Raw genomic sequence first — 44,310 nt, 5'->3', positions numbered from 1 at the left:
ATGACGCCCTCGGTCTTGTAACCGATGTCGAGCAGGACCTCGTCGCGGTCGACCTTGACGATGGTGCCCTCGACGATGTCGCCATCGTTGAAGTACTTGATGGTGGCGTCGATCGCGGCGAGGAAGTCCTCGGCCGAACCGATGTCGTTCACCGCGACCTGCGGGGCGGCGGGCTTCGCGGGGGTGGAGATGCTCATGTAGGGGTGGGCTCCGATGCGGACAGGATGTAGTGCGGACAGGAGTGGTGTCGTCTCGGCAACAGCGCCGATCGCCCGGGTGTTCCCGGAACCCGCCCCCGACGTCGGCCGAGGGCCGGACCACGAGCAGGGCGAGAACGCGAGAGCGCGCGTATCACCGCCGTCCACCCTATCGGGTGGACGGCGGCACAGGCAAAGGGGCCGTCAGGCGAGCGCCCGCGCGACGGTCAGCAGGTCCTGCGGGACGTGCTTGACCTTCCCGGCGATCTCCTGGATCGGGACCAGCACGACCTCCTCGCCCCGGACCGCCGTCATGACGTTCGTCGTCCCGGCCGTCACCGCGTCGATCGCCGCCACGCCGAAGCGCGACGCGAGGATCCGGTCGGCCGCCGTGGGGATGCCGCCGCGCTGCGTGTGCCCCAGCACCGTCACGCGCGTGTCGAAGCCCGTGCGCTGCTCGATCTCGACCTTGAGCCGCTCGCCGATCGCACCGGCGACGATCTCGCCGAACTTGCCGACCTGCGTCTCGTAGTGCATCGAGGTGCCCTCGGCCGGCACGGCTCCCTCGGCGACGACGAGGATCGAGAAGCTCGCGTGCGCGCGGTGCCGGTGCTTGAGGAACTTCACGACCTTGTCGATGTCGAACGGGTCCTCGGGCGCCAGCACGAGCTCGGCGCCGCCCGCGATGCCGGACGTCACCGCGATCCAGCCGGCGGTGCGGCCCATGACCTCGACGATCATCACGCGGTTGTGGGACTCGGCCGTCGTGTGGATGCGGTCGATCGCCTCGGTCGCGATGCTGACGGCCGTGTCGAAGCCGATCGACGCGTCGGTGCCCCACACGTCGTTGTCGATGGTCTTCGGGATGCCGACGACCTTGACGCCCGCCTCGGCCACCTTGCTCGCGGCGTGCAGCGTGCCGTCGCCGCCGATGCAGATGAGGGCCTCGATGCGCTCGGCCTCGAGGGTCGCGAGCACCGCGTCGAGCCCGCCGTCGGACGCGTGCGGGTGGAACCGCGCGGTGCCCAGCAGCGTGCCGCCCGTGGGCAGGACGTTGCGGATGTGCTGGCGTCCCATCGGCATGACGTCGCCGTCGACGACGCCCTTCCAGCCGTTGCGGAAGCCGATGATCGAGTGCCCGTGCTCACCCTCCCCCCGCTTGACGACCGCTCGGATCGCGGCGTTCAGGCCCGGGACGTCGCCGCCTCCGGTCAGCAGACCGACTCGCACGCTGCAGCTCCTCGTTCGCAGGGGTCACCCCCGGGAGGTCGGGGGGATGGGGCGCGCGTCCACGCGGCGCCGGTACCACCCTAGCGAGTGACGCCGGCCACGCCGCGTGCCTTCGGTCCCGGGCGGGCCGCCGACCTGCGCCGACGGCCCGCCCGGCTCGTCAGGCGCTGCGCCCGAGGTCGAGGTCGCGACCGGGGATCGCGTCCAGCAGCGCCCGCGTGTACGCGGTCCGGGGCGCCCCGAAGACGTCGTCGACCGTGCCCTGCTCGACGAGCCGACCGCCCTGCATGACGCACACGTGGTCGGCGATCTGCCGGACCACCGCCAGGTCGTGGCTGATGAACAGGTACGACAGCCCGAGCCGCGCCTGCAGGTCGGCGAGCAGGTGCAGGATCTGCGACTGCACGACGACGTCGAGCGCCGAGACCGCCTCGTCGCACACCACGAGCTCGGGCTCGAGCGCGAGCGCCCGCGCGATCGCGACGCGCTGCCGCTGACCGCCCGAGAGCTCGGACGGGTACCGCCGCAGCAGGTCCGCGGGCAGCGCGACCTGGTCCATGAGCTCCCGGACCCGCGCGCGCCGCGCCGCACGGTCGCCGAGGCCGTGCGCGCGCAGCGGCTCCTCTATCGTGCGGTACACCGTGAACAACGGGTCGAGCGACGCGTACGGGTCCTGGAAGATCGGCTGCACGCGCCGCCGGAACGCGACCTCGCCCGCGCGGTCGCGCGACGCGACGTCCACGCCGTCGAACCGGATGGACCCCGACGTCGGCGGCAGCAGGTCGAGCATCATGCGCGCGACCGTGGACTTCCCCGATCCCGACTCCCCCACGACCGCGACCGTCCGCCCGCGCGGGATCACGAAGCTCACGTCGTCGACGGCGGTGAGGTCGGTGCCGCGGCCGAGCAGTCCCCGCCCGCGCAGGCGGAAGACCTTCGTGACGTGGTCGACCTCCACGAGGGGGCGCTCGTCGTCGTCCGCCGGTCCGGCGGCGCCGTCGGGCACGGTCGCGGTCGGTGCGAGCAGGTCCTCGCCGGCCGGCTGCGCGACCGCGACGCCCTGCCGCGCGAGCTCGATGCGCCGGGACGCGAGCGACGGCGCCGCGGCGAGCAGGCGGCGCGTGTACTCGTGCCGCGGGTCGGTCAGCAGCGTGCGCGCGGCGCCCTGCTCGACGACCTCGCCGCGGTACATCACGACGACCCGGTCGGCGCGCTCGGCGGCCAGCCCCAGGTCGTGCGTGATGAGCAGCACGGCGACCCCGAGCCGGTCGGTGAGGTCGGTGAGCCCGTCGAGGATCGTGCGCTGCACCGTGACGTCGAGCGCCGACGTGGGCTCGTCGGCGATGAGCAGCTGCGGGCGCGCCGCGAGGCCCATCGCGATGAGCGCGCGCTGGCGCATGCCGCCCGAGAACTCGTGCGGGTACTGCTGCGCGCGCCGCGCCGCGTCGGGCAGCCCGGCCTCGGCCAGCAGCTCGACCGTCCGCGCGCGCACGCCGCGCCCGCGGACGACGCCGTTGTCGACGAGCGTCTCGTCGACCTGCGCGCCGACCCGACGCACGGGGTTGAGGTTGGACATCGGGTCCTGCGGCACCATCGCGATGCGCGCGCCGCGCAGGCGGTGCATCGCGGCGTCGTCGTACGTGACGAGGTCCTCGCCGTGGAAGAGGATCTGCCCGCCGGTCACGGCGCCGTTGCCGGCGAGCAGCCCGATGACCGCCGCCGCGGTGGTGGACTTGCCGGACCCCGACTCGCCCACCACGGCGACGGTCTCGCCCGCGCGGACGTCGAACGACACGCCCCGCACGGCCGTCGACCGGCCCGCCTCGGTGCGGAACGTGACCTCGAGGTCACGGATGCTGAGCAGCGGCTGCTCGCCGCCGGTGGTGCCGGGTGCGCTCGTCACGCTCACCGCCTCCTCGATCGCGGGTCGAGGGCCTCGCGCAGCGCCTCGCCGAACAACGTGAACCCCAGCGCGGTCACGGAGATGCAGACACCGGGCCACAGCGCGAGACGCGGCGCGATCTCGAGCTCGTTCTGCGCGGCGACGAGCATGCGTCCCCACTCGGCCGTGGTGGGCGAGCCGCCGCCCAGGCCCAGGAACGACAGCGCGGCTGCCTCGATGACCGCCGTCGCGAGCAGCAGCGTCGCCTGCACGATCACGGGCGACACGCTGTTCGGCAGGACGTGGCTCATGGTCACGGTGCGGCGCGACAGCCCCAGGGAGCGCGCGGCGAGCACGTAGTCCTGCCCGCGCTGCGCGAGCATCGAGCCGCGCAGCAGCCGCGCGAAGACCGGCACCTGCACGACGCCGATCGCGACGACCACCGCCGACGGCGTCTGACCGGCCACCGCCGCGATCGACACCGCGAGCAGCAGGCTCGGCACGGCGAGCATGAGGTCGACCAGCCGCATGGCCACCGAGTCGACCCAGCCGCCGAACGCGCCCGCGAGCAGCCCCAGGGCAGCACCGCCCGCGAGGCCGAGCAGCGTCGAGAGCACGCCGATCAGCAGCGACGACCGGGCACCCCAGATCAGCTGGGACAGCACGTCGGCGCCGTACCGGTCGAGCCCCAGCGGGTGCGCGGCCGACGGACCGGGGATGAAGGTCGGGCGCACGTCCGCCCGGCCCGGCAGGGCGCCGGCCGGGTGCTGCGCGAGCACCGGCGCGAGCAGCGCGACCAGGACGAACGCGACGACGATCGCGGCGCCGAGCAGCGCCGCGGGGTTGCGGACCAGGCGCCGCGCCGCGACCCGCCACAGGGCCTCGCCCGCGCGGCGGTCCTCCGCGAGCGCGTCCCCCGGGTCCACGGGGGGCTGCGGGACCTCGTACACCTCGGGTGCGCTCATCGCGTCCTCATCCTCGGGTCGATCAGGCCGTACGACACGTCCACCGCGAGGTTGACGAGGGCGTAGACCACGGCGATGAGCAGGATGAAGCCCTGCAGCACGGCGTAGTCGAGGTCGAACACCGCGTCGGCGAGGAACTTGCCGACGCCGGGGAACGCGAACACCGTCTCGGTGAGCACCGCGCCGGACAGCAGCAGGCCGACCTGCAGCCCGATCGTCGTGGACACCGGGAGCATCGCGTTGTGCAGGATCACGCGCCGGCGCACGTGCGGCACCGACAGGCCCTTGGCCCGGGCGGTGCGGACGTAGTCGGCGTGCTGCACGTCGATGACGGACGCGCGCGTGATGCGCGCGATGATCGCGAGCGGGATCGACCCGAGCGCGAGCGCGGGCAGCACGAGGTGCACGACGGCGTCCCAGCTCGCGTCCCACTCGCGCGTCATGAGGCCGTCGAGCACGTAGAACCCCGTGGGGTGGGTCGCGATCATCGCGGGGTCCTGCCGGCCCGAGGACGGGAACCAGCCGAGCTGCACCGCGAACAGCCACTTGAGCAGGAACGCGAGGAAGAACACCGGCACCGTGACGCCCAGCAGGGACAGTACGACGGCGGCGTGGTCGAGCGCGCGGCCCTGGTACCGGGCCGCGAGGTAGCCCAGCGGGATGCCGAGCCCGACGGCGACGACCAGCGCGACGAGCGAGAGCTCGACCGTCGCCGGGAACCGTGCGAGGAACTCGTCGAGCACGGGCCGCCCCGTGCGCGTCGAGACGCCGAAGTTGCCCTGCAGGAGCTGGCCGAGCCACTGCACGTACTGCTGCGGGAGCGGCCGGTCGAAGCCGTAGAGCTGGTTGATCCGCTCGACCGCCTCCGGGGTCGCGCGCTCCCCCAGGAGGGCCGTCGCCGGCCCGCCCGGGAGAGCGCGCACCCACAGGAACAGCAGGACCGACAGCCCGAGCAGGGTCGGGACGAGCAGCGCGAGGCGCCGCAGGATCAGTCGGGTCATCGGGTGGTGCCGCTCCCTCAGTCGCCGAGCGTGACGACGTTGTAGACCTCGTCCTGGACCGGCGAGGCCGGGTAGCCCTTGACGTCGGCCTTGAACGCGAGCGACGGGACCGGGTGCGCGAGCGGGACTCCCGGCAGGAAGTCCATGATCGCGGCGTTGGCCTGCTCGTAGGCCGTCGTCTGCTCGTCGATGTCGGCGACGTAGCGCGCGTCGTTGACGGCCTGGAAGAGGGCCGGGTCGTCGAAGCCCCACTCGTTGGACGGGGCCCCGAAGAACACGCCGATGAAGTTGTAGGTGTCGTTGTAGTCACCGGTCCACCCGAGCAGGTGCAGGCCGTGGTCGGCGCCGCCCTGGATCTTGTCGAGGTACTCGGGGTTCCAGGGGTCGGGCACGGCGTTGACCGTGATGCCGACGGCCTCGAGGTCCGCCGAGATCGCGGTGAAGACCTGCTCGGGCGTCGGCATGTACGGCCGCGACACGTTGGTCGGGTAGTTGAAGTCGATCGTGAGGTCGGACCTCCCGGCCTCGGCGAGCAGCGCCTTCGCCTTCTCGGGGTCGTACGCGTACTGCGCGACGTCGGGGTTCCAGCCCGCGACCGACGGCGGGACGAAGTTCGTCGCGACCTCCGTGCCCTCGGGCAGCGTCTGCGCGACGAGCGCCTCCTTGTCGATCGCGTACGCGATGGCCTGGCGCACGCGCGGGTCGGCGAGGTCGGGGTTCGCCTGGTTCATGCCGAGGTAGAGGATGTTGAACGGCTCGCGGTTGACGATCTGGAACCCGGCGTCCTCGAGCGCGACGACGTCGGCGGGGCCGACGAGGTCGTAGCCGTCGATGTCGCCGGCCTGCAGGGCCTGCCGCCGCGCGGTCGCGTCGGAGATGATCGGGAAGACGATGCGGCGCACCTGGCCCTGGTCGCCCCAGTAGTCGTCGTAGGCGGTCAGCACGACCTGCTCGCCCGGGCTCCAGGACTCGAACGTGTAGGGGCCGGTGCCCGTCGGGTGGCCGGTCGCGTACGCGGGCAGCACGGGGGCGTCGCCCTCGCCCGTGACGCCGTCGGCGTCGTACTCCTGCAGCGCGGTGGGCGACTGCATCGAGAACGCCGGGAGAGAGAGCGCCGAGACCAGCTCGGGCAGCGGGCTCTTGAGGTGCACGACGGCCGTGCCCGCGTCGGGAGCCTCGCACGACTCGTACTTGCCGGTGCCGTTCAGCGTCGCGACGTCGCTCGTCGCGAAGCCGCCGTTGACCTTCTGCCAGTAGTACGAGAGCGACTCGGACTGCAGCACGCCCGTGAAGCCGTTCCACCGGTCGAAGTTGAAGCACACCGCGTCGGCGTCGAAGTCGGTGCCGTCGTGGAACGTCACGCCCTCCTTGAGCCGGAACGTGTACTCCAGGCCGTCGTCGCTGACCTCCCACGACTCGGCGAGCAGCGGCGCGGGGTCGGCCGTGCCCGGCTCGACGCCGACGAGGCCCTCGAAGATCTGCCGCGCGACGCGGAACGACTCGCCGTCGTTGGCGAGGGCCGGGTCGAGCGACGCGGGGTCGGACGACGCCGCGAAGATGAACGTGTCACGGCCGCCGCCGCTCGCGCCGTCGGTGGTGCCGCCCTGCGCGTCGCGGTCGCTCGCGGCGCACGCGGTCAGGGCGAGCCCTGCCACGACGCCCACGGCGACGATCTGCCACCTGCTCTTCACTGGTGCCACCCTTCGTCAGGACGCAGCGGTGCGCTGCGCCGTGCGGAACCCCCGCGACGGTAGGTGTGCTGTGTCACACCTGTGTTACCGCTGGGTACGCGTTGTGATGCGGACAGACTGGGCGCGTGACCGACGGATCCCAGGACGACGCGCTCGCCGACGCGGGCTACCACGACGTGCCCGCGGAGGCCGGCGGCCGCGCGGCCCGCGGCTGGTGGGACGCGAACGCCGAGGAGTACCTCGACGAGCACGGCGCGTTCCTCGGACCTGCCGACCTGCTGTGGTGCCCCGAGGGTCTGCGCGAGTCGCAGGCCCGGCTGCTGGGCGACGTGCGCGGGTCGCGCGTGCTCGAGGTCGGCGCGGGCGCCGCCCAGGGCTCGCGCTGGCTGCGCACGGTCGCGGGTGCGGACGCGGTCGCGACCGACGTGTCGGCGGGCATGCTGGCCGCGGCCGCCCGGCTCGACGCCGCGGCCGGCACCCGCACGCCGCTCGTGCAGGCCGACGCGCGTGCGCTGCCGTTCGCCGACGCGTCGTTCGACGTCGTGTTCACGGCGTTCGGCGCCCTCCCGTTCGTGCCCGACGCCGAGCGCGTGCACCGCGAGGTCGCGCGCGTGCTGCGGCCGGGCGGCCGGTGGGTCTTCTCGGTCACCCACCCGCTGCGCTGGGCGTTCCCCGACGACCCGAGCGAGCACGGGCTGACCGCGACGCGCTCGTACTTCGACCGCCGGCCGTACGTCGAGACGGCCGCCGACGGGCGCGTGCTGTACGCCGAGTACCACCGCACGGTCGCCGACCACGTCGCCGACGTCGTGGGCGCCGGGCTCGTGCTCGACGGCCTGGTCGAGCCCGAGTGGCCGGCGGGCCACGAGCGCGTGTGGGGCGGGTGGGGGCCGGTGCGCGGCGCCCGGCTGCCCGGGACGCTGATCGTGCGCGCGCACCGACCCCGCACCTGAGCGGGGCGCTCCCCCGGTCAGTGGGACGTCGCCTTCTCGGCGCCCGCACCCGTGAGGGAGCGGACCTCCATCTCGGCGAACTTCTCGGGGTGCGGCTTCTCCTTCGACAGCAGCGTGCCGACGATCCCGAGCAGGAACGCCAGCGGGATCGACACGATCCCGGGGTTCTCGAGCGGGAACACCGCGAAGTCGACGCCCGTGTCGCGGATCATCGACAGGCTCTCGCCCGTCGCGGGGTCGACCTTGCCCGACACGACCGGCGACAGCGCGATGAGGAGCACGCACGAGACGAGCCCGCCGTACATGCTCCACAGCGCGCCCGCGGTGTTGAACCGCTTCCAGAACAGCGAGTAGATGATCGTCGGCAGGTTGGCCGACGCCGCGACGGCGAACGCGAGCGCGACGAGGAACGCGACGTTCTGCCCGTTGGCGAAGATGCCGCCGACGATCGCGAGCGCGCCGATCGCGACGACCGTGATGCGCGCGACGCGCACCTCGCCGTCGGGCGCGACCTCGCCGCGCTTGATGACCGACGCGTAGATGTCGTGCGCGAACGACGCCGCGGCCGTGATCGTGAGCCCCGCGACGACCGCGAGGATCGTCGCGAACGCGACCGCCGAGATGATCCCGAGCAGGAACACCCCGCCGAGCTCGTAGGCGAGCAGCGGCGCGGCCGAGTTGGCCTTGCCGGGTGCGCCGAGGATCCGCTCGGGCCCGACGATCGCCCCGGCGCCGTAGCCGAGCACGAGCGTGAACAGGTAGAAGATGCCGATCAGCCAGATCGCCCACACGACCGACCGGCGCGCCTCCTTGGCCGACGGCACGGTGTAGAACCGCATGAGCACGTGCGGCAGGCCGGCGGTCCCGAGCACGAGCGCGAGGGCGAGCGACAGGAAGTTCAGCTGCGTGAGCGCCGACGCGCCGTACTGGCGGCCGGGCTCGATGAGGGTCTCGCCGCCCTCGCCCGCGGTGTCGATCGCGCCCTGCAGCAGCGCGGACAGGTCGAACCCGTACCGCGCGAGCACCCAGAGCGTCATGACGCCCGCGCCGGCGATCAGCAGGACGGCCTTGATGATCTGCACCCAGGTGGTGCCCTTCATGCCGCCGACCAGGACGTACATGATCATCAGCGCGCCGACCACGGCGATGACCAGCCCCTGCGCGGCGGCGTTGTCGATGCCGAGCAGCAACGCGACGAGCCCGCCGGCGCCGGCCATCTGCGCGAGCAGGTAGAAGAACACGACCGCGAGCGTCGAGATCGCGGCCGCCATCCGCACGGGCCGCTGCCGCAGGCGGAACGACAGCACGTCCGCCATCGTGAAGCGCCCGGTGTTGCGCAGCAGCTCCGCGACGAGCAGCAGCGCCACGAGCCACGCGACGAGGAAGCCGATCGAGTAGAGGAACCCGTCGTACCCGTAGACGGCGATCGCGCCGCAGATGCCGAGGAACGACGCGGCCGACAGGTAGTCGCCCGCGATGGCCGTGCCGTTCTGCGGCCCGGTGAAGGAGCGCCCGGCGGCGTAGTAGTCGGCGGCGCTGCGGTTGTTCCGCGACGCGCGGAAGACGATGACCATCGTCACGAGCACGAACGCGCCGAAGATCGCGATGTTGACGGCCGGCTCGCCGACCTGCTCGGCCGGGGCGGCCGCGGCCAGGACCGGGGCGGTGAGCGCGCTCACGCGACGCCCCCCTCGCCGTGGCGGCGGCTCGCGGCGTCGTCCAGCACGGCGCCGGACTCGATGTGCTCGCGCAGCCGCTCGGCGACCGGGTCCTGCTTCTGGTTGGCCCACCGCGCGTACGCCATGGTGATGACGAACGTCGACACGAACTGCCCCAGGCCCAGCAGCAGCCCGACGGTGACGTTCCCCGCGACCCGCGTGCTCATGAGGTCGTGCGCGTAGTTCGCGAGCAGCACGTAGAGGAAGTACCAGACGAGGAACAGCGCCGTCAGCGGGAAGACGAACCGCCGGAAGCGTCGCCGCAGGTCCTGGAACTCCGCCGAGCGCTGCACACGCTGGTAGTCGGTCTCGTGATGACTCTCGGACACGTGCACCTCCGGGGGTCCCGGTCGGCACCGTCGCCGACCGCAGGTCGCCCACTGTGGCCTACATCACCCCCACAATCCAGACTTCGCGGCGCGAAACGCCGGGCGTGTCGCGCCGGACGTCCACCGAGGTCACGCGATCCGGTGACTCACGGCTCCGGGGCGCGACGACACGGACGGGCGCGACTAGCCTGCGCGCCCGTCCGGTTCGCGGTCTCCCGACGCCGCGGCGCGCGGCCCGCGGCGGCGCGCCGTCGCGGGAGGGGTGCCGCGCCGTCGCGCGCCGGTCAGTGCCCCGCGGCGTGCCAGCTCGCCCCGACACCCACCGAGACGTCGAGCGGCACGTCGAGCGGACCGCCCGGAAGACCGTCGCCCGCGTGGCCCATCTGCTCGCGCACGAGCGCCTCGACCTCGTCCCGCTCGCCGTCGGCGACCTCGAGCACGAGCTCGTCGTGCACCTGCAGCAGCATGCGCGACGTCAGCCCGCGGCGGGTCAGCTCGCGGTCGACACCGAGCATCGCGACCTTGATGAGGTCGGCCGCGCTGCCCTGGATCGGCGCGTTGAGCGCCATGCGCTCGGCCATCTCGCGGCGCTGCCGGTTGTCGCTCGTGAGGTCCGGCAGGTACCGCCGGCGGCCGAGGATCGTCGCGGTGTAGCCGGTCGCGCGCGCCTGGTCGACGACCCCCGTGAGGTAGTCCCGCACGCCGCCGAAGCGCTCGAAGTAGTCCGCCATGAGCGCCGACGCCTCGGACACCTCGATCGACAGCTGCTGCGACAACCCGTACGACGACAGGCCGTACGCGAGGCCGTAGCTCATCGCCTTGATCTTCGACCGCATCGCCGACGTGACCTCGTCGGTCGGCACGCCGAACACGCGCGACCCGACGTAGCTGTGCAGGTCCTCCCCCGAGCGGAAGGCCGCGATGAGGCCCTCGTCGCCCGACAGGTGCGCCATGATGCGCATCTCGATCTGCGAGTAGTCCGCCGTGAGCAGCGTGGCGTACCCCGGGCCCACCACGAACGTGCGGCGGATCTGCCGGCCCGCCTCGGTGCGGATCGGGATGTTCTGCAGGTTGGGGTCCGCCGACGACAGGCGCCCGGTCGCGGCGATCGTCTGCTGGAAGGTCGTGTGGATGCGACCGTCGTCGCCGACGGACCGCAGCAGCCCCTCGACGGTCTGGCGCAGCCGGATCGTGTCGCGGTGCGCGAGCAGGTGCTCGAGGAACGGGTGCCCCGTGCGCGCGAACAGGTCCGTCAACGCGGCCGCGTCGGTCGTGTACCCGGTCTTGATCCGCTTGGTCTTGGGCATGCCCAGCTGGTCGAACAGCACCTCCTGCAGCTGCTTGGGCGACCCGAGGTTCACCTCGCGGCCGATCACCGCGTACGCGTCGGCGGCCGCGGCCTGCACCTGGGCGTCGAACTCGCGCTCGAGCGAGGTCAGGTCGTCGCGGTCGATCGCGATGCCGGTGCGCTCCATGCGTGCCAGGACGTCCTGCAGCGGTAGCTCGAGGTCGGTCAGCAGTCCCGCGGCGCCCCGGTCGGCCACCTCGGCGCCGAGCACGTCCACGAGGTCGCGCACGGCGGCCGCCCGCACCGCGGCACGCCGCCCCTCGTCCGCGCCGTCCACCTCGAGGTCGAGCGCACCCTGGCCCGCCGACGAGTCGTCGTCGCCCCCCAGCTCGCGGTGCAGGTAGCCGATCGCGAGGTCCGGCAGGTCGTACGCGCGCCGGTCGGGCTGGCACAGGTACGCCGCGAGCTCGGTGTCGTAGGTGACGCCGTGCAGGGGCAGGCCGCGACCGTCGAGCGCGTGCCACGCCTCCTTGGCCGCGTGCAGCGCCTTGCCGCGCGCGGGGTCCGCGAGCCAGGCCGCGAGCGCGGTCTCGTCCGCGGGGTCGATCGCCGTGAGGTCGTACGCGACGGCCTGCCCGGCGGCGTCCGCGATCGCGACGCCCCACGCGTCGCCGCGCGCGGGCGCGCCGGAACCGCGGACGTCGAGGCCGAGCACGTCGTCGCGACGCGCGTCGAGCCAGGCCGCGAGCCCGCCGACACCGGTCTCGACGAGGTCGAGCGCCGCCGCGGTCGCGACGCGCTCGTCGCGTCCCTCGTCGGGGAGCATCGCGAACAGCCGGTCGCGCAGGGTCCGGAACTCGAGCTCGTCGAGCAGCGCGTGCAGCGCCGCGCGGTCCCACGGGCGGACCGCCAGGTCCTCGGGGCCGACCGGGAGCTCGAGGTCGGTGAGCAGCCGGTTCAGCTCACGGTTGAGCGCGACCTGCTCGACGTGCGCGCGCAGCGACTCCCCGGCCTTGCCGGTGATCCGCTCGGCGTTCTCGAGCACGCCCGCCAGGCCGTCGTACTGGCCGATCCACTTGGCGGCCGTCTTGGGCCCCACGCCGGGGACACCCGGCAGGTTGTCGCTGGTCTCCCCCACGAGCGCGGCGACGTCGGGGTAGCGCTGCGGCGGCACGCCGTACTTGGCCTCGACCGCCTCCGGCGTCATGCGCGCCATCTCCGACACGCCGCGCACCGGGTACAGCACGGTGACCGTCTCGGACACGAGCTGGAAGGAGTCGCGGTCGCCCGAGCAGATGGCGACGTGCATGCCTTGCTCGCGCGCCTGCGTCGTGAGCGTCGCGAGGATGTCGTCCGCCTCGAAGCCGGGCTTGTCGAGCACCTGCACGTGCATGGTCGCCAGGAGCTGCTTGATGACGTCGACCTGGCCGCGGAAGGGCTCGGGCGTCGCGGCGCGGTTGCCCTTGTACGACTCGAGCCGCTCGGTGCGGAACGTCGTGCGGCCCGCGTCGAACGCGACCGCGACGTGCGTCGGCTCCTCGTCGCGCAGCAGGTTCGCGAGCATCGACGTGAAGCCGAACACCGCGTTGGTCGGCTGGCCGGACGACGTCGCGAAGTTCTCCACGGGGAGCGCGTAGAACGCGCGGTACGCCATCGAGTGCCCGTCGATCAGGAGCAGGCGCGGGGTGGTCGTGGTGCTGGTCGCTGGCTGGTCGGCGCTCACGGTGCCAACCTATCTGCCATGTCCGACACCGCCGCGCCCTTCGCCATGCCCCCGACCGACGGCACGCTGATCGCCCGGCTCGGCATCGACGTGCTGGAGGTGCGGCCGGACGGCGCGGTCGGCACGATGCCCGTCGACGGCAACACGCAGCCGTACGGGCTGCTGCACGGCGGCGCGTCCGCCGCGCTGGCCGAGACGCTCGGGTCGCTCGCGGCGGTCGCGCACGCGGGCCCGGGGCGAGCGGCCGTCGGCGTCGAGCTCAACGCCACGCACCACCGCGCCGCGCGCGGCGGCACCGTGACCGGCACGGCCCGCGCGCTGCACCTCGGCCGCTCGGTGGCGACCTACGAGGTCGAGGTGGCCGACGAGGACGGCCGACGGCTGTGCACCGCGCGCCTCACCTGCATGCTCATCGACGCACCGGCCTGACGCGGCGCGTCGTCGTCACCGGCCACGCGCTGCCGCGCGCGCCGCCGGCGCTCGATGAGGTCCTCGATGCCCCGCACCGACGACCGCCGCGCCGGCGCGGGGACGTCGAGCGCGAGCCGGCGCAGGAGCGCGGACGTGGCGACGACCCGGTGGCCGCCCGCGGGCGCGAAGCCGAGCCGGGCCAGGAACCGCTGCATGCCGCGCGAGCCGGGCAGCGGCGCGGCGTACACGTCGCCGGCGCCCGCGTCCTCGGCGAGCTCGGCCGCCGCCTGCAGCATCGCGTGGCCGAGGCCGCGCCGGCGCCACTGGGGCCGCACGTACACCGCGTCGAGGCTGAGCACGACGGCCCGCGACATCAGGCCCGGGCCCATCGTGCGGCACAGCACGAGACCCGCGAGCTCGTCGTCGCACGTCGCGACGAGGACCGTCCCGCCGTCGACCGAGCCGAGGACCGCGAGCTGCTCGCGCAGCTCGTCGCGGTCGTCGGAGCAGAGCTGACGCCCCACGCCGGACTCCGCGCGCGCCTGCAGGCAGAGGTCGACGAGGCCCTCGAGGTCGGACGACGTCGCGGGTCGGACGTGCACACCTGGCCGCACTGCGGGCCTCCCGGGGACGAGGGTGGGTCGCGGCGCCGGTCTCCCCCGGTCGGCGCCAGGTCGATCATGGCCCAGGTCCGGCGTCGTGCCTAGGGGCCCGGCGTGCCCCGTCCCGGTGAACCCCGTCACGTCGGCCGCAGGTCGAGTCGTCGCCGACATTCACGCGAAACAGATGCCACGCAACGCTCGCGCACCGGAAATGAACAGGACACAATTCGTCCCTATCGTCTGCTGACCGGTGGGCGAGGGCCCATCACATCGACGTGCGGCGCCCAGGCGCCCGTGCCCGACCACCAGGACGGAGGTCACCGTGCGAGCAGTCGCGTACCGGGACCGATCCGTCGCCCTGCGACGTGGAGGCGCGGCCGTCGTGCTCGCCCTCCTCACGGCCCTGACGACGCTCGGCGTCGCCGGGTCGGCACAGGCGGCGACCACACCGTGCAGCCCCGACGACGCCACCGCGTGCCTCAACGTCACCGTCACGGTGCCGGGGACGGGGCCCGTCGCGGGGGCCGCCCTGACCGTCGAGGGCGAGGCGGGGACGCTCGAGGCCACGACGGACGCGGCCGGCAAGGCGGCGTTCGCGCTCACGGCGGCGGGCGACTACACCGTGACGGTCGACGAGGGCACGCTGCCGGCCGGCACCGTGCTCAAGGACCCGGCCGCGAACCCCGCGACGGTCACGGTCGCGCTGGGTCGCTCCGCCGGGCGCATCGTGCAGGTCGTGCCGCCCGGCGAGGCCGGCGGCGGCGCGACCGAGAGCCCGACGGGCGGCGCGACCACGTCGCCGTCGCCGGGTGCGAGCGCCGACGCCGACGCCGGTGCGGAGGCCGAGGCGAGCGCCGAGGCGTCCGCCGGCCCGGGCACCAACCGGTACGCCCAGCTGCTCCTCGCGGGCACGGTCTTCGGCGTGCTGCTGGCGCTCGCGTCGCTCGGCGCCAACCTCATCTACGGCACGACCGGGCTGTCGAACTTCGCGCACGGCGAGCTCGTGACCCTCGGCGGCATGACCGCGTTCATGGCGGTCCAGTGGTGGCACCTGCCGCTGTGGCTCGCGATCGTCGTCGCGACCGTGGCGGGCGCGGCGGCCGGGTGGCTGCTGAACACGCTGCTGTTCGCGCCGCTGCGACGCCGCGGCGTGGGGATCACGCAGCAGATGATCGTCACGATCGGCCTGTCGCTCGCGCTGCTGTCGGCGTTCCTGTTCGCGTTCGGCGCGCAGCCCGCGCCGATCGTCTCCGGGATCTCGCAGCGCATGCAGCTGGGGCCCGTGCAGATCTCCGCGCAGTCGCTGGTCTCGGTGGCCGTCGCGCTCGTCGTGCTCGCGGCGGTCGCGTTCACGCTCGCCCGCACGCGGCTGGGACGCGCGACGCGCGCCGTCTCGGACAACCCCGCGCTGGCCGCGGCGACCGGCATCAAGGTCGAGTCCGTCATCAGCCGGGTGTGGGTCGCGTCCGCGGCGCTCGCGTCGCTCGGCGGCGTGCTGCTCGCGCTCTACCTCAACACCACCCGCTTCAACTTCGGCTCGACGCTGCTGCTGCTGATGTTCGCCGCGATCACGCTGGGCGGCCTCGGCTCGCCGCTCGGCGCGGTCCTCGGGGCGCTCGTCATCGGGCTGGTCGTCGAGCTCTCGACCCTCGTGCTGCCCAACGACATGCGGTACGCGAGCGCGCTGGTCATCCTCATCCTCGTCCTGCTGCTGCGGCCGCAGGGCATCCTCGGGCGCGCCGAGCGCATCGGCTAGCGGGAGGTCGTCGCTCATGGACTTCGGACAGCTCTTCACCAACGTCCTCAACGAGATGCTGGGCCCGACCGCGATCGCGTACGCGCTCGCCGCGATCGGCCTGAACATCCACTTCGGGCTCACGGGCCTGATCAACATGGGCCAGGCCGGCTTCATGCTGCTGGGCGCGTACGGGTTCGCCGTCGCGACCGTGCAGGGCGCGCCGCTGTGGCTCGCGTTCGTCGTCGCGATCGCGCTGTCGGTGGTCTTCGCGCTGCTGCTCGGCCTCCCGACCCTCAAACTGCGGGGCGACTACCTCGCGATCGTCACGATCGCCGCCGCCGAGATCGTCCGCATGATCGGACGGTCGACCGCGCTGACCGACGTCACGGGCGGCTCCGAGGGGCTCACGGGCAACGCGTTCAAGCACACGTTCCAGGACGCGTCGCCGTTCCCCGACGAGCGGTGGACCCTCGGGCCGCTCACGCTCGCGACCAACACGTCGAACTCGTGGTGGCTGCGCATCGTGGGCTGGACCCTCGTGCTGCTCGCGTGCCTGCTGGTGTGGCGCCTGATCCGCAGCCCGTGGGGACGGGTCCTCAAGGGCATCCGCGAGGACGAGGACGCCGTGCGGGCGCTCGGCAAGAACGTCTACGGCTACAAGCTGCAGGCGCTCGTGCTCGGCGGCGTGTTCGGTGCGCTGGGCGGCATCGTGTTCGTCCTCGCGAGCTCCGTGCAGGCCGACTCCCTGGGACGGCCCGTCACGTTCAACACCTGGACGATCCTGCTGCTGGGGGGCGCCGCGACGGTCCTGGGCCCGGTGCTCGGCTCGCTGCTGTTCTGGGGCGCGCTGGTCTTCGTCCGCGGGTTCCTGCGCGGGATCGTCCCGGCGGACGCGCTGTCCGTCCAGCAGATCGAGCAGATCGGCTGGGTGCTGGTCGGCCTGACCCTCATGGCGCTCATCGTGTTCCGCCCCCAGGGGATCCTGGGCGACAAGAAGGAGCTGGCGATCAATGCCCGCTAAGGACGTCGTGGAGCAGGCCCGGCGCGACCTCGCGCACGTCCCCCGCGTCCCGGGGGTACGCAAGCCCGACGCCGTGCTCGTCGCGGACGGCGTGCGGCGCAGCTTCGGCGGCGTCAACGCCGTCGACGTCGAGCACCTCGAGGTGCAGAAGAACGTCATCACGGCGCTCATCGGCCCCAACGGTGCGGGCAAGACCACGTTCTTCAACCTCATGACGGGGTTCGACAAGCCCGACACGGGCACGTGGGTGTTCGACGGCACGCCGCTGGCGGGTGTCGCGGCGTCGCGCGTCGCGAAGGCCGGCATGGTCCGCACGTTCCAGCTCACGAAGGCGCTCGCGCGCATGACGGTGCTCGACAACATGCGGCTCGGCGCGCGCGACCAGCCGGGCGAAGGGCTGTTCGCGGCGCTCGTGAAGCCGCTGTGGGCCGCGCGCGAGCGCGAGATCACCGACAAGGCGATGTCGCTGCTCGAGCGGTTCAAGCTCGACGCCAAGAAGGACGACTTCGCCGGCTCGCTGTCGGGCGGGCAGCGCAAGCTCCTCGAGATGGCGCGCGCGCTGATGTCCAACCCCGCGCTCGTCATGCTCGACGAGCCGATGGCGGGCGTGAACCCCGCGCTCACGCAGTCCCTGCTCGGGCACATCACCGACCTGCGCGACTCCGGCACGTCGGTGCTGTTCGTCGAGCACGACATGCACATGGTGCGGCACATCTCCGACTGGGTCGTCGTCATGGCGCAGGGGCAGGTGGTCGCCGAGGGCCCCCCGTCGGAGGTGATGGCCGACCAGGCAGTGATCGACGCCTACCTCGGTGCGCACCACGACACCGACCTGGGCGACGACGCGCTGCTCGACGAGGGCGGCGTGATCGACGCCGAGGCGCAGGCCGAGGCCGACGCCGAGCTCGAAGACGCCGAGAAGGCGGAGGGGACCGCACCGTGACCGAGACCACCGCACCCGCGCTGCACCGCGGCGCGCCCGCCGGCGAGCCGCTGCTGCACGCCGACGAGCTCGTCGCCGGCTACCTGCCGGGCGTCAACATCCTCAACGGCTGCTCGCTCGTGCTCCACCCCGGCGAGCTCGTCGGGATCATCGGCCCCAACGGAGCCGGCAAGTCCACGCTGCTCAAGGCGCTGTTCGGGCTGGTGGGCATCCGCAGCGGCTCCCTGACGCTGCAGGGCGAGGAGATCAGCAACCTGCGCGCCGACGCGCTCGTGCGCCGCGGCGTCGGGTTCGTGCCGCAGACGAACAACGTGTTCCCGAGCCTGACCATCGAGGAGAACCTCCAGATGGGCGTCTACCAGACGCCCGCGAAGTTCTCCGAGCGGCTCGAGGTCGTGCTCGACCTCTTCCCCGAGCTGACCAAGCGGCGCAAGCAGCGTGCCGGGGCGCTGTCCGGCGGGGAGCGGCAGATGGTCGCGATGGCGCGCGCGCTCATGCCCGAGCCGTCGGTCCTGCTGCTCGACGAGCCGTCGGCCGGGCTGTCGCCCGTGCGTCAGGACGAGGCGTTCCTGCGCACGCGCCGCATCAACAAGGCGGGCGTGTCGGTCGTCATCGTCGAGCAGAACGCGCGCCGCGCGCTGCAGATCTGCGACCGCGCGTACGTGCTCGACCAGGGGCGCAACGCCTACTCGGGGCCCGGCCGCGAGCTGATGAACGACCCCAAGGTCATCCAGCTGTACCTGGGGACGCTCGCGGCCGACGTCGACGCCGCGCGCGCCGCCGAGGGCGACGCGTCCGCGCCGACCGACTGACCGACCGACCCACACCCTGGCCCGCTCGACGAGGCCCCGACCGCCGCCCGGTGGTCGGGGCCTCGTCGTGCCGCGACGCGCCCCGGGCCCGGGTCCCGGCGACGCGTGCCGCGGGGCCGGCGGCCCTGCGCACCGAGCCCGGACGCGGGACGGCGCCACGAGGCGCCCGGCTCGTTCCGGCGGCCCGTGGCGCGGCGGGCGTCCGACTCTGCCCGCAGCCCCGTGACGCGCCGAGACATCCCGGACCGTCCGCGGACGCACGGCACGCGTCGACCCCCGGAGCCTGCGCTCCGGGGGCCGACGCGTGCCGTGCGGGGTCCTTGGGCTCAGCCCTGCGGGACCTCGCCCTCCTCGGAGCGGCTGAACGTGTACGTGTTCTCGGGACCGAACTGGTAGATCCCGATGAAGGCCGACGAGGGGTCGTTGGCCTCGTTGAACGGGCCGACGCCCGACGCCGACTGGTACGCGATGTCCTCGCCGTCCGCGAGGAGCTTCGAGCACTCCTCCCAGCCGGTGCACTCGGTGCCGCCGTCCGCGCCCGAGACGGCCGCCATGTTGGCCTGGATCGTCTCGCCGTCGGACGCGCCGCCCTTGAGGGCCGCGAGCGCCACCAGCATGGTCGCGTCGTACGACTCGGGGCCGTACGAGTAGTCCTTGAGACCGGGGTCGACCTCGAGCATGCGGCCCTGGAACTCCTCCGACGGGTACGCGCCCGGCAGGGTGCCCTGCGCGTTCTCGAGCGTGCCGGCCGGGAACCCGGTGTCACCCTCGGTGCCGAAGTTCTGCAGGTTGCCGTCGACGAAGTACGTCTTGCTCATGTCCCAGCCCTGCGCGGCGAGCTCGCGCACGATCGCGGGGGTCTGGTCCGTGAACGCGAGGATCGCGATGGCGTCCGGGCCCGCGGCGATCGCGTCCGCGACGATGGTCGCGAAGTTGGTCTCGGCCGGGTCGAACTCCTGGCCCGACGTGCCGTAGACGACAGTGCCGCCGGCCTCGCCGACGACGCCCTCGACGACGTCGCGCAGCGACGTGCCGTACGAGTCGTTGAACACGAGGATCCCGACGTTCGACGCGCCGTCACCCACGATGAGGTTCCCGAGCACGTCACCCTGCACGGTGTCCGGCGGCGCGGTCCGGAAGTAGAAGTCCGAGTACCCGGACAGGTCGGTCGCCGTGTTCGCGGGCGACACCTGCACGATGCCCGCGCCCGTGATGTCGTCGACGATGTTCTTGGTGACCGACGACGACGCGGCCCCGATGATGGCGGAGACGCCCGCCGAGATGAGCTCCTGGGCCGAGGCTGTGGCGACCGAGGCGTTCTGCGCGTCGGACGAGTCGGTGTGCGTCACCTGCACGTCGGAGCCGAACAGGCCGCCGGCGTCGTTGATCTCCTTGACGGCCAGGTCGACGCCCGCGATCTCGGGCGGGCCGAGCTGCGCGAGCGAGCCGGTGACCGGGAGGATGGTGCCGATGTGCAGCGCCTCGCCGCCGTCACCACCGCCCGACGACGTCGCGTCGCCGCCGGACCCTGCCTCGTCGTCGCCCCCGGCACAAGCGGTGAGCGCCAGTGCGACCACTCCTGCGACTGCGAGCGCACGTCCTGCACGTGTCGAACGAATCATGCGTGTGGTACCCCTCTGTGAGCACTGCACCTGCCGGGGTCCGGCGCGGACCACGACGATGTGGCGCGAACGTACTCATGGTTTGTGTCCGACATGTGAATCGCAATGTCTCACAGATGTCGTTGCACATTCGTGACCCGCGAAATGCACCGAGCCCGGTCGACGCGAGGCGTCGACCGGGCTCGGGATGCGGCTCAGGGGCGTCAGGAGGCGGCGCCGCCGACCTGCTCGATGACGGCGTCCGCGACCTCGCGCATCGTCAGACGACGGTCCATCGACGTCTTCTGGATCCAGCGGAAGGACTCGGGCTCGGTCAGGCCCATCTTCGTCATGAGCAGGCCCTTGGCCCGGTCCACGCGCTTGCGGGTCTCGAAGCGCTCCGCGAGGTCGGCGACCTCGGACTCGAGCGCGGTGATCTGCGCGTAGCGGGAGATCGCGATCTCGACCGCGGGCAGCAGGTCCGCCGGGCTGAACGGCTTGACGACGTACGCCATCGCGCCCGCGTCGCGCGCGCGCTCGACCAGCTCGGTCTGCGAGAACGCCGTGAGCAGCACGACGGGCGCGAGGTGCGCCTTGCCGATGCGCTCGGCCGCCGAGATGCCGTCGAGGACGGGCATCTTGACGTCCATCACGACGACGTCGGGCTTGAGCTCGGTCGCGAGCTCGACGGCGCGCTCGCCGTCACCCGCTTCGCCGACAACCTCGAACCCCGCCTCGGTGAGCGTCTCGACGACGTCCATGCGGATGAGCGCCTCGTCCTCGGCGACGACCGCGCGGCGCGCGGGCCGACCGGCCGACGGCGCGGCGGCGCGGGGCGCCGGCTCGGCGGCGGGCAGGTCCAGACCCTGCGTCGCGTCCTGCGTGGGCTCGGTGCTGTCGTCCGTGGTCACGTGCACAGCGTAGTGCGCATCGACCCGTGGACGCGCGGTCCGCCACGTGGTCACCGTCACGCGCCGGTGCGCGACCGCGCCGTCGAGCACGCACAGGCACCGCACGCCGGACCGCCGCGGCGGCGGACGGCGCTAGGCTGGCACGCGGCCCCGATAGCCCAACCGGCAGAGGCGTTCGGCTCAAACCCGATCCAGTGTGGGTTCGAATCCCACTCGGGGCACACCACGCGTCCCGCGCGTCCCCGCACGTCGGCGGCTCAGCCGCACGTGCGCCGCAGCCGCAGCACGGCCGTCGCCGTGAGCGCGACGGGGCGTGCGGGATCCGCGGCCAGCCGCTCGAGCAGCGCGCGGGCACCGTCCCCCGGCACCTCCGCGAGCGCCCCCGCGATCCGCTGCCGCGCGGGCGGGTCCGCGAGCGCCGCCGCGTCCGCGACCCGGCGGGTGATCTCGGCGCGCACGTCCGGGTCCTCGGCCAGGACGCCGAGCGCCTCGGCGGCCTCGACGTCGTCCCGACCCTCGACGACGAGCCCGACGAGGGGCGCGACCGCACGCCGGTCGCCGCGTCGTCCGCCCGCCAGCAGGGCTCGCGCGCGCACCTCGGGGTCCGGGTCGACGTACGCGTCGGCGAGCGCCGCGACCGCGTCGGGGTCGTCGACGTCGGCGAGCGCGACGACCGCACGGCGCCGCCGCACCGCGTCGTCGTCCGCGAGCGCGGCGACGAGCACCGGGACGGCCGCCGCTGCGGCGCGCACCACCGCCCACCGCAGCGCGCCCGCCGCGTTGGGGTCGTCCTCGGCGAGGAGCGCGGCCGCGAGCGCGGCGCCGTCCCGGGGGTCGGCCGCGACGGTCATGAGCGCGGCCCGTTGCCGGGCCGCCGGCGTGCGGCCCGGCCCGAGCGCGCGCAGCAGGCCGACCGTGCGCAGCACGTCGGGCCACGCGGTCGGCGCACCCGCGCGCACCTGGGCCAGCCGGCCCAGGAGCTCGTCCTCGCGCGCGCGGCGCTCGCGCGCGGCCGCGACGAGCCCGTCGACGACGACGGCCGGGTCGAAGCCGGGGTCGTCGAGCGCGCGCGCCACCTCGCTCAGGCTCAGGCCCAGCGAGCGCAGACCCTCGACGTGCAGGAGACGACGCAGGTCGGCGTCCCCGTACTCGCGGTAGCCGGCCCGCGAGCGGCCGGTGGGCGGCACGAGGCCGATGCGGTCGTAGTGCCGCAGCATGCGTGCGCTGACCCCGGACCGTGCCGCGACCTCACCGATCAGCACCGGCGGCTCCCCCACCCGTGGGCGACGCGGCGAGCGCGACGACACGCCGGGCCTCGTCGACAGCGGCGTCGAACCCCTCGTCGGGATCGGCGACGAGCCGCTGCGTCGCGACGGCGTGCTCGCGGGCGTCACCACGTCGCTCCGCGAGCGCCTGCTCCAACGCGTCCGTCGCGGCGTCGCCGAGGGCCACGAGCGCGCGACTCAGGCTCAGCCGCACGTCGCGGCTCCCCCGCCCGAGCTGCGACACGAGCGCGGTCGCCAGGGCCCTCCGTCCGTCGTCGGGCGCCAACGCCGCCGCGGCGCGCCAGGCCGCACGAGCGACCTCGTCGTCCGGGTCCCGCAGCAGCGCGGTGACCGCGGGCCACGCACGCGGGTCGCCGATCTTCGACAGCGTGTGCAGCGCCTGGCTGCGCGCCTGCGGCACCGTCGACGTCAGCTCGCGGACGAGCGGCTCGACCGTGAGGTCCGCACCGTGACGCACCAGGGCCCACGTGAGCATCTCGCGCACCTGGAAGTCCGGCTCGACCGCGCACCGCGCGACGAGCGCCGGCACCTGCCCGGGCGCGGGGCGGGTCCCCGCCGCGAGCGCCGCCCGCAGCCGCGTCGACGCCGCGGCAGCCCCCAGCCCGGGGACGACGTCCTGCTCGGCGCGCGGGCGCGCGTCCTGCTCGTGGTTCACCTCGACCACCTCCGACGACCATCGAAGAGCCTGTCACGGTGACAAGGTCAAGGGGCCTCGGCGTGCGGCCCGGCGGGCTGGACGGTCAGCCGAAGGTGACCTCCGCGGCGGTCGCGGTGCCCGCGGTGCGCCCCGGTGCCGACTGGAACCCCCAGTACAGGTTCGTGTGCGCCACCACGGCGGCGGGCGGCGGGGCTCCCCACGGGGTCAGGTCCTCCGTGGTGTGGGCGTCGCTCACGAGCGTCACGTCGTAGCCGCGCGTGAACGCCCCGTGCAGGGTCGAGCGCACGCACGCGTCCGTCTGCGCGCCCGTCACGACGAGGCGTCCGACGCCGCGTGCGGCGAGCACGTCCTCGAGGTCGGTGGCCTCGAACGCGTCGCCGTAGCGCTTGTGCACGACCGGCTCGCCGTCCGCGACGTCGAGGTCCGGCACCACGCGCCACGCGTCGGAGCCGAGCTCGAGCTCGTCGCTCGAGTGCTGGACCCACACGACGGGCACGTCCTCGTCGCGTGCCCGGTCGACCAGCGACGCGATCCGGGCGACGACGCCGTCGCGGTCGTGCGCCCCGGTGACCACGCCCACCTGGACGTCGATCACGAGCAGCGCGGTGGCGGGGCGGTTCTCGAGCGTCGTCATGACGGCCTCCGGGAGGTACGGGCGGGCGGCGGAGCAGGACGTGGAGCCGATCGAGAGCCGCGTGGCACCGGCACCGGGCACGCGGTCGGTCGACACCGCCACGGTACGACCGCCCGCCGACACCGGCACCGGTCGCCTCGCACGGCCCGGGCGGACGGCTGCGTCAGGGCTCCGCCCGGCGGGGTCGGCGACGCGTCAGCGGCTCGTCCCGGCGAGGTCCGCGGCCGTGAGGGTGACACGCGCGCTGCACGCGAACCCACCGGCGTCGGCGTCGACCCGGCTCCGGACGTCGAGGCCGCCCGCACCGCCCGCGGCCCGTTCGACGTCGACGACCGTCTGCTCGCCGGCGGCCAGCGTGCCGGCCGCCGCGGCGTGCCAGACCCGCCCCTCGTCGGCACCGTCGAGCGCGGTGACGTCCGCCGTGACCTCGACCTCGCCGTGACCCGGCGCGCCGGGCAGCGCGGACCACACCACCCGGACCGTGCCCGGGGCGGCGGGGAGCTCCTGCCGGATCCACAGCCGCACCTCCCACGACGCGCTCCGCTCGACCTCGACGCGCGCGTGCAGACCCCGCGGCGCACCGTCCTCGAGCACGCAGGGCGCCTGCGCGACCGTCACGGTGGACGCGCCGCCGCTCTGCACGAACAAGGCGAGCAGCCCCACGACGCCCAGGGCCGCCGCGACCGACTGGGCCACGCGCGTCGGACGCGGCGCGACGGCCGCCCAGGCGGGCGGCCACGACGCGTCGACGACGACCGTGCGGGCCAGCGAGTCGGCGAACGTGCGCCGCTGCGGGTGCCACACGGGCCTGAGGTAGCCGATCAGCAGGACCGCGTCGAGCAGGTGCAGCAGCTGCCGCCACACCGTGCGCAGCGCGCCGACGGGACGCCCGGTCGCGTCGTCGACCACGACCATGCCGACGGCCCGCTTGCCGATCGTGGCACCCGTCCACGCCTGCAGGCCGAACTGGACGAGCAGCACCACGGCCACGGTCCACGACGCGGCGCCCCCGAGCTCCACCGGGACCGCGTCCGTGGCGCCCTGCCACGGCGGAAGACCGGGCCACACGGCCGGGACGCCCGCGCCCGGCGCGACGAGCCACACGCACAGCCCCAGCAGTCCCGAGTCCATCGCGACCGCCAGCACGCGCGCGAGCCACGACGCGTAGCGCCGCGCGACGACGTCGTCGTGGGGCGGGCGCAGGACCGCGGTGGCCGTCATCCCGACATCGTGGCAGACGCGGCACCGCACCCGTACGGCCTCGGCCCCGTCATCCGCCCGACCCCAGGGCGAGGACGACGACGGCCGCCGCCCCGTGCGGGGCGGCGGCCGTCAGGACGTACGACGACTCAGGCGATGCGCGTGCGCGCCGCCTCCTCGTCACCGATCTTGTGGACCACGACCGTGTTGGTCGAGCCGACGACGCCCACGGGCGTGCCCGCGACGACGACGACGTAGTCGCCCACCTCGGCGAGGCCGTTGGCGCGCAGCGTCTGGTCCACCTGGCTGACCATCGAGTCCGTGCTCTCGACCGACGGCACCTGGTAGGTCTGCACGCCCCACGACAGCGAGAGCCGGTTGCGCACGGACTCCTCGGGCGTGAACGCGAGCAGCGGGATCGACGAGCGCAGGCGCGACATGCGGCGCGCCGAGTCGCCCGACTGCGTGAACGTCACGAGGTACTTCACGCCGATGCGCTCGCCGATCTCGGCGGCCGCACGCGTGATCGCCCCACCGCGGGTCGACGGCACCGAGCCGAGCGGCGCGATGCGCTCGCGGCCCAGCTCCTCGGTGCTCTCGATGATCCGCGCCATGGTGCGCACGGCCTCGATCGGGAAGTCGCCGACGCTGGTCTCGCCCGAGAGCATGACCGCGTCCGCGCCGTCGAGCACCGCGTTGGCGCAGTCCGACGCCTCGGCGCGCGTCGGGCGCGGGCTCGTGATCATCGACTCGAGGACCTGCGTCGCGACGATGACCGGCTTGGCGTTGCGGCGCGCGAGCTCGACCGCGCGCTTCTGGACGAGCGGCACCTGCTCGAGGGGCAGCTCGACGCCCAGGTCGCCGCGGGCGACCATGATGCCGTCGAAGGCCTGGACGATCTCGGAGAGGTTCTCGACGGCCTGCGGCTTCTCGATCTTGGCGACGACCGGGACGATCCGGCCCTCCTCCTCCATGATCCGGCGCACGTCGTCGTAGTCGGCCGCGGTGCGGACGAACGACAGCGCGATGAGGTCGGCGCCGACGTTGAGGGCCCAGCGCAGGTCCTCCTCGTCCTTGTCGCTCATCGCGGGGACGGACACCGCGACGCCGGGCAGGTTGAGGCCCTTGTTGTTCGACACGGGGCCGGGGACCTCGACGCGCGTGACGACGTCGTTGCCCTCGACGGCCGTGACGCGCACGAGGACCTTGCCGTCGTCGATGAGGATCGGGTCGCCGGGCTTGACGTCCCCGGGCAGGCCCTTGAACGTCGTCGAGACGCGCTCCTTGGTGCCCTCGACGTCGTCGGTCGTGATGGTGAACACGTCACCGACCGCGAGGTCGTGCTTGCCCTCGACGAACCGCCCGAGGCGGATCTTGGGGCCCTGGAGGTCGACGAGGACGGCCACCGAGCGGCCCGAGGCCTTCGCCGCGGCGCGCACGTTGTCGTACACGCGCTTGTGCACCTCGGTGTCGCCGTGGCTGCGGTTCAGGCGCGCGACGTCCATCCCGGCGTCGACGAGGGCCTGGACCTGCTCGGGGGACTCGGTCGCCGGACCGATGGTGCAGACGATCTTGGCTCTACGCATGTCTCGAGACTATGCCTTCCTGGATTTTCGGCCGCGGGCCGGACGTCCCGGTCGGCGGACCCGGCCTGCGGGTACGCCCTTCCGGGGAGGGTGGGTCGGGGGGACGGGTCTTCAGGGTCGCAGCGCGACGGTGCTCGCCGCCACCGGGGCGGGCAGCTCGGACGTGCCGGACAGGTACGCGTCGACCGCGGCGGCGGCGGCGCGCCCCTCGGCGATCGCCCACACCACGAGCGACTGGCCGCGGCCCGCGTCGCCGGCGACGAACACGCCGGGGACGTTGGTCGCGAACTCGTCGTCGCGCGCCACGGCGCCGCGCGGCGTCACGTCGACGCCGAGCTGGCCCGTGAGCCCGTCGGTCTCGGGGCCGGTGAAGCCCATCGCGACGAGCACGAGGTCGGCGGGCACGTCGCGCTCGGTGCCCGGCGTGGGCTCGCGACGACCGTCCGGCAGGTACTCGGTGGTCGCCAGTCGCAGCGCGCGCACACGGCCGGCGTCGTCGCCCTCGCCCGGGAGGAACGCGACGGTCGACGCGAGGTACGCGCGCTCACCGCCCTCCTCGTGCGACGACGACACCTCGAACAGCACCGGGTCGGTCGGCCACGGCTGGTGAGCGGGCCGCTCGGTGGGCGGCTGCTTGCCGATCGCGAGCGTCGTGACCGACGCGGCGCCCTGGCGCAGCGCGGTGCCCAGGCAGTCCGAGCCGGTGTCGCCGCCGCCGATGATGACGACGTGCTTGCCCGCGGCCGTGATCTGGTCCGGCACGTCCTTGCCTGCGGCGACCGCGTTGGCCCGGTGCAGGTAGTCCATCGCGACGTGCACGCCGTCGAGGTCCGCACCGGGCACGCGCAGGCGCCGCGGCACGGTCGCGCCCGTGGCGACGACGATCGCGTCGTAGCGGGCCTGCAGCTGCGCCCACGTGACGTCGCGGCCCACCGCGACGCCCGGGCGGAACCGCGTGCCCTCGGCACGCATCTGCTCCAGGCGACGGTCGATGTGGACCTTCTCGAGCTTGAAGTCCGGCACGCCGTAGCGCAGCAGGCCGCCGATCTCGTCGTCGCGCTCGTACACCGCGACCGTGTGACCGGCGCGCGTGAGCTGCTGCGCGGCCGCGAGCCCCGCGGGGCCCGAGCCGACGACGGCGACGGTGTGACCCGTGAGCCGCTGCGGCACCTGCGGCGTGACGAGCCCGCGCGCGAACGCCTCGTCGATGATCGAGACCTCGACGTTCTTGATCGTCACCGGCGGCTGGTTGATGCCCAGCACGCAGCTCGACTCGCACGGCGCCGGGCAGATGCGCCCGGTGAACTCCGGGAAGTTGTTGGTCGCGTGCAGGCGGTCGATCGCGTCCGCCCACTGCCCGCGCCACACGAGGTCGTTCCACTCGGGGATGAGGTTGCCCAGCGGGCAGCCGTTGTGGCAGAACGGCACGCCGCAGTCCATGCAGCGGCCCGCCTGCTCCTTGAGGAACGGCTGGCCCTCCTCGAGGTGGGCGTGCACGTCCTTCCAGTCGCGCAGCCGCACCTCGACGGGTCGGTTCGGCGGGAGCTCGCGCTCCCGCACCTTCAGGAAACCGCGGGGGTCAGCCACGGGCCACCTCCAGGATCTGGTCCCACACGCCGGGCGCGCTCGGGTCGAGGCCGTCGGCCTCGGCCTTCGCGAGCGCACGGCGGACGCGGGCGTACTCGGTGGGCAGCAGACGCGTGAACCGGGCGCGCGTCGCGGCCGGGTCCTCGAGCAGCTGGGCGGCGACCGGCGACCCGGTCTCCTGGGCGTGCGTGCGCAGCAGGCGCTCGACGACCGCGAAGTCGTCGTCGTCGAGCGGGCCGAGGCCGAGCTCGCCGGCGCGCGCCGCCTCGACGTTGACGAGGTCGGGGTCGAGGTCGAGCACGTAGGCCGTGCCGCCCGACATGCCGGCGCCGAGGTTGCGACCCGTGCGGCCCAGCACGACGACCGTGCCGCCGGTCATGTACTCGAGCGCGTGGTCGCCGACGCCCTCGACGACGAGCGTGGCACCGGAGTTGCGCACCCCGAACCGCTCGCCGACGAGCCCGCGCAGGAAGATCTCGCCGCTCGTCGCGCCGTAGCCGATGACGTTGCCGGCGATGACGTTGTGCTCGCTCGTGAGGACCGAGCTGTTGTCGGTCCGCACGACGATGCGGCCGCCCGACAGCCCCTTGCCGACGTAGTCGTTCGCGTCGCCGTGCAGCCGCAGCGTGACGCCGCGCGGCAGGAAGGCGCCGAAGGACTGGCCGGCCGAGCCGGTCAGCGTGACGTCGATCGTGTCGTCGGGCAGGCCCTCGCCGCCGTAGCGCTTGGTGACGTGGTGGCCGAGCATCGTGCCGACCGTGCGGTTGACGTTGCGCACCGGCAGGTCGATGCGGACCTTCTCGCCGCGCTCGAGCGCGGGCTCCGCGAGCGCCACGAGCTGGTTGTCCAGCGCGCGGTCGAGGCCGTGGTCCTGTGTCCTGACCTGGTGCAGCGCCGAGCCCGGCTTGGGCTGCGGCACCGCGAGCACGGGCGCGAGGTCCAGGCCCTCGGCCTTCCAGTGGTCGACGGCCTGACGGGTGTCGAGCATCTCGACGTGGCCGACGGCCTCCTGGATCGACCGGAAGCCGAGCGCCGCGAGGTACTCGCGCACCTCCTGCGCGATGAACTCGAAGAACGCGACGACGAACTCCGGCTTGCCCGTGAACCGCGCGCGCAGCTCCGGGTTCTGGGTCGCGACGCCGACGGGGCACGTGTCGAGGTGGCAGACGCGCATCATGATGCAGCCGGACACCACCAGCGGTGCCGTCGCGAACCCGAACTCCTCGGCGCCGAGGAGCGCGCCGATCACGACGTCCCGCCCGGTCTTCAGCTGGCCGTCGACCTGGACGACCACGCGGTCGCGCAGGTCGTTGAGCACGAGGGTCTGCTGGGTCTCGGCGAGCCCGATCTCCCACGGCGTGCCCGCGTGCTTGAGCGACGTCAGCGGGCTCGCGCCCGTGCCGCCGTCGTGGCCCGAGATGAGCACGACGTCGGAGTGCGCCTTGGCGACGCCCGCGGCGACGGTCCCCACGCCGAACTCGCTGACGAGCTTGGTGTGGATGCGCGCCGACGGGTTCGCGTTCTTCGCGTCGTGGATGAGCTGCGCGAGGTCCTCGATCGAGTAGATGTCGTGGTGCGGCGGCGGCGAGATCAGCCCGACGCCGGGCGTCGAGTGACGCGTCCTGGCCACCCACGGGTACACCTTGTGGCCGGGCAGCTGACCGCCCTCGCCGGGCTTGGCGCCCTGCGCGAGCTTGATCTGGATGTCGTCGGCGTTCGTGAGGTACTCGCTCGTGACGCCGAACCGGCCCGAGGCGATCTGCTTGATCGCCGAGCGCCGGCGCGGGTCGTGCAGACGCTCGGGGTCCTCGCCGCCCTCGCCCGTGTTCGACTTGGCGCCGAGCTGGTTCATCGCGATCGCGAGCGTCTCGTGCGCCTCGGCGGAGATCGACCCGTAGGACATCGCACCGGTGCTGAACCGCTTGACGATCTCGCTGACCGGCTCGACCTCGTCGACCGGCACGGGCGGGCGCGAGCCCTCCTTGAACCGCAGCAGGCCGCGCAGCGTCATCAGGCGCTCGGCCTGCGAGTCGACCCGGTGCGTGTACTCCCGGAACACGTCCATCTGACGCGTGCGCGTCGAGTGCTGCAGCCGGAACACCGTCTCGGGGTCGAACAGGTGCTCCTCGCCCCCGCGCCGCCACTGGTACTCGCCGCCCACCGCGAGGCGCTGGTGCGCCTGGCGGTTGCCGCTCGCGGGGTACGCGTCGGCGTGCCGCGCGGCGACCTCGGCCGCGATGACGTCCAGGCCGATGCCGCCCAGGCGGCTCGTCGTCCCGGTGAAGTACCGGTCGACGAGCGCGTGCGACAGGCCGATGGCCTCGAAGACCTGCGCGCCGCGGTACGACGCGATGGTCGAGATGCCCATCTTGGACATGACCTTCAGGACGCCCTTGCCGAGCGCCTTGATGAGGTTCGCGACGGCCTTCTCGGGTCCCACGCCGGGCAGGTACCCGCTGCGCGCGAGGTCCTCGACCGTCTCCATCGCGAGGTACGGGTTGACGGCCGCGGCGCCGTAGCCGACGAGCAGCGCGACGTGGTGCACCTCGCGGACGTCACCGGCCTCGACGACCAGGGAGATCTGCGTGCGGGTGTGCCGCCGCAGCGTGTGGTGGTGCACCGCCGAGAGCAGCAGCAGCGACGGGATCGGTGCGAGGTCCGCGTCGGAGTTGCGGTCGGACAGCACGAGGAAGCTCACGCCGTCGGCGACCGCGCGGTCGACCTCCGCGAAGATCTCCTCGAGACGCTTCTCGAGGGCCGCTCCCCCGCCCTCGACCTTGTACAGGCCGCGGATGATCGTCGAGCGGAAGCCCAGCGCGGGCTCCTTCGCGACGTGCACGATCTTCGCGAGCTGGTCGTTGTCGATCACCGGGAACGGCAGCATGACCTTGCGCGCGTGCGCGGGGCCGTCCTCCAGGAGGTTCGGCTCGGGCCCGATGGCCCCGCCGATCGACGTCACGAGCTCCTCGCGGATCGCGTCGAGCGGCGGGTTCGTCACCTGCGCGAACATCTGCGTGAAGTAGTCGAAGAGCAGACGCGGGCGCTTCGAGAGCACCGCGACCGGCGTGTCCGACCCCATCGCGCCGAGGGGCTCGGCACCGGCCGACGCCATGGGCGTCAGGAGGATCTTCAGCTCCTCCTCGGTGTACCCGAACGCGCGCTGGCGACGCCGCACGGACGCCGACGAGTGCGCGACGTGCTCGCGCTCGGGCAGCTGCTCGAGGCGCACGACGTTCTCCTGCACCCACTGGCCGTACGGCCGCTGGGCCGCGAGCTGGGCCATCACCTCGGTGTCCGCGACGATGCGGCCCTGACCGGTGTCGACGAGGAAGAACAGCCCCGGCTCGAGCCGGCCCTTCGCGACGATCGTCGCGGGGTCGAGGTCCAGCACGCCGGCCTCGGACGCGCACACCACGAGGCCGTCCTCGGTCACCCAGTAGCGCCCGGGCCGCAGGCCGTTGCGGTCCTGCACGGCCCCGATGAGCGTGCCGTCGGTGAACGTCATGGCGGCTGGGCCGTCCCACGGCTCCATGAGCGTCGAGTGGTACTCGAAGAACGCGCGCGTCGCCGGGTCCATCTGCGCGTGGTTCTCCCACGGCTCCGGGATCATCATCATGATCGCGTGCGGCAGCGAGCGGCCCGCGAGGTGCAGGAGCTCGAGCACCTCGTCGAAGCTGCCCGAGTCCGACCCGCCCGGCGTGCACACCGGCAGCAGCGGCTCGAGGTCGCCCAGCAGCTCGGAGGCCAGCATGCCCTCGCGCGCGGCCATCCAGTTGCGGTTGCCCTTGACCGTGTTGATCTCCCCGTTGTGGGCGATCATCCGGAACGGCTGCGCGAGCGGCCAGGACGGGAACGTGTTGGTCGAGAAGCGCGAGTGCACGAGCGCGATCTCGGACGCGTACCGCGGGTCCGACAGGTCCGCGAAGAACGGCTCGAGCTGGGCCGTCGTCAGCATGCCCTTGTACGTGATGGTCCGCGCCGACAGCGACGCGAAGTACACGCCGTGCTCGCGCTCGGCGCGCTTGCGCAGCCGGTACGCACGCCGGTCCAGGTCGATGCCCGCGAGCTCGCGGGACGGGTCCGCGACGACGAGCTGCCGGAAGACCGGCATCGAGGCGCGCGCCGTGGGCCCGACCAGGTCGGCCGTGACGACGACCTCGCGCCACGCGAGGACCTCGAGCTTCTCCTCCGCGGCGACCGCCTCGACCGCGGCGACCGCCTCGGCCCGCGCGTCGTCGTCCTGCGGCAGGAACGCCATGCCGATCGCGTAGTGCCCGGCGGGCGGCAGCTCGGCGTCGACCACGTCACGCAGGAACGCGTCGGGGATCTGCGTGAGGATGCCGGCGCCGTCGCCGCTGTCCTCCTCGGCACCGACCGCGCCGCGGTGGTCCAGGTTGAGCAGCGCGGTCAGACCGGCGTCGACGATGTCGCGACCGGGCGTGCCGCGCAGCGTCGCGACCCAGGCGAAGCCGCACGCGTCGTGCTCGGCCGCCGGGTCGTACAGCGCGTGCCGGGAGGGCGCCACGGGGGCGCCAGGGCTCACGGGCGACGTCGACATCAGCGCACCGTCCTCACAGTCCCCGGGGGCGGGGCATCGCACGAACAAGGGGGTACCGGGACGTCGTCGGCCCGTGCAGTGAGGCGACGATACCGCCCGCAGCGCGGGTCGGTGCCCCACCTCTCACGAGACGGGGCCCGGCCGCCCCGTGTCACCGGGTGCGCTCGGAGGCGTCCGCCTCGTCGTCCTGCGTCGTGGGGGGTGTCAGCAGGAGGGTCGTCTCGCGTCCGGGATGCCGGCGCCCGACCACCACGAACGCTACCAGCGCGCCGAGGCCCACCAGGATCGAGGTCCAGACGTTGAGCCGCAGGCCCAGCACCGTCTCGGCCGGGTCGATGCGCAGCAGCTCGATCCACAGCCGGCCCGCGGTGTAGAGCACCACGTACAGCCAGAACACGCGGCCGTGCCCGAGCCGGCGGCGGCGGTCCAGGTAGATCAGCAGACCGGCCGCCGCGAGGTTCCACAGCAGCTCGTACAGGAACGTCGGGTGGAACAGCGTGCCGGACTCGTAGCCCGCGGGCAGGTGCGCGTCGTCGATGCGCAGGCCCCACGGCAGCGTCGTCGGGGCGCCGAACAGCTCCTGGTTGAACCAGTTGCCGAGACGGCCGATGCCCTGCGCGAGCAGCAGGCCCGGCGCGAGCGCGTCGGCGAACGGCGCAAGGCGCACGCCCGCGCGGCGGCAGCCGATCCACGCGCCGACCGCGCCGAGCGCCACGGCGCCCCAGATGCCGAGACCGCCCTCCCAGATGGCGAACGCCTTCCAGGGGTCGCCACCCTCGCCGAAGTACTTCGCCGGCGAGCTGATGACGTGGTAGAGCCGGCCGCCGACGATGCCGAACGGCACGGCCCAGTACGTGATGTCGAGGACCGTCTCGGGGTCGCCGCCCCGCTCGCGCCAGCGTCGCTGGGTCACCACGACGGCGACGACGATGCCGAGGAGGATCGCGATCGCGTACGCGCGCAGCGGGAACGGGCCGAGGTGCCACACGCCCCGCGACGGGCTGGGGATCGCCAGGGCGAGCGCCCCGGTCACCGCGGGACCCGCTGCGCCGAGCGCACGCCGTCCGCCAGCCCGGCGGCGGTCGCAGCGAGCGCGTCGAGCCCCGCGCTCTCGTCGGGCGCGTCGAGCAGGGCGCGCACGAGCGCCGAGCCGACGATCACGCCGTCGGCGTACGCGGCCACCTGTGCGGCCTGCTCGGGTCGCGACACGCCGAGCCCGACGCAGACCCGTTCGGCACCGGCGGCACGCGTGTCCGCGACGAGCTGCTCGGCGCGGTCGCCGACCGTCGCGCGCTCCCCCGTGACGCCCATGGTCGACGCCGCGTACACGAAGCCGCGGCTCACGCCGACCGTCGAGGCGAGGCGCTCGGGCGTCGAGCTCGGCGCGACCAGGAACACGCGGTCGAGCGCGTGCTCGTCGGCAGCGGCGAGCCACTGCCCGGCCTCGTCCGGCACGAGGTCCGGCGTGATGAGCCCCGCGCCGCCCGCGGCGGCGAGATCGCGCGCGTACGCGTCCACGCCGTACCGCAGCACGAGGTTCCAGTACGTCATGACCAGCACGGGCGCGCCGGCGTCGGCGATCTCCTCGACCACGCGCAGCGTGTCCCGCACGCGCGTGCCCTGCGCGAGCGCCCGGTCGACCGCACGCTGGATGACGGGGCCGTCCATGACGGGGTCGGAGTACGGCATGCCGAGCTCGACGACGTCGACGCCCGCCTCGACCATCGTCCGTGCGGCACGGGCGGAGCCCGGCACCGACGGGAAGCCGACCGGCAGGTAGCCGACGAGCGCGGCGCGCGGCGACTCCCCCGCGGCCAGGGCCTCGAGCCGCTCGCCGGTGCGCGAGCGGACCTGCGTCGTGCTCACAGCTGCTCTCCCTCGTCCGCCTTGACCACCGGCTCGTCCTCGATGAGCCCGAACCACGCGGCGGCCGTCGCGACGTCCTTGTCCCCGCGCCCCGACAGGTTCACCAGGAGCACGGGCTCGTGCCCGTCCGTCGACCACGCTGCCGCCTCGCGGCCCAGCTGGATCGCACCCGCGAGGGCGTGCGCCGACTCGATGGCCGGGATGATCCCCTCGGTCCGGCACAGCACGCGGAACGCGTCCATCGCCTCGTCGTCCGTCACCGGGCGGTACTGCGCGCGGCCGATGTCGTGCAGCCACGCGTGCTCGGGGCCGACGCTCGGGTAGTCCAGCCCGGCCGACACCGAGTGGCTGGGCAGCGTCTGGCCGTCCTCGTCCTGCAGCAGGTAGCTGCGCGTGCCCTGCAGCACACCGGGCGACCCGCCCGAGAACCGCGCGGCGTGCCGCCCCGAGTCGACGCCCGAGCCGCCGGCCTCGAAGCCGAAGAGCCGCACGTCCGGGTCGTCGAGGAACGCGTTGAAGATCCCCATCGCGTTCGACCCGCCGCCCACGCACGCCGCGACCGCGTCGGGCAGCCGACCGGTCTCGTCGAGCAGCTGGGCGCGCGCCTCGTCGCCGATGACCTTGTGGAAGTCGCGCACCATCTCGGGGAACGGGTGCGGTCCCGTCACGGTGCCGAGCAGGTAGTGCGTCGTGTCGACGTTGGCGACCCAGTCGCGCAGCGCCTCGTTGATCGCGTCCTTGAGCGTGCGCGACCCGATCGCGACCGGCACGACGGTCGCGCCGAGGAGCTGCATGCGCGCGACGTTGAGGGCCTGGCGCTGCGTGTCCTCCTCGCCCATGTAGATCGTGCAGTCGAGGTCGAGCAGGGCGGCGGCCGTGGCGGTCGCGACGCCGTGCTGCCCCGCGCCCGTCTCGGCGATGACGCGCTTCTTGCCCATGCGCTTGACGAGCAGCGCCTGCCCCAGCACGTTGTTGATCTTGTGCGAGCCCGTGTGGTTGAGGTCCTCGCGCTTGAGGAACACGCGCACGCCGTCGCCCACGTGACGCGCGAACCGCGGGACCTCGGTCAGCGGGCTCGGGCGGCCGGTGTACGTGCGGTGCAGCCGCTCGAGCTCGTCGGAGAACGCCGGGTCGGCGAGCGCCTTGTGGTACGCCGTCTCGAGCTCGTCGAGGGCCGCGATGAGCGCCTCGGGCACGAAGCGCCCGCCGAACTCGCCGAAGTACGGGCCCTGGTGCGTCGCGAGCGGACCGCCGCCCAGCAGCACGTCCCGCAGCCGGCGACCCTCCTGCGCGCGCCCGGCGGTCACTGCCGCACCGCCCGCAGCGACGGGTGCGACCCCGCCGCGACGAGGTCCGCCACGGACTGGCGCGGCGCGTCGTCCGTGACGAGCGCCTCGCCCACCAGCACGACGTCCGCGCCGGCGCGCGCGTAGTCCATGACGTCGTGCGGACCCCGCACGCCGGACTCGGCGACCTTGACGAGGTCGGACGGGATCGCGGGCGCGACGCGCGCGAACGTCGTGCGGTCGACCTCGAGCGAGCGCAGGTCACGCGCGTTCACGCCGATGACGCGGGCGCCCGCGTCCACCGCACGCGCCACCTCCTCGGTGTCGTGCACCTCGACGAGCGCGGTCATCCCGAGCGAGTGCACCCGCTCGACGAGCGACTCCAGCACGGTCTGCTCGAGGGCCGCGACGATCAGCAGCACGAGGTCGGCGCCGTGCGCACGCGCCTCCCACACCTGGTACGGCGAGACCACGAAGTCCTTGCGGAGCACCGGCACGTCCACGCGCGCGCGGACCGCGTCGAGGTCGGCGAGCGAGCCGTTGAACCGGCGCTGCTCGGTGAGCACCGAGATCGCGACGGCCCCGCCCTTCTCGTACTCGGCGGCGAGCGCCGCGGGGTCCGAGATCGAGGCGAGCGCGCCCTTGCTCGGGCTCGAGCGCTTCACCTCGGCGATCACCGTGACCGCGTCGGCGGCCTTGAGCCGCGAGACGCACTGCAGCGCGGACTCGCGCCGGGCCGCCCGCTCCTTGAGCTCGGCCAGGGGTGTCGCCGCCTCGCGTGCGGCCAGGTCCTCGCGCACCCCCGCAACGATGTCGTCCAGCACGGTCATCGACGGATCATCCCCTCTGGCCGGTCGGTGCGGCGCCGGCCCGGTCCTCGGGCCCTCGCCACCGACTCGTCATCGTAGACGGGCCCCCGGGTACCCCCGTCCACCGCCCGAGGTGTGGGACCGGGTGCTCCGCCGGCCGGTCCCGAGCCGGTCGGTCCCGGTCTAGTGGCGCCACGGGCCGTCGAGGAACGGCACGGCGAAGCCGACGAACATCAGCGGGAGCAGCACGGTCAGCACGAACATGATCGCGAGCAGACCGCCCAGGGCGGTGCCGACCCACCCGAGGACCACGCCCGCGGTCGCCATGCCGTCGTTGTTCGCCTCGCCCGCGGCCGCGGCGCGGCGCGCGTTCCCGCCCACGACCACGGCGGGGATGCCGGTGAAGAACAGGCAGCCCAGCACCGAGAGCAGACCCAGGACGAGCGACCACACCGCGAGGTCGTTGCGCGGGTAGAAGGGTGCCGGGCCGTAGCCCGGGGGCGGGTAGCCCGGCGGCGGGTAGCCCGCAGGGGTGCCGCCGACGGGCGGACGGGCGGCCGACGGGTCGCCGGGCGACGCCGCGGGCGCGCCGTGCTGGTCGTCCGGCCCCGCCCAGGTCGGCGCCGGCTGCCCGGCAGCGTGATCCCGCGCGGCCGTCGGGGCGTCCTGCGTCGACGCCCCGACGTCGTGCGACGCGTAGGCCGCCTCACGGCCGTAGACCGGCCCCTCGGGCGTCGACGGCGCGTCGCCGGCGCGCGGCTCGTTCGGCTGCGTCATGGTGCGGCCTCCAGGATCACGGGACGGGTGCGGGACGGCGCCCGGGGATCAGGGCAGGGGCCCGGGCGAGAGGTAGGGAGCCAGGACCGGCACGTTGCGCAGCACGGAGAACGCCACCACCACGACGAGCACGGTCCACGGCAGCCACCGCGGTGCCGTGAGCGGCGGCCCGCCGCGCAGGCGGCGCCAGGTCCACACGACCCACGTGGCGGCGAGCAGCGGCGCGGCGACCGTCCACAACGGGTTCACCGACCAGGCGCCCACGAGGTCGCCCGTGAGCATGTCGTGCGTGGCGCGCAGGCCCCCGCACCCCGGGCAGTACACGCCGAGGAAGAGCACCGACGGGCAGATCCCGTAGCTGAGCGGCTGGTACGGCGACCGGACGACCAGCAGCGCGGCACCCGCCGCCGCGGCCGCCCCGACGACGAACGGCAGCACCGCACCCCGCCGCGCGGCGGGGTGCGGTGCCGTGGTCCCGGCGGCGACGCCGGGCGTGAGCCGAGAGGTCACGGCGCCATCTGCTGCTGGCGCTCCACCTCGGACTGGACGTAGTCCATGAAGCCGTCCCAGCCGCCGTACTGGGAGATGCCCATGACGACGCTCACCAGGATGTAGAGGCCGAGGACGATGCCGAGGATGCTGACGATGATGCCTGCGAGCGAGAGACCGCCGTTGGTCGCCTCGCCACGGGCCGCGGCGCCGCGGCCCTTGACGCCGAGCCACAGACCGATCGCGCCGGGGATGACGCCGACCACGAAGCAGCACAGCAGCACCGACAGTATGCCCAGCACCAGGGACCAGACGCCGAGCGAGTTGCGCGACGTGTTCTGGGGGGCCGCACCGTAGCCGGTCGCCTCCTGGCCGTAGCCGCCGTACGCGGGCGTCTGGCCGTACGCGGGGGCCTGCCCGTAGGCCGGCGGCTGGCCCGGCGCGGCCGGGGGCTGCTGCCCGTAGGTCGGCGGCTGGCCGTAGCCGGGCGCCGCGGGCGTCTCCGGCCCGGTGCCCGCCGGGTACGGCGGGACACCGCCCGAGGCGGGCGGAACGGGCGGCTGACCGCCCGCGCCCGACGGGTCGGGGGTCGACGGGTCACGCGGCTCGTTGGGGGTCGACATGCAGATCTCCCTGCGTCGTTCGGGGCCGACCACCAGGGCCGGCCGGGTGCGGTCCGGGACGGAGCCCCGGAACGGTCAGTGCGCCCCGCGGCGGCGGGCCCGGGCGAGCGTCGCGGCGCCACCCTGGCCGTGCCCCAGCAGCTGCAGGACCTTGCCGAGCACGAGGCCGCCGACGGCGATCGCCATGCCGACCCAGAAGAGCCAGACCAGCGCGAACGCCACGCCCAGCGCGGCGACGAGGGCACCGGCCACGACGACCCAGGTCGTCGTCCACGCGGCCACCGTCCGGCCGTGGTTGGTCGGCGGGGTCGACGGCGGCAGGTGCACCGTCTCCGTCCGCGTCGGGTGCTGGGCCCGGTGGGCCAGGGAGTGGTCGGTCATCGCTAGGTCCTTCGTCCTCGGTTCGGCCCAACCCTATCCGAGTCGGGACCTCCTGACGCGCTGGTCAGGACGGGTCGTCGCCCCGGCTGAGCGCGTCCCAGTCGTCACGCTCGTCGGGCTCGTGCCCGTCGCGCGCGGGCCGCGCCGCGGGCACCTCGTGCCGCGAGGAGCGGCGGGTCCAGTCCCCCGGCGCACGCAGCAGCGCGGCGGCGAGGAGCACGGTCGCCGCGCCCAGGACGAGGGCCACGGCGGGCCACGGGGTCAGGGCCGTGCTCGCGGCCGTCGGGACGCCGGTGGCGTCGGCCAGCGCACCCGTGACCGCACCCGCCGGGTCCCGCAGCACCGCGACGCCCGCACCGGCCACCAGCAGGCCGGCGCCGGCCGCGACGACCGCGACCAGGACCCGTCCCGCGCGCGCGACCAGGCCGAGCGCACCGGCCGCCGCCGCCAGCACGAGTGCGGCGCCCCCGACCTGCGGGGCAGCAGCGGCGCCCGCCACCTGGACGGTCACCGCGCCCTCGAGCGCCGACGCACCGGTCCCCCGCACCCAGGTGGGCAGGGCGACGAGCCCGGCCAGCGCCGCGGCGGCCAGCAGCAGGGCGACCCAGCGGCCGCGCCGGGGCGGTGAGGCGGTCACGGCACGTCGCGCCGCAGGCGCGCCGCGAGCTGGACCGCGCGCACCGCGGCCGCGGCCTTGTTGCGCGACTCCTCGTACTCGAGCGCGGGCACCGAGTCCGCGACGACACCGCCTCCGGCCTGCACGCTCGCCCGCCCGTCGCGCAGCACGGCCGTACGGATCGCGATGGCCATGTCCATGTCGCCCGCGAAGTCGAAGTACCCGACCGTGCCGCCGTAGACCCCGCGCCGGGCGGGCTCGAGCTCGTCGATCAGCTCGATGGCGCGCGGCTTGGGCGCGCCCGAGAGCGTGCCCGCGGGGAACGTGGCCATGAACGTCTGCAGCGCCGTGGCACCGGGGCGCAGCCGCCCGACCACCGTCGAGCAGATGTGCATGATGTGCGAGAACCGGCGCACGGCCATGAAGTCGACGACCTCGACGCTCGTCGGCTCGCACACCTTGACCATGTCGTTCCGGGACAGGTCGACGAGCATGATGTGCTCGGCGCGCTCCTTCGGGTCGGCCAGCACCTCGTCCTGCAGCGCGCGGTCCTCCTCGGGCGTCGCGCCGCGCGGCCGTGACCCCGCGATCGGGAACGTCGTGACGTGGCCGTCGCTGACCTTGACGAGCGTCTCGGGGCTCGACCCGACGACAGCGAAGTCCCGGCCATCGGCGTCCTGCAGCGCGAGCAGGTACATGTACGGGCTCGGGTTGATGGTCCGCAGCACGCGGTAGACGTCGAGCGGGTCGGCCGGGCAGTCGAGGTCGAGGCGCTGGGAGAGCACGACCTGGAACACCTCGCCGTCGCGGATCGCCTCCTGCCCGCGCACGACGGCCTCCTCGAACTCGGCGCGCGTGCTGCGGAACTCCAGCTCGGGCGCCGCGACGTCGGGGTCGACGACCGCGGGAGCGGGCGGTGCGGGCCGACGCAGCGCCGCCTGCATGTCGTCGAGCCGACGGACCGCGTCGGCGTAGGCGTCGTCGACGCGCTCGTCCGTCGCGTCGAAGTTGATCGCGTTCGCGACGAGCCAGACCGAGCCCGTGACGTGGTCGACCGCGGCCAGGTCGCTCGCGAGCAGCAGCGCGACCTCGGGGATCCCGAGCTCCTCGGGCGCGCGTGCGGGCAGCGTGGGCTCCCAGTGCCGCACGACGTCCCAGCCGAGCACGCCGACGAGGCCGCCGGTGAGCGGCGGCAGCCCGTCGATGCAGGGCGTGTGCAGCACGTCGAGCGTGCGGCCGAGCACGTCGAGCACGTCCCCCTCGGTCGGCACGCCGACCGGCACGTCGCCCGACCACGCCGCACGGCCGTCGCGCACGGACAGCCGCGCGCGGGACGCGACGCCCACGAACGACCAGCGGCCCCAGGTGCCGTCCGACTCGGCGGACTCGAGCACGAACGTGCCGGGGCGCCCGGCCGCCAGCGTGCGGTAGAGGCCCACCGGGGTCACGTCGTCCGCGAGCAGGCGACGCACCACCGGGACGACGCGCCGGTCGGCGGCCAGCTCGCGGAACGTCCCCGCCGACGGCCAGGTCGCGCCCCAGGGCAGCTCCGTGACGGTTGCACGGGGCGCGGCGGAGGCGGACGGTCCGGTCACGGCTGGGCTCCTGGGGCGGTCGGGGGCGTGGCGTCCGAGACGGGCAGCGGACCGCCCGCCTCGAAGCACGTGCGGGTACCGGTGTGGCAGGCCGCGCCCACCTGGTCGACCGTCACGAGCAGCGCGTCGCCGTCGCAGTCGAGCGCGACCGCACGCACGTGCTGCACGTGGCCGGACGTGTCGCCCTTGCGCCAGTACTCCTGGCGCGAGCGGCTCCAGAACGTGACACGACCGGTCGTGAGCGTGCGGTGCAGCGCCTCGTCGTCCATCCAGCCCAGCATGAGCACCTCGCGGGTGTCGTGCTGCTGGACGATCGCGGCGACGAGCCCGGCGTCGTCGCGCCGCAGCCGTGCGGCGACGGCCGGGTCGAGCGCGCTGCGGGCGACGCGTCCGCCCGTCGTGGTCGTGGAGGGGTCGGTCTGCGGCACGCGACGATCCTGCCACGACGACCGGGAGGGGACCGCCGCCGTCCACCCCGGACCGCGGGGGCCGGACGGCGGGGCCACGGCCCGGGCACCGCGCTCAGCGGGTCTGGGCGACCCAGGCGGCGTGCATCGACGCGTAGTGACCGCCCCGCGCGACGAGGTCGGTGTGCGTGCCGACCTCCACGACGCGCCCGGCGTGCACGACGACCACGAGGTCCGCGGCCTCGGCCGTCGACAGGCGGTGCGCGATCGTCAGCGTCGTACGGCCGCGGGACAGCTCGCGCAGCGCACGCGCGATGCGGACCTCGGCGACCGGGTCGACGGCCGACGTCGCCTCGTCGAGCAGGAGCAGGTCGCCGTCCGCGAGGCTCGCGCGGGCGAGCGCGACGAGCTGGCGCTCGCCCGCCGAGAGCAGCTCGCCGCGCTGCCCGACGGGCGTGGCGAGGCCGCCGGGCAGCTCCGCGACCCACGCGTCGAGGCCGAGCACGTCGACCGCCTCCTGCACGCGCGCCGCGACCCGCGGGTCGGCGTCGGGGTCGGCGTCCTGCCGCAGGCCGTACGCGACGTTCTGCGCGAGGGTCCCGTCGAACAGGAAGCCCTCCTGCGGCACCAGCACGACGCGGCGGCGCAGGTCCTGCGACGCGATCTCGCGCAGGTCGACGCCGTCGAGCCGGACCGCACCCGTCGTGGGGTCCATGAAGCGCGCGACGAGCTTCGCGAGCGTCGTCTTGCCCGAGCCCGTGGCACCCACGACCGCGACGGACGTGCCCGCCGCGATGCGCAGGTCGACGTCCTGCAGGACGGGCGGTCCGCCCGGGTAGGCGTAGCCGACGCCCTCGAACGACAGCGTCGCGGGCCCGCGCGGGCTCGGCACGGCGTCCGGCCCGGGGTCGGGCACGTCCACCGGGGTCTCGAGCACGCCGAGCACGCGCCGCCACCCCGCGACCGCGTTCTGCAGCTCGTTGAGGATCTCGGTCGCCATCTGCACGGGACCGGTGAAGAGCTGCACGAGGAAGAGGAACGCCAGCACCCGACCGACGGACAGCTCGCCGGCGACGCCGAGCCACGTGCCCGCGACCACCACGACGGCGAGGACGAGGTTCGCCACGAGCACGCCGGACGAGAACACGACGGCGACGAGGTTCTGGGCGCGCACCATGGCCCGTCGTGTCGCCGCCACGGCCGCGTCGATGCGCCGCTGCGTGCGCTCGGCGACCCCGTACGCGCGGATCGTCTCGGCGCCGACCACCGCCTCGGACACCGCGCCCAGCATCGCGCCGTACCGCTCGCGCACCTCGGAGTACCGCCGGTTCACGCCGCGCTGCATGCGCGGCAGCACGAGCACGAGCGGCACGAAGCACGCCCACACGAGCAGCGTGAGCTGCCACGAGTACACGGCCATGAGCACGGTCGCGACGACGATCTGGAGCACCGAGACGAGCAGCATGATGCCGCCCCACTGGACGAACATCGAGATCGTGTCGACGTCGGACGTCACGCGCGAGACGAGCGAGCCGCGCCGCTCGGTGCTCTGCGTGAGCACCGACAGGTCGTGCACGTGGCGGAACGCCCGCGTCCGCAGGGTCAGCAGCCCCGACTCGCTCGAGCGGAAGAGGCGCACGTTGACGAGCGCCGAGCAGGCGGCACCCACCGCGAGCCCCACGGCGGCGAGGCCGACGAGCGTCGCGGCGCGTGCCGCGTCCACGCCGTCGGCGCCGAGCACGGCGGTGTCGACGGTCTGCTGGACGGAGATCGGCACGAGGACGCGCGCGACCGCGGCGACCACCGCGAGGCCGAGCGTCAGCGTGAGCCCGTCGAGCATCTCGGGCGAGACCTGCACGCCGCGTCGCAGCGTCGCGAGCACGCCGAGCGTGCTCGCGGGCGCCATCCGCGCGTCGCGCTCGACCGTGGGCGGAACCCCCGCGCTCACCTGCGTCCTCCCTCGACCGTCACGTCGTCCTCGTCCCACACCTCGGGCGCGCCCTCGTCGGCGCGCTCGCGCTCGCGACGCTCCGACTCCCGCTCGTACGCGGTCGCGAGCTCGCGGTACCCCGGGTCGCGGGCGAGCAGCTCGGCGTGCGTCCCGCGGTCGACGACGCGCCCGGCGTCGAGGTGCACGACCTCGTCCGCGAGCAGCACCGACGACATGCGGTAGGCCACGAGCAGGACCGTGGGTCCCGCGGCGCCGTCCGCCGCCTGGAGCCCCGTGAGGATGTCGCGCTCGACGCGCGGGTCGACGGCGGACGTCGCGTCGTCGAGCACGAGGACGCGCGGGCGACGCACGAGCGCGCGTGCCAGCGCGAGCCGCTGCCGCTGCCCGCCGGACAGGTTCGCGCCACGCTCCCCGAGGGGCGAGTCCAGCCCGCCGGGCAGGGCACGCACGACGTCGTCGACGCGCGCCGCGCGCAGCGCCGCCCACACGTCGTCGTCGCTCGGCGCCAGCGGGTCGTCGGGGTCGGCGAGCGTGACGTTGCCGCGCACGGTGTCCTCGAAGACGAAGGTCGACTGGCTCACGAACGCGACCTGCGCCGCGAGGTCGGCGGGGCGGACGTCGCGCACGTCGGTGCCGTCGACCTCCACGACCCCCGCCGACGGGTCGGACAGCCGCGGCACGAGCCCCACGACGGTCGACTTGCCCGAACCCGTCGCGCCGACGACCGCGAGCGTGCGGCCCGCGGCGACGTGCAGGTCGACGCCGTGCAGGAGCTCGACCTCGCCGTCGGCGGTGGGCACGCGCAGGTGCACGGCGCGCAGCCGCACGTCGGCGCCGCCCGCGTGCGGCACGAGGGGCGTCGACCCGTCCACGGGGATCCCGCGCGCGTCGAGCACGCGCGAGACGCGGTCGTGGCCGACGAGCCCGCGGGGCAGCTCGCCCAGGACCCAGCCGAACGCGCGCACCGGGACCGCCAGCAGCGTGA

Annotated in this window: 37 protein-coding genes, 1 tRNA gene and 1 pseudogene (1 of these 39 only partly in view); 7 read left to right on the top strand and 32 right to left on the bottom strand. The window is 74.1% G+C overall.

Annotated elements, in window-relative coordinates; all coding sequences use genetic code 11:
• The 6 genes and pseudogenes from rpsA to E4A51_RS03545 form a co-directional block, all read right to left on the bottom strand.
• Positions 1-197 (bottom strand): annotated as a pseudogene (gene rpsA / locus E4A51_RS03570) (30S ribosomal protein S1); the annotation flags it as partial.
• 204 nt (positions 198-401) lie between these two features.
• Positions 402-1,427 (bottom strand): 6-phosphofructokinase, encoded by a 1,026-nt coding sequence (locus tag E4A51_RS03565; protein ID WP_046528483.1) that lies wholly within the window; start codon positions 1,425-1,427, stop codon positions 402-404.
• Between the two features lie 160 nt (positions 1,428-1,587).
• Positions 1,588-3,330, bottom strand: coding sequence for an ABC transporter ATP-binding protein (locus E4A51_RS03560; RefSeq protein ID WP_134850866.1), 1,743 nt, complete (start codon positions 3,328-3,330; stop codon positions 1,588-1,590).
• A 2-nt stretch (positions 3,331-3,332) separates the two neighbouring features.
• Entirely contained in the window at positions 3,333-4,274 is a 942-nt protein-coding gene (locus E4A51_RS03555; protein ID WP_070318961.1) for an ABC transporter permease, read from the bottom strand.
• Positions 4,271-5,275, bottom strand: a complete 1,005-nt coding sequence (locus E4A51_RS03550; RefSeq protein ID WP_134850865.1) for an ABC transporter permease — start codon at positions 5,273-5,275, stop codon at positions 4,271-4,273. Before E4A51_RS03550 ends, E4A51_RS03555 begins: the two co-directional genes overlap by 4 nt.
• A 17-nt stretch (positions 5,276-5,292) precedes the next feature.
• A complete protein-coding gene (locus tag E4A51_RS03545) occupies positions 5,293-6,966 on the bottom strand; it encodes an ABC transporter substrate-binding protein (RefSeq protein WP_070318959.1) in 1,674 nt (557 codons plus the stop codon).
• A 125-nt stretch (positions 6,967-7,091) separates the two neighbouring features.
• Between E4A51_RS03545 and E4A51_RS03540 the strand changes: the two genes are divergently transcribed.
• A complete protein-coding gene (locus tag E4A51_RS03540; RefSeq protein WP_046528486.1) occupies positions 7,092-7,919 on the top strand; it encodes a class I SAM-dependent methyltransferase in 828 nt (275 codons plus the stop codon).
• A gap of 17 nt (positions 7,920-7,936) precedes the next feature.
• On the opposite strand, the gene E4A51_RS03535 is transcribed toward E4A51_RS03540, so the two are convergent.
• The 3 genes from E4A51_RS03535 to polA all read right to left on the bottom strand — a co-directional run bounded on the left by E4A51_RS03535 (position 7,937) and on the right by polA (position 12,977).
• Positions 7,937-9,493, bottom strand: coding sequence for a cation acetate symporter (locus tag E4A51_RS03535; RefSeq protein ID WP_240696366.1), 1,557 nt, complete (start codon positions 9,491-9,493; stop codon positions 7,937-7,939).
• A 101-nt stretch (positions 9,494-9,594) separates the two neighbouring features.
• A complete protein-coding gene (locus E4A51_RS03530; protein ID WP_134850864.1) occupies positions 9,595-9,966 on the bottom strand; it encodes a DUF485 domain-containing protein in 372 nt (123 codons plus the stop codon).
• A 284-nt stretch (positions 9,967-10,250) separates the two neighbouring features.
• The gene (gene polA, locus E4A51_RS03525; protein WP_134850863.1) at positions 10,251-12,977 is read right to left on the bottom strand and encodes a DNA polymerase I; all 2,727 of its coding nucleotides are present in this window, start codon (positions 12,975-12,977) and stop codon (positions 10,251-10,253) included.
• 18 nt (positions 12,978-12,995) lie between these two features.
• Between polA and E4A51_RS03520 the strand changes: the two genes are divergently transcribed.
• The gene (locus tag E4A51_RS03520) at positions 12,996-13,406 is read left to right on the top strand and encodes a hotdog fold thioesterase (RefSeq protein WP_070319667.1); all 411 of its coding nucleotides are present in this window, start codon (positions 12,996-12,998) and stop codon (positions 13,404-13,406) included.
• Here E4A51_RS03520 and E4A51_RS03515 read toward each other — a convergent pair.
• Positions 13,322-13,990 carry a GNAT family N-acetyltransferase gene (locus E4A51_RS03515; RefSeq protein WP_236686714.1) on the bottom strand — a complete coding sequence of 223 codons (669 nt, stop codon included), beginning with the start codon at positions 13,988-13,990 and terminating at the stop codon, positions 13,322-13,324. The genes E4A51_RS03520 and E4A51_RS03515 overlap by 85 nt on opposite strands.
• Before the next feature lie 382 nt (positions 13,991-14,372).
• Here E4A51_RS03515 and E4A51_RS03510 point away from each other — a divergent pair, with 382 nt between their 5' ends.
• Genes E4A51_RS03510 through E4A51_RS03495 form a run of 4 tightly spaced genes read left to right on the top strand, consistent with a single transcriptional unit; the run spans position 14,373 to position 18,504 of the window.
• Entirely contained in the window at positions 14,373-15,746 is a 1,374-nt protein-coding gene (locus E4A51_RS03510; RefSeq protein WP_233421121.1) for a branched-chain amino acid ABC transporter permease, read from the top strand.
• A gap of 16 nt (positions 15,747-15,762) precedes the next feature.
• Positions 15,763-16,749, top strand: a complete 987-nt coding sequence (locus E4A51_RS03505) for a branched-chain amino acid ABC transporter permease (RefSeq protein WP_046528491.1) — start codon at positions 15,763-15,765, stop codon at positions 16,747-16,749.
• Positions 16,739-17,692, top strand: a complete 954-nt coding sequence (locus E4A51_RS03500) for an ABC transporter ATP-binding protein (protein WP_134850862.1) — start codon at positions 16,739-16,741, stop codon at positions 17,690-17,692. The genes E4A51_RS03505 and E4A51_RS03500 overlap by 11 nt, the downstream gene beginning before the upstream one ends.
• Positions 17,689-18,504, top strand: a complete 816-nt coding sequence (locus E4A51_RS03495; protein WP_046528493.1) for an ABC transporter ATP-binding protein — start codon at positions 17,689-17,691, stop codon at positions 18,502-18,504. The genes E4A51_RS03500 and E4A51_RS03495 overlap by 4 nt, the downstream gene beginning before the upstream one ends.
• A 326-nt stretch (positions 18,505-18,830) precedes the next feature.
• Here E4A51_RS03495 and E4A51_RS03490 read toward each other — a convergent pair whose 3' ends face one another.
• Positions 18,831-20,126 carry an ABC transporter substrate-binding protein gene (locus E4A51_RS03490; protein WP_070319663.1) on the bottom strand — a complete coding sequence of 432 codons (1,296 nt, stop codon included), beginning with the start codon at positions 20,124-20,126 and terminating at the stop codon, positions 18,831-18,833.
• 203 nt (positions 20,127-20,329) lie between these two features.
• A complete protein-coding gene (locus E4A51_RS03485; protein WP_134850861.1) occupies positions 20,330-21,016 on the bottom strand; it encodes an ANTAR domain-containing response regulator in 687 nt (228 codons plus the stop codon).
• A gap of 147 nt (positions 21,017-21,163) precedes the next feature.
• Between E4A51_RS03485 and E4A51_RS03480 the strand changes: the two genes are divergently transcribed.
• Positions 21,164-21,237 (top strand) — tRNA-Leu (locus E4A51_RS03480).
• 36 nt (positions 21,238-21,273) lie between these two features.
• Here the strand turns inward: E4A51_RS03480 and E4A51_RS03475 are convergent.
• The 20 genes from E4A51_RS03475 to E4A51_RS03380 all read right to left on the bottom strand — a co-directional run.
• The gene (locus E4A51_RS03475; protein ID WP_134850860.1) at positions 21,274-22,278 is read right to left on the bottom strand and encodes a MerR family transcriptional regulator; all 1,005 of its coding nucleotides are present in this window, start codon (positions 22,276-22,278) and stop codon (positions 21,274-21,276) included.
• Positions 22,265-22,957 (bottom strand): HEAT repeat domain-containing protein, encoded by a 693-nt coding sequence (locus E4A51_RS03470; RefSeq protein WP_134850859.1) that lies wholly within the window; start codon positions 22,955-22,957, stop codon positions 22,265-22,267. The genes E4A51_RS03475 and E4A51_RS03470 overlap by 14 nt, the downstream gene beginning before the upstream one ends.
• Positions 22,958-23,042: 85 nt before the next feature.
• Complete coding sequence (locus E4A51_RS03465; protein ID WP_046528495.1) at positions 23,043-23,594, bottom strand: isochorismatase family protein; 552 nt, start codon at positions 23,592-23,594, stop codon at positions 23,043-23,045.
• Between the two features lie 195 nt (positions 23,595-23,789).
• Complete coding sequence (locus tag E4A51_RS03460) at positions 23,790-24,815, bottom strand: RDD family protein (RefSeq protein WP_134850858.1); 1,026 nt, start codon at positions 24,813-24,815, stop codon at positions 23,790-23,792.
• A gap of 128 nt (positions 24,816-24,943) precedes the next feature.
• A complete protein-coding gene (gene pyk, locus E4A51_RS03455; protein ID WP_046528497.1) occupies positions 24,944-26,380 on the bottom strand; it encodes a pyruvate kinase in 1,437 nt (478 codons plus the stop codon).
• 111 nt (positions 26,381-26,491) lie between these two features.
• Positions 26,492-27,967 carry a glutamate synthase subunit beta gene (locus E4A51_RS03450; RefSeq protein ID WP_134850857.1) on the bottom strand — a complete coding sequence of 492 codons (1,476 nt, stop codon included), beginning with the start codon at positions 27,965-27,967 and terminating at the stop codon, positions 26,492-26,494.
• Positions 27,960-32,525, bottom strand: coding sequence for a glutamate synthase large subunit (gene gltB / locus E4A51_RS03445; RefSeq protein ID WP_134850856.1), 4,566 nt, complete (start codon positions 32,523-32,525; stop codon positions 27,960-27,962). Before gltB ends, E4A51_RS03450 begins: the two co-directional genes overlap by 8 nt.
• Positions 32,526-32,676: 151 nt before the next feature.
• The gene (lgt, locus tag E4A51_RS03440; protein WP_046528500.1) at positions 32,677-33,558 is read right to left on the bottom strand and encodes a prolipoprotein diacylglyceryl transferase; all 882 of its coding nucleotides are present in this window, start codon (positions 33,556-33,558) and stop codon (positions 32,677-32,679) included.
• Complete coding sequence (gene trpA / locus E4A51_RS03435) at positions 33,555-34,391, bottom strand: tryptophan synthase subunit alpha (protein WP_134850855.1); 837 nt, start codon at positions 34,389-34,391, stop codon at positions 33,555-33,557. Before trpA ends, lgt begins: the two co-directional genes overlap by 4 nt.
• Positions 34,388-35,656 (bottom strand): tryptophan synthase subunit beta, encoded by a 1,269-nt coding sequence (trpB, locus tag E4A51_RS03430; protein WP_070319672.1) that lies wholly within the window; start codon positions 35,654-35,656, stop codon positions 34,388-34,390. The genes trpA and trpB overlap by 4 nt, the downstream gene beginning before the upstream one ends.
• 38 nt (positions 35,657-35,694) lie before the next feature.
• Positions 35,695-36,507: an indole-3-glycerol phosphate synthase TrpC gene (gene trpC, locus E4A51_RS03425; protein ID WP_046528502.1), complete on the bottom strand. Its 813-nt coding sequence runs from the start codon at positions 36,505-36,507 to the stop codon at positions 35,695-35,697.
• Between the two features lie 162 nt (positions 36,508-36,669).
• Positions 36,670-37,263, bottom strand: coding sequence for a DUF4190 domain-containing protein (locus E4A51_RS03420; protein WP_070319659.1), 594 nt, complete (start codon positions 37,261-37,263; stop codon positions 36,670-36,672).
• A gap of 48 nt (positions 37,264-37,311) precedes the next feature.
• Positions 37,312-37,773, bottom strand: a complete 462-nt coding sequence (locus E4A51_RS03415; RefSeq protein WP_070319658.1) for a DUF2752 domain-containing protein — start codon at positions 37,771-37,773, stop codon at positions 37,312-37,314.
• On the bottom strand, positions 37,770-38,375 hold the full coding sequence (locus tag E4A51_RS03410) for a DUF4190 domain-containing protein (protein ID WP_052748213.1): 606 nt from the start codon (positions 38,373-38,375) through the stop codon (positions 37,770-37,772). Before E4A51_RS03410 ends, E4A51_RS03415 begins: the two co-directional genes overlap by 4 nt.
• Positions 38,376-38,450: 75 nt before the next feature.
• A complete protein-coding gene (locus E4A51_RS03405) occupies positions 38,451-38,756 on the bottom strand; it encodes an HGxxPAAW family protein (protein ID WP_046528504.1) in 306 nt (101 codons plus the stop codon).
• A gap of 64 nt (positions 38,757-38,820) precedes the next feature.
• A complete protein-coding gene (locus E4A51_RS03400) occupies positions 38,821-39,393 on the bottom strand; it encodes a Trp biosynthesis-associated membrane protein (protein ID WP_046528505.1) in 573 nt (190 codons plus the stop codon).
• Positions 39,390-40,967: an anthranilate synthase component I gene (locus E4A51_RS03395; protein ID WP_134850854.1), complete on the bottom strand. Its 1,578-nt coding sequence runs from the start codon at positions 40,965-40,967 to the stop codon at positions 39,390-39,392. The genes E4A51_RS03400 and E4A51_RS03395 overlap by 4 nt, the downstream gene beginning before the upstream one ends.
• Complete coding sequence (gene hisI / locus E4A51_RS03390; protein WP_134850853.1) at positions 40,964-41,395, bottom strand: phosphoribosyl-AMP cyclohydrolase; 432 nt, start codon at positions 41,393-41,395, stop codon at positions 40,964-40,966. The genes E4A51_RS03395 and hisI overlap by 4 nt, the downstream gene beginning before the upstream one ends.
• Positions 41,396-41,489: 94 nt before the next feature.
• Positions 41,490-43,280, bottom strand: a complete 1,791-nt coding sequence (locus E4A51_RS03385) for an ABC transporter ATP-binding protein (protein WP_070319671.1) — start codon at positions 43,278-43,280, stop codon at positions 41,490-41,492.
• 38 nt (positions 43,281-43,318) lie between these two features.
• On the bottom strand, positions 43,319-44,310 hold the 3' portion of the coding sequence (locus E4A51_RS03380; protein WP_134850914.1) for an ABC transporter ATP-binding protein. The gene runs 880 nt beyond the window's last position; 992 of the gene's 1,872 nt are visible here — the last part of the coding sequence; its start codon lies beyond the right edge, outside the window; the stop codon is at positions 43,319-43,321.

It is taken from the genome of Cellulomonas sp. HD19AZ1, assembly GCF_004535805.1.
Taxonomy (GTDB): domain Bacteria; phylum Actinomycetota; class Actinomycetes; order Actinomycetales; family Cellulomonadaceae; genus Cellulomonas; species Cellulomonas iranensis.
The sequence above is the reverse complement of the archived record's forward strand: the minus strand, read 5'-3'. Positions and strand labels throughout refer to the sequence as shown.

Excerpts from the sequence above, each read along its gene's own strand:
- E4A51_RS03520 (WP_070319667.1), top strand. The coding sequence starts at position 12,996 with ATGTCCGACACCGCCGCGCCCTTCGCCATGCCCCCGACCGACGGCACG.
- E4A51_RS03420 (WP_070319659.1), bottom strand. The coding sequence starts at position 37,263 with ATGACGCAGCCGAACGAGCCGCGCGCCGGCGACGCGCCGTCGACGCCC.
- trpC (WP_046528502.1), bottom strand. The coding sequence starts at position 36,507 with ATGACCGTGCTGGACGACATCGTTGCGGGGGTGCGCGAGGACCTGGCC.
- E4A51_RS03385 (WP_070319671.1), bottom strand. The coding sequence starts at position 43,280 with ATGGCGCCCGCGAGCACGCTCGGCGTGCTCGCGACGCTGCGACGCGGC.
- E4A51_RS03405 (WP_046528504.1), bottom strand. The coding sequence starts at position 38,756 with ATGACCGACCACTCCCTGGCCCACCGGGCCCAGCACCCGACGCGGACG.
- pyk (WP_046528497.1), bottom strand. The coding sequence starts at position 26,380 with ATGCGTAGAGCCAAGATCGTCTGCACCATCGGTCCGGCGACCGAGTCC.
- E4A51_RS03465 (WP_046528495.1), bottom strand. The coding sequence starts at position 23,594 with ATGACGACGCTCGAGAACCGCCCCGCCACCGCGCTGCTCGTGATCGAC.
- E4A51_RS03555 (WP_070318961.1), bottom strand. The coding sequence starts at position 4,274 with ATGAGCGCACCCGAGGTGTACGAGGTCCCGCAGCCCCCCGTGGACCCG.
- gltB (WP_134850856.1), bottom strand. The coding sequence starts at position 32,525 with ATGTCGACGTCGCCCGTGAGCCCTGGCGCCCCCGTGGCGCCCTCCCGG.
- E4A51_RS03500 (WP_134850862.1), top strand. The coding sequence starts at position 16,739 with ATGCCCGCTAAGGACGTCGTGGAGCAGGCCCGGCGCGACCTCGCGCAC.
- E4A51_RS03410 (WP_052748213.1), bottom strand. The coding sequence starts at position 38,375 with ATGTCGACCCCCAACGAGCCGCGTGACCCGTCGACCCCCGACCCGTCG.
- E4A51_RS03550 (WP_134850865.1), bottom strand. The coding sequence starts at position 5,275 with ATGACCCGACTGATCCTGCGGCGCCTCGCGCTGCTCGTCCCGACCCTG.
- E4A51_RS03460 (WP_134850858.1), bottom strand. The coding sequence starts at position 24,815 with ATGACGGCCACCGCGGTCCTGCGCCCGCCCCACGACGACGTCGTCGCG.
- E4A51_RS03535 (WP_240696366.1), bottom strand. The coding sequence starts at position 9,493 with ATGGTCATCGTCTTCCGCGCGTCGCGGAACAACCGCAGCGCCGCCGAC.
- E4A51_RS03505 (WP_046528491.1), top strand. The coding sequence starts at position 15,763 with ATGGACTTCGGACAGCTCTTCACCAACGTCCTCAACGAGATGCTGGGC.
- E4A51_RS03490 (WP_070319663.1), bottom strand. The coding sequence starts at position 20,126 with ATGATTCGTTCGACACGTGCAGGACGTGCGCTCGCAGTCGCAGGAGTG.